The 55,521-nt window shown below is 61.4% G+C and carries 55 protein-coding genes, 1 other RNA gene and 1 riboswitch (2 of these 57 cut by a window edge); of the genes, 14 read left to right on the top strand and 42 right to left on the bottom strand.

Going from position 1 to position 55,521, the window contains the following annotated elements; translation table 11 throughout:
- Positions 1-1,285, top strand: partial view of a diguanylate cyclase gene (locus AC07OJ_RS24135; protein ID WP_495095322.1) — the 3' portion only. The gene continues 206 nt to the left of window position 1, outside the view; the window shows 1,285 of its 1,491 coding nt (coding positions 207-1,491); its start codon lies beyond the left edge, outside the window; it ends in the stop codon at positions 1,283-1,285.
- A 117-nt stretch (positions 1,286-1,402) separates the two neighbouring features.
- On the opposite strand, the gene lpxC is transcribed toward AC07OJ_RS24135, so the two are convergent.
- From lpxC to rsmI, 18 genes are all read right to left on the bottom strand, one after another.
- Complete coding sequence (gene lpxC, locus AC07OJ_RS24130) at positions 1,403-2,314, bottom strand: UDP-3-O-acyl-N-acetylglucosamine deacetylase (protein WP_065900836.1); 912 nt, start codon at positions 2,312-2,314, stop codon at positions 1,403-1,405.
- 112 nt (positions 2,315-2,426) lie between these two features.
- Positions 2,427-3,623: a cell division protein FtsZ gene (gene ftsZ, locus AC07OJ_RS24125; RefSeq protein ID WP_065900833.1), complete on the bottom strand. Its 1,197-nt coding sequence runs from the start codon at positions 3,621-3,623 to the stop codon at positions 2,427-2,429.
- Positions 3,624-3,758: 135 nt separating this feature from the next.
- Positions 3,759-5,021, bottom strand: a complete 1,263-nt coding sequence (ftsA, locus tag AC07OJ_RS24120) for a cell division protein FtsA (protein ID WP_025855584.1) — start codon at positions 5,019-5,021, stop codon at positions 3,759-3,761.
- A 15-nt stretch (positions 5,022-5,036) separates the two neighbouring features.
- Complete coding sequence (locus AC07OJ_RS24115) at positions 5,037-5,906, bottom strand: cell division protein FtsQ/DivIB (RefSeq protein WP_003171882.1); 870 nt, start codon at positions 5,904-5,906, stop codon at positions 5,037-5,039.
- A gap of 4 nt (positions 5,907-5,910) precedes the next feature.
- Complete coding sequence (locus tag AC07OJ_RS24110) at positions 5,911-6,867, bottom strand: D-alanine--D-alanine ligase (protein ID WP_213550537.1); 957 nt, start codon at positions 6,865-6,867, stop codon at positions 5,911-5,913.
- The gene (gene murC / locus AC07OJ_RS24105) at positions 6,864-8,309 is read right to left on the bottom strand and encodes a UDP-N-acetylmuramate--L-alanine ligase (RefSeq protein ID WP_065900827.1); all 1,446 of its coding nucleotides are present in this window, start codon (positions 8,307-8,309) and stop codon (positions 6,864-6,866) included. Before murC ends, AC07OJ_RS24110 begins: the two co-directional genes overlap by 4 nt.
- Positions 8,302-9,372: an undecaprenyldiphospho-muramoylpentapeptide beta-N-acetylglucosaminyltransferase gene (gene murG, locus AC07OJ_RS24100; RefSeq protein WP_495004964.1), complete on the bottom strand. Its 1,071-nt coding sequence runs from the start codon at positions 9,370-9,372 to the stop codon at positions 8,302-8,304. The genes murC and murG overlap by 8 nt, the downstream gene beginning before the upstream one ends.
- The gene (gene ftsW, locus AC07OJ_RS24095; protein ID WP_065900821.1) at positions 9,362-10,579 is read right to left on the bottom strand and encodes a putative lipid II flippase FtsW; all 1,218 of its coding nucleotides are present in this window, start codon (positions 10,577-10,579) and stop codon (positions 9,362-9,364) included. Before ftsW ends, murG begins: the two co-directional genes overlap by 11 nt.
- Complete coding sequence (murD, locus tag AC07OJ_RS24090) at positions 10,576-11,922, bottom strand: UDP-N-acetylmuramoyl-L-alanine--D-glutamate ligase (RefSeq protein WP_495095321.1); 1,347 nt, start codon at positions 11,920-11,922, stop codon at positions 10,576-10,578. The genes ftsW and murD overlap by 4 nt, the downstream gene beginning before the upstream one ends.
- Before the next feature lie 6 nt (positions 11,923-11,928).
- Positions 11,929-13,011: a phospho-N-acetylmuramoyl-pentapeptide-transferase gene (gene mraY, locus AC07OJ_RS24085; RefSeq protein WP_003171875.1), complete on the bottom strand. Its 1,083-nt coding sequence runs from the start codon at positions 13,009-13,011 to the stop codon at positions 11,929-11,931.
- Positions 13,011-14,381, bottom strand: coding sequence for a UDP-N-acetylmuramoyl-tripeptide--D-alanyl-D-alanine ligase (locus AC07OJ_RS24080; RefSeq protein WP_495095320.1), 1,371 nt, complete (start codon positions 14,379-14,381; stop codon positions 13,011-13,013). The genes mraY and AC07OJ_RS24080 overlap by 1 nt, the downstream gene beginning before the upstream one ends.
- Complete coding sequence (locus tag AC07OJ_RS24075; RefSeq protein ID WP_106805131.1) at positions 14,374-15,837, bottom strand: UDP-N-acetylmuramoyl-L-alanyl-D-glutamate--2,6-diaminopimelate ligase; 1,464 nt, start codon at positions 15,835-15,837, stop codon at positions 14,374-14,376. Before AC07OJ_RS24075 ends, AC07OJ_RS24080 begins: the two co-directional genes overlap by 8 nt.
- A complete protein-coding gene (locus AC07OJ_RS24070) occupies positions 15,837-17,579 on the bottom strand; it encodes a peptidoglycan D,D-transpeptidase FtsI family protein (protein ID WP_162946142.1) in 1,743 nt (580 codons plus the stop codon). The genes AC07OJ_RS24075 and AC07OJ_RS24070 overlap by 1 nt, the downstream gene beginning before the upstream one ends.
- Positions 17,579-17,872 carry a cell division protein FtsL gene (gene ftsL, locus AC07OJ_RS24065; protein ID WP_003188663.1) on the bottom strand — a complete coding sequence of 98 codons (294 nt, stop codon included), beginning with the start codon at positions 17,870-17,872 and terminating at the stop codon, positions 17,579-17,581. The genes AC07OJ_RS24070 and ftsL overlap by 1 nt, the downstream gene beginning before the upstream one ends.
- Positions 17,869-18,816 carry a 16S rRNA (cytosine(1402)-N(4))-methyltransferase RsmH gene (gene rsmH, locus AC07OJ_RS24060; RefSeq protein ID WP_495095319.1) on the bottom strand — a complete coding sequence of 316 codons (948 nt, stop codon included), beginning with the start codon at positions 18,814-18,816 and terminating at the stop codon, positions 17,869-17,871. The genes ftsL and rsmH overlap by 4 nt, the downstream gene beginning before the upstream one ends.
- The gene (gene mraZ, locus AC07OJ_RS24055; protein ID WP_003171868.1) at positions 18,813-19,268 is read right to left on the bottom strand and encodes a division/cell wall cluster transcriptional repressor MraZ; all 456 of its coding nucleotides are present in this window, start codon (positions 19,266-19,268) and stop codon (positions 18,813-18,815) included. The genes rsmH and mraZ overlap by 4 nt, the downstream gene beginning before the upstream one ends.
- A gap of 354 nt (positions 19,269-19,622) precedes the next feature.
- Positions 19,623-19,976: RNase P RNA component class A (rnpB, locus tag AC07OJ_RS24050), an RNA gene on the bottom strand.
- 95 nt (positions 19,977-20,071) lie between these two features.
- Entirely contained in the window at positions 20,072-20,944 is an 873-nt protein-coding gene (gene rsmI, locus AC07OJ_RS24045; RefSeq protein ID WP_106805133.1) for a 16S rRNA (cytidine(1402)-2'-O)-methyltransferase, read from the bottom strand.
- 209 nt (positions 20,945-21,153) lie between these two features.
- Here rsmI and AC07OJ_RS24040 point away from each other — a divergent pair, with 209 nt between their 5' ends.
- The 4 genes from AC07OJ_RS24040 to AC07OJ_RS24025 all read left to right on the top strand — a co-directional run bounded on the left by AC07OJ_RS24040 (position 21,154) and on the right by AC07OJ_RS24025 (position 24,600).
- On the top strand, positions 21,154-22,965 hold the full coding sequence (locus AC07OJ_RS24040; protein WP_065900804.1) for a penicillin-binding protein activator: 1,812 nt from the start codon (positions 21,154-21,156) through the stop codon (positions 22,963-22,965).
- Entirely contained in the window at positions 22,965-23,336 is a 372-nt protein-coding gene (locus AC07OJ_RS24035) for a YraN family protein (RefSeq protein ID WP_065900802.1), read from the top strand. The genes AC07OJ_RS24040 and AC07OJ_RS24035 overlap by 1 nt, the downstream gene beginning before the upstream one ends.
- A 92-nt stretch (positions 23,337-23,428) precedes the next feature.
- The gene (locus AC07OJ_RS24030; RefSeq protein ID WP_007972584.1) at positions 23,429-24,022 is read left to right on the top strand and encodes a phosphoheptose isomerase; all 594 of its coding nucleotides are present in this window, start codon (positions 23,429-23,431) and stop codon (positions 24,020-24,022) included.
- Positions 24,019-24,600, top strand: a complete 582-nt coding sequence (locus AC07OJ_RS24025) for a BON domain-containing protein (protein ID WP_065900799.1) — start codon at positions 24,019-24,021, stop codon at positions 24,598-24,600. The genes AC07OJ_RS24030 and AC07OJ_RS24025 overlap by 4 nt, the downstream gene beginning before the upstream one ends.
- 68 nt (positions 24,601-24,668) lie before the next feature.
- Here AC07OJ_RS24025 and AC07OJ_RS24020 read toward each other — a convergent pair whose 3' ends face one another.
- The 7 genes from AC07OJ_RS24020 to AC07OJ_RS23990 form a co-directional block, all read right to left on the bottom strand.
- Complete coding sequence (locus AC07OJ_RS24020; protein WP_065900796.1) at positions 24,669-25,442, bottom strand: YiaD family glycine zipper/OmpA-like lipoprotein; 774 nt, start codon at positions 25,440-25,442, stop codon at positions 24,669-24,671.
- 234 nt (positions 25,443-25,676) lie between these two features.
- Complete coding sequence (locus AC07OJ_RS24015) at positions 25,677-26,321, bottom strand: MBL fold metallo-hydrolase (protein WP_495095318.1); 645 nt, start codon at positions 26,319-26,321, stop codon at positions 25,677-25,679.
- A gap of 149 nt (positions 26,322-26,470) precedes the next feature.
- Positions 26,471-29,200 (bottom strand): winged helix-turn-helix domain-containing protein, encoded by a 2,730-nt coding sequence (locus AC07OJ_RS24010; RefSeq protein ID WP_495095317.1) that lies wholly within the window; start codon positions 29,198-29,200, stop codon positions 26,471-26,473.
- Between the two features lie 250 nt (positions 29,201-29,450).
- A complete protein-coding gene (locus AC07OJ_RS24005; RefSeq protein WP_065900787.1) occupies positions 29,451-30,815 on the bottom strand; it encodes a DUF1329 domain-containing protein in 1,365 nt (454 codons plus the stop codon).
- Between the two features lie 30 nt (positions 30,816-30,845).
- Positions 30,846-32,714, bottom strand: a complete 1,869-nt coding sequence (locus AC07OJ_RS24000; protein WP_065900783.1) for a DUF1302 domain-containing protein — start codon at positions 32,712-32,714, stop codon at positions 30,846-30,848.
- Positions 32,715-33,044: 330 nt separating this feature from the next.
- A complete protein-coding gene (locus AC07OJ_RS23995; RefSeq protein WP_065900780.1) occupies positions 33,045-34,727 on the bottom strand; it encodes a fatty acid--CoA ligase in 1,683 nt (560 codons plus the stop codon).
- A 131-nt stretch (positions 34,728-34,858) separates the two neighbouring features.
- A complete protein-coding gene (locus tag AC07OJ_RS23990) occupies positions 34,859-35,491 on the bottom strand; it encodes a LysE family translocator (protein ID WP_025855566.1) in 633 nt (210 codons plus the stop codon).
- Between the two features lie 84 nt (positions 35,492-35,575).
- Here AC07OJ_RS23990 and AC07OJ_RS23985 point away from each other — a divergent pair, with 84 nt between their 5' ends.
- The 3 genes from AC07OJ_RS23985 (at position 35,576) to AC07OJ_RS23975 (ending at position 38,415) form a co-directional block, all read left to right on the top strand.
- Entirely contained in the window at positions 35,576-36,541 is a 966-nt protein-coding gene (locus AC07OJ_RS23985; RefSeq protein WP_495095316.1) for a 2-hydroxyacid dehydrogenase, read from the top strand.
- Positions 36,542-36,571: 30 nt separating this feature from the next.
- Positions 36,572-37,570, top strand: a complete 999-nt coding sequence (locus tag AC07OJ_RS23980; RefSeq protein ID WP_495095315.1) for a methyltransferase — start codon at positions 36,572-36,574, stop codon at positions 37,568-37,570.
- Between the two features lie 50 nt (positions 37,571-37,620).
- A riboswitch (yybP-ykoY riboswitch) is annotated at positions 37,621-37,742 on the top strand.
- An 88-nt stretch (positions 37,743-37,830) separates the two neighbouring features.
- Positions 37,831-38,415, top strand: coding sequence for a TMEM165/GDT1 family protein (locus AC07OJ_RS23975; protein ID WP_004372026.1), 585 nt, complete (start codon positions 37,831-37,833; stop codon positions 38,413-38,415).
- A gap of 93 nt (positions 38,416-38,508) precedes the next feature.
- Here AC07OJ_RS23975 and AC07OJ_RS23970 read toward each other — a convergent pair whose 3' ends face one another.
- The 4 genes from AC07OJ_RS23970 to AC07OJ_RS23955 form a co-directional block, all read right to left on the bottom strand.
- Positions 38,509-39,327, bottom strand: a complete 819-nt coding sequence (locus AC07OJ_RS23970) for a M48 family metallopeptidase (protein WP_065900771.1) — start codon at positions 39,325-39,327, stop codon at positions 38,509-38,511.
- A gap of 275 nt (positions 39,328-39,602) precedes the next feature.
- The gene (locus AC07OJ_RS23965; RefSeq protein WP_495095314.1) at positions 39,603-40,223 is read right to left on the bottom strand and encodes an SOS response-associated peptidase; all 621 of its coding nucleotides are present in this window, start codon (positions 40,221-40,223) and stop codon (positions 39,603-39,605) included.
- 36 nt (positions 40,224-40,259) lie between these two features.
- Positions 40,260-40,520: a putative signal transducing protein gene (locus tag AC07OJ_RS23960; RefSeq protein WP_064450739.1), complete on the bottom strand. Its 261-nt coding sequence runs from the start codon at positions 40,518-40,520 to the stop codon at positions 40,260-40,262.
- An 11-nt stretch (positions 40,521-40,531) separates the two neighbouring features.
- A complete protein-coding gene (locus AC07OJ_RS23955) occupies positions 40,532-40,714 on the bottom strand; it encodes a CPXCG motif-containing cysteine-rich protein (protein WP_495095313.1) in 183 nt (60 codons plus the stop codon).
- Positions 40,715-40,847: 133 nt separating this feature from the next.
- On the opposite strand from AC07OJ_RS23955, the gene AC07OJ_RS23950 reads away from it, so the two are divergent.
- On the top strand, positions 40,848-42,011 hold the full coding sequence (locus AC07OJ_RS23950) for a 1-acyl-sn-glycerol-3-phosphate acyltransferase (RefSeq protein WP_177343919.1): 1,164 nt from the start codon (positions 40,848-40,850) through the stop codon (positions 42,009-42,011).
- 157 nt (positions 42,012-42,168) lie between these two features.
- On the opposite strand, the gene AC07OJ_RS23945 is transcribed toward AC07OJ_RS23950, so the two are convergent.
- The gene (locus AC07OJ_RS23945; protein ID WP_065900763.1) at positions 42,169-42,426 is read right to left on the bottom strand and encodes a hypothetical protein; all 258 of its coding nucleotides are present in this window, start codon (positions 42,424-42,426) and stop codon (positions 42,169-42,171) included.
- A 184-nt stretch (positions 42,427-42,610) separates the two neighbouring features.
- On the opposite strand from AC07OJ_RS23945, the gene AC07OJ_RS23940 reads away from it, so the two are divergent.
- The gene (locus tag AC07OJ_RS23940; RefSeq protein ID WP_065900761.1) at positions 42,611-42,820 is read left to right on the top strand and encodes a hypothetical protein; all 210 of its coding nucleotides are present in this window, start codon (positions 42,611-42,613) and stop codon (positions 42,818-42,820) included.
- A 57-nt stretch (positions 42,821-42,877) separates the two neighbouring features.
- Here the strand turns inward: AC07OJ_RS23940 and AC07OJ_RS23935 are convergent, their stop codons facing one another.
- Positions 42,878-43,462 (bottom strand): YajG family lipoprotein, encoded by a 585-nt coding sequence (locus AC07OJ_RS23935; protein ID WP_065900759.1) that lies wholly within the window; start codon positions 43,460-43,462, stop codon positions 42,878-42,880.
- Positions 43,463-43,656: 194 nt separating this feature from the next.
- Here AC07OJ_RS23935 and AC07OJ_RS23930 point away from each other — a divergent pair, with 194 nt between their 5' ends.
- Positions 43,657-43,890: a hypothetical protein gene (locus AC07OJ_RS23930; protein WP_065900757.1), complete on the top strand. Its 234-nt coding sequence runs from the start codon at positions 43,657-43,659 to the stop codon at positions 43,888-43,890.
- An 8-nt stretch (positions 43,891-43,898) separates the two neighbouring features.
- Here the strand turns inward: AC07OJ_RS23930 and AC07OJ_RS23925 are convergent, their stop codons facing one another.
- Entirely contained in the window at positions 43,899-44,222 is a 324-nt protein-coding gene (locus AC07OJ_RS23925; RefSeq protein ID WP_495095312.1) for a hypothetical protein, read from the bottom strand.
- Between the two features lie 395 nt (positions 44,223-44,617).
- Between AC07OJ_RS23925 and mqo the strand changes: the two genes are divergently transcribed.
- Positions 44,618-46,126, top strand: a complete 1,509-nt coding sequence (gene mqo, locus AC07OJ_RS23920) for a malate dehydrogenase (quinone) (protein ID WP_065900751.1) — start codon at positions 44,618-44,620, stop codon at positions 46,124-46,126.
- Between the two features lie 69 nt (positions 46,127-46,195).
- Here mqo and AC07OJ_RS23915 read toward each other — a convergent pair whose 3' ends face one another.
- The 4 genes from AC07OJ_RS23915 to AC07OJ_RS23900 form a co-directional block, all read right to left on the bottom strand.
- Positions 46,196-46,483 carry a PA4642 family protein gene (locus AC07OJ_RS23915; protein ID WP_065900748.1) on the bottom strand — a complete coding sequence of 96 codons (288 nt, stop codon included), beginning with the start codon at positions 46,481-46,483 and terminating at the stop codon, positions 46,196-46,198.
- A gap of 186 nt (positions 46,484-46,669) precedes the next feature.
- Positions 46,670-47,158, bottom strand: coding sequence for a hypothetical protein (locus AC07OJ_RS23910; RefSeq protein WP_495095311.1), 489 nt, complete (start codon positions 47,156-47,158; stop codon positions 46,670-46,672).
- A 35-nt stretch (positions 47,159-47,193) separates the two neighbouring features.
- Entirely contained in the window at positions 47,194-47,661 is a 468-nt protein-coding gene (locus AC07OJ_RS23905) for a WbuC family cupin fold metalloprotein (RefSeq protein ID WP_065900744.1), read from the bottom strand.
- Between the two features lie 3 nt (positions 47,662-47,664).
- Positions 47,665-48,222, bottom strand: coding sequence for a hypoxanthine-guanine phosphoribosyltransferase (locus AC07OJ_RS23900; protein WP_025856323.1), 558 nt, complete (start codon positions 48,220-48,222; stop codon positions 47,665-47,667).
- A gap of 164 nt (positions 48,223-48,386) precedes the next feature.
- Between AC07OJ_RS23900 and upp the strand changes: the two genes are divergently transcribed.
- On the top strand, positions 48,387-49,025 hold the full coding sequence (upp, locus tag AC07OJ_RS23895) for a uracil phosphoribosyltransferase (RefSeq protein ID WP_024073483.1): 639 nt from the start codon (positions 48,387-48,389) through the stop codon (positions 49,023-49,025).
- A 2-nt stretch (positions 49,026-49,027) separates the two neighbouring features.
- A complete protein-coding gene (locus AC07OJ_RS23890) occupies positions 49,028-50,302 on the top strand; it encodes a uracil-xanthine permease family protein (protein ID WP_058422983.1) in 1,275 nt (424 codons plus the stop codon).
- 130 nt (positions 50,303-50,432) lie between these two features.
- On the opposite strand, the gene hisC is transcribed toward AC07OJ_RS23890, so the two are convergent.
- From hisC to AC07OJ_RS23860, 6 genes are all read right to left on the bottom strand, one after another.
- Complete coding sequence (gene hisC, locus AC07OJ_RS23885) at positions 50,433-51,485, bottom strand: histidinol-phosphate transaminase (protein ID WP_495095310.1); 1,053 nt, start codon at positions 51,483-51,485, stop codon at positions 50,433-50,435.
- Positions 51,486-51,488: 3 nt separating this feature from the next.
- On the bottom strand, positions 51,489-52,814 hold the full coding sequence (gene hisD, locus AC07OJ_RS23880; RefSeq protein ID WP_065900740.1) for a histidinol dehydrogenase: 1,326 nt from the start codon (positions 52,812-52,814) through the stop codon (positions 51,489-51,491).
- Positions 52,815-52,942: 128 nt separating this feature from the next.
- Positions 52,943-53,578, bottom strand: a complete 636-nt coding sequence (hisG, locus tag AC07OJ_RS23875) for an ATP phosphoribosyltransferase (protein WP_003188599.1) — start codon at positions 53,576-53,578, stop codon at positions 52,943-52,945.
- 232 nt (positions 53,579-53,810) lie between these two features.
- Positions 53,811-55,076: a UDP-N-acetylglucosamine 1-carboxyvinyltransferase gene (gene murA, locus AC07OJ_RS23870; RefSeq protein WP_065900737.1), complete on the bottom strand. Its 1,266-nt coding sequence runs from the start codon at positions 55,074-55,076 to the stop codon at positions 53,811-53,813.
- A 23-nt stretch (positions 55,077-55,099) separates the two neighbouring features.
- On the bottom strand, positions 55,100-55,339 hold the full coding sequence (locus AC07OJ_RS23865) for a BolA family protein (RefSeq protein ID WP_017845972.1): 240 nt from the start codon (positions 55,337-55,339) through the stop codon (positions 55,100-55,102).
- Between the two features lie 114 nt (positions 55,340-55,453).
- On the bottom strand, positions 55,454-55,521 hold the final stretch of the coding sequence (locus AC07OJ_RS23860; RefSeq protein ID WP_106805143.1) for an STAS domain-containing protein. The gene runs 238 nt beyond the window's last position; 68 of the gene's 306 nt are visible here — the last part of the coding sequence; its start codon lies off the right edge, out of view — the gene reads right to left on this strand; its stop codon occupies positions 55,454-55,456.

Below are 55,521 nucleotides of genomic sequence, written 5' to 3'. Positions count from 1 at the left end.
CATGTCCATCAAGGGCCTGATCACCGCCACTGAACGCAATGACCTGCTGGGCGTTTCCGCGAGCATCCGGCACCTGGTGCTGTTCGACCGCTCCGCCGCCGCACCCTACAAAGGCGATATCCTGCTCCTCGACCCCGAGGGCGAGGTGCTTGCCGACTCCTCGTTGCTGACCCCCAAGACCGGCAACTTCGCCGATCGTGACTATTTCCAGGTACACCGCACCAACCCGGATGTGGGCCTGTATATCAGCCGTCCGTTCCTGGCCCGCTGCGTGTGCGACGACCAGTGGCGCATTGCATTCAGTCGGCGCGTCTCGTCGGCAGACGGGCGCTTCCTCGGCGTAGCAGTGGCCTCCATGCGCCTGTCGTACTTTCACCAACTGTTCAGCAGCCTGAATATCGGCAGTGACAGCACCATCAACCTGATCAATCACCAGGGCATCCTGCTGGCGCAGGAACCCATGCTGGAACTGGATATGGTGGGCAAGGACCTGAGCCAACGCCCGAACGTGGCGCGCATGCTGCGCGAGCGCGATGGCAGTTTCAGCAGCATCTCCAGCGTCGATAACCAGCCGCGGCTGTACAGTTTTTCGACTGTGGGCAACTTGCCGCTGATCGTCGTGGTGGCGCTGTCCAGTGACGAGATTTTCGCTCCCTGGCGCCGCGCGGCGTGGCTGGTCAGCATCGCGACGGGCATTCTGTGCATGGGCCTGCTGTGGCTGACCTGGATGCTCTGCAGTGAACTGCGCCGCCGCCATCACGCCGAGCAGGTGCTGTCAGAACTGGCAGCCACCGACCCGCTCACCGGCCTGGCCAATCGTCGCATTCTCGACCAGCGCCTGCGCCTGGAGTGGGATCGCGCCCAACGCTCGACGGAGCCGTTGACGCTGCTGATGATTGATGTGGACCACTTCAAGGCCTTCAATGACCGCCATGGCCATCATGGCGGCGACGCGGCATTGCGCACGGTCGCCCAGGTGATCGGCGACAACATCCGCCGCCCGGCCGACCTCGCCGCGCGGTATGGCGGCGAAGAGTTCGCGGTAATCCTGCCCCATACCGATGCCAAGGGCGCCTGGGTCATTGCCGAGCACATCCGCAGCAGCGTCGAACATTTGCCCCGGGTGAACGGTGCCGACCGGCCGATTACGGTGAGCATCGGCATGAGCACCTGGGACAAACGCAGCCGTATGACGCTTGAGGCGTTGCTGCTCAAGGCTGACCAGGCGTTGTATGACGCCAAGCACAGCGGGCGCAACCGGATCGTGGATGCTGGACAGATCTAGGGTGGGAGCAGGTTTGCTGGGATGAGGGCGCTTGCTTACTCCCACTGCAAACCCATCAAGCATAAAAAAAGGCCACCCGAAGGCAGCCTTTCAAAACTAAAGAAAGAGAGTTGTTACTTACACCGCCGCGACGGGACGCATGTAAGAGATCGGTGCGGTGCTGGCATCTTCGAAGGTCACGACTTCCCAAGCGTCTGTCTGCTCAATCAACTTGCGCAGCAGCTGGTTGTTAAGGGCGTGGCCCGACTTGAAGCCTTTGAACTCGCCTATCAGGCTATTGCCCAGCAGGTAGAGGTCACCGATTGCATCGAGGATCTTGTGCTTCACGAATTCGTCTTCATAGCGAAGGCCGTCTTCGTTCAGTACACCATCCGCGTCGACCACAATGGCGTTTTCAACGCTGCCGCCGAGTGCGAGGTTGTGCTTGCGCAGGTACTCGATGTCACTCATGAAACCAAAGGTACGGGCGCGGCTGACTTCTTTTACGAACGAAGTGCTGGAAAAATCCACGCTTGCACTTTGGGTGCGGTCACGGAATACCGGGTGATCGAAATCGATCTCAAAGCTCACTTTAAAGCCTTCGAACGGGACGAAGGTGGCGCGCTTGTCGCCGTCTTCTACTGTCACTTCCCGCAGAATGCGAATGAACTTCTTGGCTGCGTCCTGTTCTTCCAGGCCGGCAGATTGAATCAAGAATACGAAGGGTCCAGCGCTGCCATCCATGATCGGGACTTCGGACGCGGAGAGCTCGACGTAGGCGTTATCGATGCCCAGGCCAGCCATGGCCGAGAGCAAGTGCTCCACCGTGTCCACTTTGACGTCACCGTTGACCAATGTGGTCGACATAGTGGTTTCGCCAACGTTTTCCGCGCGAGCAGGAATCTGCACCGCAGGGTCCAGGTCGGCACGCACAAACACGATGCCGGTGTCGACAGGTGCAGGCTTGAGGGTCAGGTATACCTTCTCCCCGGAGTGCAGACCTACACCTGTGGCACGAATAATATTCTTCAGAGTGCGTTGTTTAATCATGGCTTGGACCGCTTCAGCGCAAATTGCGAACTGGTATCAACAAAGGCTGGCGATAATAGCAGACCAGACCTTTGCTGAACACCAATCACCTTCATAGCCCTGATACATTCCATTAATCGGCCTGACGACGCAGGAATGCCGGGATGTCCAGGTAGTCCAGATCATCTTGCGGATTCGGGCTACGAGACGCCGCAGCACCGGCCTGGGCCTGGTTGCGCATCACGGTCGGACGATCCAGGTCACGGTAGTTGACCGACGGCAGTTCCTGACGCGCAGGTGCTGGAGCGGCAGCTTGCTGGCTGGCCTGGCTGTTGTGGAGCGTGTTGTCGATGACCTTCACAGGCTTCTCGATTTTCGCGCCCAGGCCGGTAGCAACCACGGTCACGTGCAGTTCGTCGCGCATGTCCGGATCGATCACGGTACCGACCTTGACCATCGCGTGCTCGGAAGCGAAGGCTTCGATGATGCTACCCACGTCGGAGTACTCACCCAGGGACAGGTCAGGACCGGCGGTGATGTTCACCAGGATGCCGCGTGCGCCTTGAAGGTTCACGTCTTCCAGCAACGGGTTGCGAATGGCCGCTTCGGTGGCCTCGCGTGCACGGTTCGGACCGCTGGCGCAGCCAGTGCCCATCATCGCCATGCCCATTTCGCTCATGACAGTACGTACGTCGGCAAAGTCGACGTTGATCATGCCTGGACGCTTGATGATGTCGGAGATACCGCGAACGGCACCGGCCAGTACATCGTCAGCCTTGGCGAACGCGGACAGCAGGCTTGCGTCCTTGCCCAGGATGGTCAGCAGCTTCTCGTTGGGGATGGTGATCAACGAGTCGACGCTTTCAGACAGCAGACGGATGCCTTCGTCGGCGATCTGCATGCGCTTGCGGCCTTCGAACGGGAACGGACGGGTCACGACGGCAACCGTCAGGATCCCCATTTCCTTGGCCACTTCAGCAATGATAGGCGCCGCACCGGTACCGGTACCGCCGCCCATGCCGGTGGTGATGAACACCATGTTGGTGCCTTGCAGCACTTCAGCGATACGCTCGCGGTCTTCGAGTGCGGCTTGACGGCCAACTTCCGGGTTGGCGCCAGCGCCGAGGCCCTTGGTCACGGCAGTGCCCAATTGCAGGATGGTCCGCGCGCCGATGCTTTTCAGCGCCTGGGCATCAGTGTTGGCGCAGATGAACTCAACGCCTTCAATGTTGCTCTTGACCATATGGTTGACAGCGTTGCCGCCGCCACCGCCGACACCGATCACTTTGATGACCGGGCTTGCGGGGATGTTGTCTACGAGTTCGAACATGTTCCCTCTCCTTTCATTTCTCTAGTTTTTTCGCCTACGCCTACTGCTGCAGGAGTTCCAAGCTTCAAGCCATAAGCTGCAAGCTCGGAACGCCATACTCTTGAAGCTTGCGGCTTGGCGCTCGCCGCAGCTTCTTTAGAAGTTGCCCTTGACCCATGCCTGCAGACGCTCGAACAACGGCGCTTTCGCCTCGTCGTCACTGCGGTAGCTGTCACGGTTGCTCGGGCCCGACAGGGAAATGCCATCGGTCTGCTTCTGCAGCCCGTACAACAGCAAGCCCACGCCAGTCGAATAAATCGGGTTGCGCACCACGTCGCCCAGGCCTTTCACGCCATGGGGAACGCCCAGGCGCACCGGCATGTGGAAGATTTCCTCGGCCAGTTCGACCGCGCCTTCCATCTTCGAGGTGCCACCGGTCAGCACAATGCCGGCCGGGATCAAATCTTCGTAGCCGCTGCGACGCAGTTCAGCCTGGATCAAGGTGAACAGCTCGTCGTAGCGCGGCTCGACCACTTCGGCCAGGGCCTGGCGCGACAGCTCGCGCGGTGGACGGTCGCCCACGCTTGGCACCTTGATGGTCTCACCGGCACCGGCCAGCTTGGCCAGGGCGCAGGCGTAGCGGATCTTGATTTCTTCGGCGTACTGGGTCGGCGTACGCAGCGCCATGGCGATGTCGTTGGTGACCTGGTCGCCCGCAATCGGGATCACGGCGGTGTGACGGATCGCACCCTCGGTGAAGATCGCGATGTCGGTGGTGCCGCCGCCGATGTCCACCAGGCATACGCCCAGTTCTTTTTCGTCGTCGGTCAGTACCGAGTAGGCCGACGCCAGTTGCTCAAGAATGATGTCGTCGATTTCCAGGCCGCAGCGACGCACGCATTTTTCAATGTTCTGTGCGGCGTTGACGGCGCAGGTCACCACGTGGACCTTGGCTTCCAGGCGCACGCCCGACATGCCCAGGGGTTCGCGCACGCCTTCCTGGTTATCGATCACGTAGTCCTGCGGCAGGGTGTGCAGGACGCGCTGGTCAGCCGGGATTGCCACGGCCTGGGCAGCGTCGAGCACACGCTCGAGGTCAGCCGAGCTGACTTCGCGGTCGCGGATCGCCACGATGCCGTGGGAGTTCAGGCTGCGGATGTGGTTGCCGGCTACGCCGACGAACGCCGAGTGGATCCGGCAACCGGCCATCAGCTGCGCTTCTTCAATCGCGCGCTGGATCGATTGCACGGTGGACTCGATGTTCACCACCACGCCCTTTTTCAGGCCCCGGGACGGATGCGTGCCAATACCGACGATTTCGATCGTGCCGTCTTCCCCGACCTCGCCCACCAGCGCCACCACCTTGGAGGTGCCGATATCGAGACCGACGATCATTTTGCCGCTTTGCACGTTTGCCATGGGTCCTGCCTCTTCTTAATTCTTCGCGACAGCGGGTTGCGCTGCCGTGGGCGCAGCCGGTTCACGCCAGCCGACGGCAAGGCCGTTGGCGTAACGCAGGTCGACGCTCGCAATGTTCGTAATCTGTTCTTTCAAGGTCTTGTCATAGATGGCAATGAAGCGGCGCATCTTTTCCACCAAGCGGTCGCGTCCCAGCAACAACTGGATGCCCGGGCCGGAACTGCCTGCCCCGGTTGTCAAAAACCAGCTGCCCCGCTCACGCAATTCCAGGCGTGCAATGGAGAAGCCCAGTGGCCGCAGCATCTGGCTCAAGGCCTGGTACTGCTGCATCACTTGCTGCTGCGCCCGCTGCGGCCCGAACAGCTGCGGCAGGTGCTCGTAGTTGGCCAGCTCACGCGGGGTGAACGCCTGGCCCTGGTTGTTCAACAGCGCCTCGTCGCCCCAGCGGGCCACCGGCAGTTGTTCTTCCAGGCGGATCGTCACCTGGTCCGGCCAGACACGGCGGACTTCGGCGTGGGCGATCCACGGCATCTGCTCCAGCTCCGAGCGCATACCGGCCAGGTCGATGGTGAAGAAGCTCGCCGCCAGGTACGGCCCGATACGCTGCTGCACCGCTTGCTGGCTGATGTAGCTCAAGTCGCCCTGCACACTGATCTTGGTGATGGGACGATCGGCATACGGCAATAGACGCTGCGCGCCCTCGTAAGTGCCAAAGCCCAGGACCACCAGCAGCACCGGCCAGAACAGCGCCTTGAGGAAACCAAAATTGGCTTTCGGCAGGCGCGCCGACATCGGCTCTTTAGCCACCATTCGGCTGGCACCCCGGGGCACCGGCTTGCGGCTCGGTGCTTGTGGGGGCTGATGACGAAGCGATGCGCCTTTCATGTCCTTAGCCTCGTGGCTCAATGCTTGCGGCAAGAATCGCCAGCACCAACTGCTGGAAATCCAGACCGGCTGCGCGAGCGGCCATAGGTACCAGGCTGTGATCGGTCATACCCGGTGCGGTGTTGACTTCCAGGAACCAGAAATTCCCTTGCTCATCCTGCATCACGTCTGCCCGCGCCCAACCGGCGATACCCAGCGCCTCACAGGCTTTCGCCGTGAGGTCCATCAATTGTTTTTCCTTGGTTGCGTCGAGGCCGCAGGGGATCCGGTACTGGGTATCGGAAGCCACGTACTTGGCGTCGTAGTCGTAAAAGGTGTGGGGCGTGCCCAATGCGATAGGCGGCAATACCTGGCCACGCAGGGTGGCGATGGTGTACTCGGGACCCTGGATCCACTGTTCCACCAACACTTGCGAATCGTAGGTACTTGCCGCTTTCCATGCGTCGATCAATTCGGCGGCCGAGTTCACTTTGGCCATGCCGATACTGGAGCCTTCATGGGCTGGTTTGACGATCAAAGGCAGGCCCAGTTCCTTGGCCGCAGAAATACAATCGTCTTCGCTGCACAGCACACTGTGGCGCGGGGTTGGAATACCCAGGCTGTGCCACACCTGCTTGGTGCGCAACTTGTCCATCGCCAGTGCCGAGGCGAGGATGCCGCTGCCGGTGTAAGGGATGCCGGCGCACTCCAGCAGACCCTGCATGCTGCCGTCTTCGCCGCCACGGCCGTGCAGGATGATGAATGCACGGTCGATCTTCTCGGCCTGCAGGCGCGCGAGGAAGTCATCGCCCACGTCGATACCGAACGCATTCACGCCGGCGCTTTGCAGGGCTTCAAGCACGGCATTGCCGGACTTGAGCGAGACTTCACGCTCGGCGCTCTTGCCGCCGAACAGCACCGCCACGCGGCCGAAGTCGGCGGGCGCGAAGGTGGAAAACAGGGCGTCGTAGTTGGTGGTCATTTCGACTTCCCCTGTACGGCCGCGAACAATGGGCTCGCAAGCAATTTAGGGGCAAGGCCGCCGATATCACCGGCACCCTGGCACAGCAGGATGTCACCGGCGCGCAACAGCGGCTTGACGATCGGTGCCAGGTCCACGCCACGCTCGATGTAGATCGGGTCCAACTGGCCGCGCTGGCGGATGCTGTTGCACAGCTTGCGGCTGTCGGCGCCCGGGATCGGCTCTTCACCGGCCGGGTAGACTTCCATCAGCAGCAGCACGTTGGCATCGGCCAATACATTTACAAAGTCGTCGTACAGGTCGCGGGTGCGGCTGTAGCGGTGCGGCTGGTAGACCATCACCAGGCGGCGCTCCGGCCAGCCGCCGCGCACGGCCTTGATCACGGCAGCGACTTCGGTCGGGTGGTGACCGTAGTCGTCCACCAGCATCACGTCGCCGCCTTCTACCGGCAACTGGCCGTAGACCTGGAAGCGCCGGCCGACACCGGCAAAGCGCGACAGGCCTTCGACGATGGCTTCATCGCTGACGCCTTCATCGGAGGCGATGCAGATGGTCGCCAGGGAGTTCAGGACGTTGTGGTTGCCCGGCATGTTCACCGAGACATCCAGCGGCTCGCGGTCAGGGCGCAGCACGGTGAAGAAGGTCTGCATGCCTTCCTGGCGCACATTGATCGCACGCACGTCAGCGTCTTCGCTGAAGCCGTAGGTCACGGTCGGACGCTTGACCAAGGGCAGGATTTCGCGCACCACCGGGTCGTCCAGGCACACCACCGCCAGACCGTAGAACGGCAGGTTGTGCAGGAACTCGACGAAGGTTTTCTTCAACTTGTTGAAGTCGCCATCGTAGGTGGCCATGTGATCTTCGTCGATGTTGGTGACAACAGCGACCAGCGGCTGCAGGTGCAGGAAGCTGGCGTCGCTTTCATCGGCTTCGGCGATCAGGTAGCGGCTGGTGCCGAGCTGGGCATTGGTACCCGCTGCATTCAGGCGGCCACCGATCACGAAGGTCGGGTCCAGGCCACCGGCGGCGAACACCGAGGCGATCAGGCTGGTGGTGGTGGTTTTGCCATGGGTACCGGCGACGGCGATGCCGTGGCGGTAGCGCATCAGCTCGGCGAGCATCTCGGCGCGTGGCACCACCGGGATACGGCGTTCAAGGGCAGTGGCCACTTCCGGGTTGGAGGTGTTCACGGCGCTGGAAACCACCAGTACGTCGGCCTCGGCGGCGTTCTCGGCACGGTGACCGATATAGATCTGCGCGCCAAAGGACTTCAGGCGATCCGTGACCGGCGACTCTTTCAAGTCGGAGCCGGACACCTGGTAACCCAGGTTCAGCAATACTTCGGCAATCCCGCACATGCCCACGCCGCCGATACCGACGAAGTGGATGCGACGGATGCGACGCATCTCGGGTTGTGGCATGGCTTTCTGATTCTCAACCATGGGCCACCTCCAGGCAGATATCGACCACGGTGCGGGTTGCGTCAGGTTTGGCCAGGCGGCTTGCGGTGCTCGCCATGCTGTTGAGTCGTTCCGGTTGCATCAAAACCTCGGTCAGGCGTGCGGCCAAATCGGCGGCGCCAGTCGTTCTTTGCGGCAGCAGGAAGGCAGCGCCCTCCCCGGCCAAATATTCGGCGTTGCGGGTCTGGTGATCGTCGATTGCATGGGGCAAAGGCACCAGCAAGGACGGCAGACCGGCGGCGGCCAGTTCACTGACGGTCAGCGCACCAGCGCGACAGACCACCAGGTCGGCCCAGCCATAGGCATGGGCCATGTCTTTGATGAAGGGCTGCACATTCGCCTCGACACCGGCCTCGCGATAGCGCGTGGCGGTGACTTCATCGTGGTTCTTGCCGGCCTGGTGGAAGATCTCCGGGCGCAGGTCCACAGGCAGTTGCGCGAGTGCTTCGGGCAGTAATTTGTTCAGCGGCTCGGCCCCCAGGCTTCCGCCCAGGATCAGCAGGTGCGCCTTGCGCCCGACCAGGGGCTCGCGGGCGATATCCATGAACAATTCGGTGCGCACCGGGTTGCCGGTAGTGCGGCGCTTGTCCGCGGCGCTGAAGGTGTTGGGGAATGCCTCGCAGACCCGCGCCGCCAGGGGCACCAGCAAACGGTTGGCGGTACCGGCGACGGCGTTCTGTTCATGCACGATTACCGGCACACCGGCGAGCTTCGCCGCGACACCACCAGGACCGGTCACATAACCGCCAAAACCGAGCACACACACCGGCTTCAATTCGCGAATGACCTTGCGCGCCTGCCACACCGCCTTGAGCAACACGAACGGCGCCTTGAGCAGGGACAGCTTGCCCTTGCCACGCAGCCCGGTGACGTTGATCAAGTGCAGCGGCAAGCCGGCATTCGGTACCAGTTCGTTTTCGATGCCGCGCGGTGTTCCCAGCCAGTGCACGGTGTAGCCACGGTTCTGGAACTCCCGCGCGCAGGCCAGGGCCGGGAACACATGGCCCCCGGTGCCGCCCGCCATGATCAGCACGTTAGCGCCCATGGGATGGCTCCTCGGCAAAATCGCTTTCGCTGAATTCCATCTCTTCGCTGCCCAAGTGGGTTCGACTCTCCCACTCGATGCGCAGCAACAGGCCCAGGCACGCGCAGCAAATCACCAACGAACTGCCGCCGTAACTGAGGAACGGCAAGGTCAGGCCCTTGGTCGGCAGCAGGCCGACGTTCACGCCGATGTTGATCAGGAACTGGCCGATCCACAGGAACGACAAGCCGTACGCCACATAAGCGGCGAAATACTGTTTGGCCTTCTCGGCCCACAAGCCGATGTACATGCCGCGTACACACACGAACACGAACAGCGCGACGGTGCACAGCGAGCCAACCACGCCGAGCTCTTCGGCGAGTACCGAGAACACGAAGTCGGTGTGCGCTTCCGGCAGGTAGAACTGCTTCTGCACGCTGTTACCCAGGCCCACGCCCAGCCACTCGCCGCGACCGAAGGCGATCAGCGCCTGGGTCAGCTGGTAGCCGGAGCCGAATTGATCGGACCACGGGTCGGTAAAGGTGATCAGGCGCGCCATCCGGTAGGGTTGCGCCTGCACCAGGATGGTCACGGCAGCCACGGCCAGCAGCACCATCAGGGTGAAGCGGAACAGGCCCACGCCGCCAAGGAACAGCATCGCCGCCGCCGCGCCCATCATCACCACGGTGGCCCCGAAGTCGGGTTCCATCAGCAACAGGCCGGCCATTGGCAGCAACACGATGAACGGCTTGAAGAAGCCCATCCAGCTTTCGCGCACTTCTTTCTGGCGCCGCACCAGGTAACCGGCGAGGTAGATCACCACGAACACCTTGGCGATTTCCGAGGGTTGCACGTTGAAGGCGCCGAAGCCGATCCAGCGCATCGAACCGTTCACCTCGCGGCCGATGCCGGGCAGGATCACCATGATCAGCAAGCCGAACGCCCCGATCAGCATCAGCCAGCCCAGGCGCTGCCAGGTGGCGATGGGGATCATCATGGTCACGATGCACGCGCCGAGGCCGATCACCAGGTACACCAGGTGACGAATCATCATGTACAGGGTGTTGCCCGACTGCACGGCAGCCACTTCGGAAGACGCCGAAGTGATCATCACCAGGCCCAGGCCGAGCAGCGCCAGGCAACCGGCGAGCATCGGGAAATCCAGGTCGATACCGCGCCCGGTAATGATCGGCGACGGATAGGGCTTGATGATATTGCGCAAATTCATGCCAAGGCCTCCACGGCGCGAGCGAACAGCAGGCCGCGCTCTTCGTAGTTCTTGAACATGTCGAAACTGGCGCACGCCGGCGACAGCAACACGGCGTCACCCGGCTGGGCCAGGGCCTTGCAGTGGGCGATGGCGTCGTCCAGCGAAGTCGCGCGCACTTGCGGCACGGCATCGCCCAGGGCAGCGGCGATCAGGTCGGCATCGCGGCCCATCAGCAGCACGGCGCGGCAATGCTCGGCCACCGGGCCTTTGAGGTCCTTGAAGTCGGCGCCCTTGCCGTCGCCACCGGCAATCAGCACCAGCTTGCCTTCGATATCGGCGCCGAGGCCTTCGATGGCTGCCAGGGCCGCACCGACGTTGGTGGCCTTGGAATCGTTGTAGTAGCTGACGCCATCCAGATCGCGTACCCACTGGCAGCGATGCTCGAGGCCGCCAAAGCTGCGCAGGCTCGCCAGCATCGCGTCGAATGGCAAGCCGACGGCATGCCCGAGCGCCAATGCCGCGAGGGCGTTGGACTGGTTATGCGCGCCACGGATTTTCAGCTCGCGCACCGGCATCAGGTTCTGGAATTCGAAGGCCAGGTATTTCTCGCCGTTCTCTTCACGAATGCCGAATGCCTTGAAATCAGGTTTGCTCAGGCCGAAGGTCCAGCAGGGCAGGCCCTCGCCCATCAGCGGACGGCTCAGGGCATCCTGGCGATTGACCACCACTTGCCGGGCGCCACGGAAGATCCGGTGCTTGGCCAGGTGATAGGCCGGCAGCCCGCTGTAGCGGTCCATGTGGTCTTCACTCACGTTCAGCACGGTGGCCACTTCGGCGCCGAGGTCGTGGGTGGTTTCCAGCTGGAAGCTCGACAGTTCCATCACGTACAGCTCGACGTCGTCGCTGAGCAAATCGAGTGCCGGGGTGCCGAGGTTGCCACCGACGGCGACGCGCTTGCCGGCCGCAGCCGCCATCTCGCCGACCAGGGTGGTCACGGTGCTCTTGGCGTTGGAACCGCTGATGGCCACGATCGGCGCCTTCGCGTTACGCGCGAACAGGTCGATGTCGCCGGACAGCTTCACGCCACGCGCCGCTGCAGCTTGCAGGGCCGGTGTCGCCAGGGCCAGGCCAGGGCTCACGTAGAGCTCATCGGCGCGGCACAGAAACTCGACATCCAGCTCGCCACAACGCACTTCCACGTGCGGGTAGTCACGGCGCAGCGTGACCAGCTCCGGTGGATTTTCCCGCGTATCGGCCACGGCAAACGACGTGCCCCGGTTCGCCAGGAAGCGAACCAGGGACATGCCGCTCTTGCCGAGGCCGACAACGATGCGGAAGTGGTCTGAAGCGATCAGGGACACTCGTTTCTACCTCAGTTTCAGGGTGGCAAGGCCGACCAGTACCAGAATCACGGTGATGATCCAGAAGCGGACAATCACGCGTGGCTCGGGCCAGCCCTTGAGTTCAAAGTGGTGGTGAATCGGCGCCATGCGGAACACGCGGCGCCCGGTCAATTTGAAGGAGGCCACCTGGATGACCACCGACAGGGTTTCCATCACAAACACACCGCCCATGATGAACAGCACGATTTCCTGGCGAACGATCACCGCGATGGTGCCCAGGGCCGCGCCCAGCGCCAGTGCGCCGACGTCGCCCATGAAGACTTGTGCGGGGTAGGTGTTGAACCACAGGAACCCCAGGCCCGCACCGATCAGTGCGCCGCAGAACACGATCAGCTCACCCGCGCCCGGTACGTACGGGATCAGCAGGTATTCGGCGAATTTCACGTTGCCCGACAGGTAGCAGAAGATGCCGAGTGCGCCGCCGACCATCACCGTTGGCATGATCGCCAGGCCGTCGAGGCCGTCGGTGAGGTTGACCGCGTTGCTGGAGCCGACGATCACGAAATAGGTCAGCACCACGAAGCCGATGCCCAGTGGAATGCTGGCGTCCTTGAGCATCGGGATGATCAAGGTGGTTTCGACTGCGCTTGGCGCCGTGGTGTAGAGGAAGATCGCTGCGGCAAGACCGAACACCGACTGCCAGAAATACTTCCAGCGGCTAGGTAGCCCCTTGGAGTTTTTCTCGATGACTTTGCGGTAGTCGTCCACCCAGCCGATGGCGCCGAACAGCAGAGTCACCAGCAGCACTACCCACACGTAGCGGTTGTGCAGGTCGGCCCACAGCAAGGTGCTGATACCGATGGACGACAGGATCAACGCACCGCCCATGGTCGGGGTGCCGGATTTGGACAGGTGCGACTGCGGGCCGTCATTGCGAACCGATTGACCAATTTGCAGGTTCTGCAGGGTGCGGATCATCCACGGCCCCAGAAACAGCGACAAAGACAGCGCAGTCAGCACACCCAGGATCCCGCGCAGGGTCAGGTACTGAAAGACCGCGAAGCCTTTGTGGAACTGTTGCAGATACTCAGCCAGCAGCAGCAGCATTAATGTTTCTCCGTACTTGAGCCACACAAGGCCGCGACGACGTTTTCCATCACCGCGCTGCGCGATCCCTTGATCAAAATGGTTGTGTGTTTGTCTTGTTCAGCGGCACCCAGCGCCTGGATCAACTCGGCCTGGGTCGCGAAATGCCGCGCACCCGGCCCGAAGGCATTGACGGCGTGTGCCATGTTCGGCCCCACGGCGTAGAGGGCGTCGACTTTGCCGGCGGCATACGCGCCGACTTCGCGATGGCCTTGCTCCGCCCAGTCGCCCAGCTCACCGATATCGCCCAGCACCAGCACCCTGCGCCCGGCAAAGCCTTTGAGCAGGTCGACAGCGGCATTGATGGAGGACGGATTGGCGTTGTAGGTGTCATCAATCACGCGCATGCCATTGGTTGCCAGCTGCGCGACAGTGCGGCCCTTGACCGGCTGCACGGCACCCAGCCCGGTGGCGATACCGAACAGCGACACGCCCAGAGCGGATGCTGCAGCGGCAGCCGCCAAGGCGTTGGCGACGTTATGGTTACCGAGCAGATTCAGTTGCACGTGCTCGCTGCCTTGCGGGGTATGCAAGGTGAAGGACGGGCAACCACGGGCATCGACGCTGATGTTGGAAGCGTGGAAATCAGCCGCGGCGTTGAGCACGGAAAACGTCAGGACCTTGCGACCGGCGGCGCGTACACGCCAGGTTTCGAAGGCCTTGTCGTCCAGGTTCAATACCGCCGTTCCGGAGGCATCGAGGCCTTCGAGGATTTCACCCTTGGCTTCGACGATTTTTTCCGGGCCGCCGAACTCGCCGACATGGGCGGTACCGGCGTTGCTGATGATTGCCACGTGGGGCTTGGTCAGCGCCACGGTGTAGGCGATTTCGCCGACGCGCGATGCGCCCAGCTCGACCACCGCCGCAGTGTGTTCCGGCGCCAGTTCGAGCAGGGTCAGCGGTGCGCCAAAATCATTGTTGAGGTTGCCACGGGTGGCGAGCACCGGTCCGCGCGTGCGCAGGATGCCGGCGAGCAGTTCCTTGACCGTGGTCTTGCCGCTGGAGCCGGTGACGGCCGCCACAGGCTGGGTGAATGCGGCACGGTTCAGCGCGCCCAATTGACCCAAGGCCAGGCGCGTATCGGCAACCAGCAATTGCGGGAGTGTCGAGTCCGCCACTTCGCGCTGCACCAAGGCACCCACGGCGCCTTTGGCGGCGACGTCATTCAGGTAGTCGTGGCCGTCGAAACGCGGGCCGGCCAAGGCGACAAACAGTTGCCCCGGCTTGATGTTGCGGCTGTCGATACTGACGCCGTCGAAGCTGCAATCGCTCGACAGTACCCGGGCCGACAGGGCCTGGGTCAGTTCGCTGAATTTCATCGCCTTAAGCATGGGCGACCTCCCAGGCCGTCAAGGCGTGATCAGCCTCGACCAGATCGGAGAAGGCATGGCGTTCGCCGTTGATTTCCTGGTAGTCCTCATGACCTTTACCGGCCAGCACCACCACGTCATCAGCACTGGCGCTGGCGATCAATTGGGCAATGGCTGCGCCGCGACCGGCAACGAAGGCGGCCTTGGACGGATCTTTGAAACCAACGCGGATATCGTCGAAAATCTGGCTCGGGTCTTCGCTGCGCGGATTGTCGTCGGTGACCAGCACGCCATCGGCCAGGCGCTCGACGATCTCAGCCATCAACGGACGCTTGCCGCGATCGCGATCACCGCCACAGCCGAACAGGCAGAGCAACTTGCCCTTGGCGTGCGGACGCAGGGCCACCAGGACTTTTTCCAGGGCATCCGGCGTGTGCGCGTAGTCGACCACCACCAACGGCTGCTTGCCGCCACCCAGGCGCTGCATGCGGCCGACCGGACCTTCCAGCTTCGGCAGCACGCGCAGGATTTCGTCCAGCGCGTAATCCAGGCCGAGCAACGCGCCGACGGCGGCGAGGACGTTGCTCAAGTTGAACCGACCGAGCAGGCTGCTGCGCAGATGGTGTTCGCCTTGTGGCGTCACCAGCGTGGCGCGCACGCCTTCGTCATTGAACTGGGCGTCGCGGCAATACAGGTAGGCGCTGGCATCTTCCAGGCTGTAGCTGATCAGGCGAGACTCACGGTCTTCAGCTGCCAGCTGCCGACCGAATTCGTCGTCCAGGTTCACTACCCGGCACTTAAGGTCGTTCCAGGCAAACAGCTTGGCCTTCTCGGCGGCGTAGGCTTGCATGGTGCCGTGGTAGTCCAAGTGATCGCGGGACAGGTTGGTCATCACCGCCACATCGAAGGCCAGCGCGGCAACACGCCCCTGGTGCAGCCCATGGGACGAAACCTCCATGGCAACCGCCTTGGCACCGGCCTTCTTCAGGTCGGCCAGGGTCGCCTGCACGGCAATCGGGTTCGGCGTGGTGTGCAGGCCGCTTTGCAGCGCGCCGTAGAAACCGGTGCCCAGCGTGCCGACGATGCCGCAATGCTGGCCCAACAGGTCCAGCGCTTGCGCGACAAGCTGGGTCACGCTGGTCTTGCCATTGGTGCCGGTCACGCCGACCAGGTTCAAGTGACGGCTCGGGTCACCATAAAAGCGCCCTGCAATGTCCGACAGCTGCGCAGCCAGGCCTTTGACCGGAATCAACGGCACGTCAGTGATCGGCAGCACGGTGGCGCCTTCGACTTCATAGGCCACGGCAGCCGCACCGCGCTGCAGGGCATCGGCGATATGCGCACGACCATCGTACTTGCCGCCAGGCACCGCCAGGAACAGGTCACCGGCGCGCACATTACGGCTGTCCAGGCTCAACTCGCGGATCAACAGATCGCGACCGGCATGGGCAAAAATCTTGTTCAGGCTAAGAGACATCAGCCGCGCCCTCCATTGGCTTTTGCAGCAGCGGCCGGTGGTCCGGCGTTCGCTTGTTGGGTCGGCGGCAGATTGTCCGGCGTGATGTTCATCAGGCGCAGGGTGCCGGACATCACTTTGCTGAACACCGGTGCCGAGACCAGGCCACCGAAGTAACCGGCTTTGCTCGGTTCATCGATGACCACGACGATGGCGTAGCGTGGATCGCTCATCGGGCCGAAGCCTGCGAACAACGAACGGTAGGAGTTTTCGGCGTAGCCCTTGGTACCCACCGAGGTCTTACGCGCAGTACCCGACTTGCCGGCCACGTGATACGCCGGCACCTGGGCACGGAACACGCCGCGGGGTGCTTCGATCACTTGTTGCAGCATGCCTTGCATGGTCTTGGCGACGTTTTCCGGGATCACCTGGGTGGCTTTCGGCGCCTCGTCGACATGGATCAGGCTCAGCGGAACCATGCGGCCGTTGTTGGCCAATACAGAGAAAGCGTGCGCCAATTGAATCGCCGTCACCGACAGGCCGTAGCCATAGGAAAGCGTGGCCGTCTCGGCCTTTTTCCAGTCGCGGTAGTTGGGCAGGTTGCCGACACGCTCGCCTGGGAAGTCCAGGCCGGTAGGCTGGCCGAGACCGATTTTCTGTGCCAGGTGGTAGATGGTCTCGCCGCCGATATCGAAGGCGACCTTACTCATGCCCACGTTACTGGAGTTGATCAGGATACCTGTCAAATCCAGCACCGGACCTTCGGTACGGGATACGTCACGAATGGTGTATTTGCCCAACTGCAAGGTACCCGGATACACCTCGACCTTGTCGCTGGGTTTCCAGCGCCCGGTTTCCAGGGCAGCACTCATGGAGATGGCTTTCATGGTCGAACCCGGCTCGAACACGTCGATCATGGCGCGGTTACGCATCATCGCCGGTTGCAGGTTGCGACGGTTGTTAGGGTTGTAGGTCGGCTGGTTGACCATGGCCAGGATCTCGCCGGTCTTCACGTCCATGATCACCAGGCTGCCGGCCTTGGCGCCGTTCTCGATGATCGCGTTACGCAGCTCGCGGTTGGCCAGGTATTGCAGGCGCAGGTCAATGGACAACGCCAAGGGCTTACCGGCCTTGGCGTTTTTGGTGACCTGGACATCCTTGATCAGTCTGCCGCGCCGATCCTTGATGACTTGTCGTTTGCCGGGAACCCCGGCCAGCCATTCATCGTAGGCCAGTTCCACGCCTTCGCGGCCGTGGTCATCGATATCGGTGAAGCCCACCATATGCGCGGTGGTTTCACCGGCCGGGTAGAAACGACGGAATTCCTCGATGCCATACACACCGGGGACTTTAAGGTCGAGCACCTGCTGGCCCTGCTCGGGAGTCAGGCCGCGAACCAGGTAGATGAATTCTTTGTTGGCCTGGGCTTCCAGGCGCTCAGCCAAGGCTTTCGGGTCCTGGCCGAGGGCGGCGGCGAGTGCCGGCCAGCGGTCCTTGGCCACCTGCAGCTCTTTGGCGTTGGCCCACAGGGTCGTCACCGGCGTACTGACGGCCAGGGGCTCGCCGTTACGGTCGGTGATCAGGCCGCGGTGTGCAGGAATAGGAATATGACGCAGGCTGCGGGCATCGCCCTGGCCGATCAGGAAGTCGCGGTCGACCACTTGCAGGTCGATGATCCGCCAGGCGATCGCGCCCACCATCAGTGCCAGCAAGCCGAGCACCAGGCGGAAGCGCCAAGGGTAGAGTGCGCCTTCGAGTTTCATCATGGCGCCACCATCCGAACTTCGGCCGCGCCCGGGATGTGCATCTTCAGCTGTTCGGTGGCCAGCACTTCGATACGGCTGTGGGCGGTCCAGGTGCTTTGCTCCAGGATCAACCGACCCCATTCCGCCTGGGCCTTATCGCGCACGCTCAACTCCCCGTAGAGGGTGTTGAGCAACTGGCGGTTCCAGTGGGCGCTGTAAGACACCGCAATCGCGGACACCAGCACACCGACAAACAGCAGCAACATAAAGAAGCTGCCGCCCGGGAGGGGCTTGGCGAAAAGCTTGCTCACCGCAACTTCTCCGCAACACGCATGACGGCACTGCGGGCACGCGGGTTGGCCTTGAGTTCGGCTTCGGAAGCGAACTGCGCTTTGCCATGGATTTTGATTTTCGGCACAAAGGCTTCGAAACGTACCGGCAGGTTGCGCGGCAGGTTATCGGACTCGCCCTTGACCAGGCGACGCATGAACAGTTTGACGATGCGGTCTTCCAGGGAGTGGAAGCTGATCACCACCAGGCGACCGCCCACTTCCAGCGCCTCGAGGGCCGCCTCGAGGCCAGCCTCCAGGTCGCCCAATTCGTTGTTGACGTGAATGCGCAGGCCCTGGAACGCGCGAGTTGCCGGGTTCTTGCCCTTTTCCCACGCGGGGTTGGCGACTTTCAGCACCTCGGCCAGATCGGCAGTGCGCTCAAATGGCTGGATTTCGCGGCGCTCGACCACGGCACGCGCCATGCGACCGGCGAAGCGTTCTTCACCATATTCCTTGAAGACACGGGCGATTTCTTCCACCGGTGCGGTGGCGATGAACTGTGCGGCACTGACACCACGGGTGGGGTCCATGCGCATGTCGAGCGGACCGTCATTCATGAAACTGAAACCGCGCTCCGGGTCGTCAAGCTGTGGCGAGGACACGCCCAGGTCGAGCAAAACCCCGGCCACCTTGCCCGCCATGCCGCGCTCGGCCACTTCGGCACCCAGCTCGGCAAAGCTGCGCTGCACAACGACAAAGCGGCCGTCTTCGGCCGCTAGCGCTTGCCCGGTGGCAATCGCTTGAGGGTCTTTGTCGAACCCGAGGAGCTTACCGTCGGATCCGAGCTGGCTGAGTATCAAGCGGCTATGCCCGCCCCTGCCAAAGGTGCCATCCACATAGCAGCCATCCGCGCGTACGGCGAGAGCCTCAACGGCTTCGTCAAGCAGTACGGTGATGTGGTTAAAGCCGCTATCAATAGTCACAGGATCAAATCACGCAGTTCATCAGGCATCGCGCCCGGTTGTTGAATAGCAGCCAGGTCAGCTGCAGAAACAGCATCCCAGGCATCTTCGTCCCACAATTGGAACTTGTTCAGTTGGCCGACCAGCATTGCGCGCTTATCGAGCTTGGCGTACTCGCGCAAACGCGGGGGCACCAGGAAACGACCACTGCCATCGAGTTCGAGGTCGACGGCATTACCAATCAGCAATCGCTGCAGACGGCGGTTTTCTTCACGCAATGAAGGCAAGGCGCGCAACTTGGTTTCAATCAACTCCCACTCATCGAGGGGGTAAACGCACAAACAAGGGTCAACGGCATCGATGGTGATGATTAACTGTCCGGAACTTCGCGAAATGAGCTCGTCACGATACCGGCTCGGCATGGCGAGACGGCCTTTTGCATCGAGACTGATAGCGTTAGCTCCGCGAAACACAGATGCGTTTCTCCAAATTTTAGCGTTTTACGTTCAAAAAACCCACTTTGTGCCACTTTCCGCCACTTGCGCACACTATAGGAATGCGCCTACCACACCGTCAAGGCGCGGATTCAAGGAAAAGCCTTACAGAACGGAGATTTAGGAGCGTAAAAGGAGGAGAAACCAGAGTTCGGCGATGTTTTGGGCCCAGCAAGCGCAGTTAGCTCAAAGAGCTATGGCTTAAAGTTAAAGTGATTTATTAAGAGTAAGATTTTTTTGGTATTACGAAGATGCATCTGCCAATGATTCGGCAGGGAGGGATTCTTGCGTTATTACCGGGTTTCTGCCCGAGATTCGGACAAAAGGAAAAAGGTGGAGAGTCGATCTGTAAGCCGGGTTCTGTCTTGAACAGTCATTCGTCTACGATGGCCATCACTGGACATCTTTAGCAACCTACCCGGTCCCAGCGCGGGCCACGCCTTGGGACCCTATTTGGTCTTGCTCCAAGTGGGGTTTACCTAGCCACGAACTGTTGCCAGACGTGCGGTGCGCTCTTACCGCACCTTTTCACCCTTACCGGCACCGAAGTGCTTAGGCGGTTATTTTCTGTGGCACTTTCCGTAGGCTCACGCCTCCCAGGCATTACCTGGCACTTCGCCCTATGGAGCCCGGACTTTCCTCCCCCCCCTAATTTTCATAGAGGGCAGCGACTGTCCAATCGACTCTCCGCCGCGCAGGTTAACGGCACGGCGGCTTGAGGACAAGTATTAAAGTGCAGCATTGCCATCACGTTCAGACGGAATACAGGATTACCTGCGGAACTATTCGGTTTTCTGTTTATCCAGCGCAACTTGATACAACAGGTTCTTGCGCACCCCGGTAATTTCCGCCGCCAGGGCTGCCGCGCGCTTGAGTGGCATTTCCTTGAGCAACAAATCGAGGATGCGCATCGCCTCACTGCCCACGGCGTCGTCCGCTTCCGGCGCAGTCCAGCCTGCCACCAACACCACGCACTCGCCGCGCTGCTGGTTACTGTCACCCTCGACAAAGGCGCGCAGCTCTTCAAGCGGCAGCCCCTTGAGGGTTTCGAAGGTCTTGGTCAGCTCACGGGCAAGCAGCGCCAGGCGCTCGCCGCCGAACACCAGCTCCATGTCCTGCAGGCATTCGAGAATCCGATGAGGGGCTTCGTAGAAGATCAGGGTGCGCGGCTCTTCCTTCAAGGCCTGAAGACGCGCACGCCGCCCCACCGCCTTGGCGGGCAGGAAACCCTCGAAAATAAAGCGGTCCGACGGCAATCCTGCCGCGGATAATGCAGCGATCAGCGCGCACGCTCCCGGAACAGGCACTACATTGATACCAGCGGCCCGCGCCTGGCGGACCAAGTGATAGCCCGGGTCGGAAATCAGCGGTGTGCCCGCATCGGAGATAAGTGCCACATCGTCGCCGGCCAGCAAACGCACAATAAAACGGCTGCCTTCCTCGCGCTCGTTGTGCTCGTGGCAGGCGGCCAATGGCGTGCTGATACCAAAATGCTGCATCAAGCGTTGGGAGTGCCGTGTGTCTTCGGCCGCGATCAATTTAACCTCGCGCAACACTTTCAGCGCCCGGGCACTGATGTCGTCCAGGTTGCCAATGGGCGTCGCCACGACAAAAAGCGAGCCTGCAGTGGAATTCAAAGGACCTGGAGCAGTCAAAACGCACACCTCGATGGTTGGCAAAAGCCATATTGTAGCGCGTAGGCGCTTTGAAAAAATGCCATCAAGGCCGATGCCTTTTCAGCCGTCGACGCCCGACAGCAACATTTGCACCACCTAAATCGACGGTTTCACGCCAGTAACATCGCGCCTGGGCCAGTGCTTGGGTACAATTCCACGCTAATTTGATCGGTATCAGGAACACTTACATGATCGCTTGCCTGCGGCTGCTCTCCGCCCTCTGCCTCGCTGCCTTGCTGGCCGCTTGCGCCAGCTCGCCCTCGTCCAGCCTTGGCGACCTTCCACGGACCCCGGACGCCAGTATCGAGCAACTGCTCGAACAGGCCACTACCGCCAAGACGCCAGAAAAGGCCGCATTGCTGCGCCTGAGTGCGGCTGACATGGCCTACAAGCAGAACAATCCTGGCCGCTCGGCGCAGATCCTTGCGCAAGTGCCACTGGACGTCCTCAAGCCAGCGGCGCAAGTCTTTGCCAGCACCCTGGCCGCTGAGCTGGCGATGGCTCGCAACCAGCCCAAGGCTGCGTTGACGGCCCTGAACCATCCGAGCCTGCAAAGCCTGAAGGACCTGCCGGCCGAACAGCAGATCCGCACCGGCAGCGTGCATGCCCGCGCTTATGAAGCCGATGGCCAGACGTTGGCCGCCGCCCGCGAACGCGTGGCCATGGCCCCGCTGCTGACCGGCGACGCCGCCCGCAGCAACCATGAAGCCATCTGGACGTTGATCGCCGCCCTGCCGGCCGAACAGCTGCAAGCCAGCGGCAACCCGGTGCTCGACGGCTGGATCACCCTAGCCCAGTCGGTCAAGGGCGCCGGTACGTTGGAACAGCAGCAAGCAGCCATCGACACCTGGCGCGCGCAGAACCCGGGTCACCCGGCGGCCGTGCAGCTGCCGACGCCGCTGACCAAGCTCAAGGAGCTGGCCAGCCAGCCCTTGAACAAGATCGCCCTGCTGCTGCCACAGGACGGCCCGCTGGCCGGTGTCGGCAAGGCGCTGCGTGAAGGTTTCATGGCCGCGCACTACCAGGCTGAACAAGCCGGGCAGAAGCCGCCGGTCATCGAGTTCTATGACAGCTCGCGCCTCACTTCCCTCGACGACTTCTACGCCAAGGCCCAGGCTGCCGGCGTGCAACTGGTGGTGGGCCCGCTGGAGAAGCCACTGGTCAAACAGCTGAGCGCACGCCCGCAATTGCCGATCACTACCCTGGCGCTGAACTACAGCGAGACCGATCAGAGCCCGGCGCAACTGTTCCAGTTCGGCCTCGCGGCTGAAGACGAAGCTCGCGAAGTGTCGCGCCGCGCCCGCGCCGACGGCCTGCATCGCGCTGCCGCCATGGTGCCGCGTGGCGAATGGGGCGAGCGTGTCTACAAGGCCTTCCGCCAGGATTGGGAAGCCAACGGCGGCACCGTCGTCGGTGTCGAGTATGTCGACCAGCCTGTTGCCCTCGCCCAGCAAATTGCCGACTTGTTCCAGCTGCGTAAAAGCGAAGGCCGCGCCAAGAGCCTGCAAAGCACTGTGGGCACCGACGTAGCGGCACAGCCGTCGCGTCGCCAGGACATCGAGTTCATCTTCCTGGCGGTGACCCCGCAACTGGCCCAGCAGATCAAGCCGACCCTGAACTTCCAATATGCCGGTGACGTGCCGGTGTACGCGACCTCCCACGTGTTCAGCGCCAGCGGTGACAAGAACCAGTACCTGGACATGACCAACGTGATGTTCTGCGAAACCCCTTGGCTGCTGAACACCACCGACCCACTGCGCAACCAGGTTGCCGCGCAATGGCCACAAGCCAATGGCAGCCTCGGCCGCCTGTATGCGATGGGTGTCGATGCCTACCGCCTGGCGCCGCGCCTGGGCCAGCTCAAGGCGCTCCCGGATACCCGCGTTGACGGCCTTTCGGGCAGCCTGGGCATCAACGCCAACCAGCGCGTTGACCGCCAGATGCCGTGGGCCAAGTTCGTCGGTGGCGATATCCAACGCCTGCCGGACACCCCGCGCTGATGCCCGAGCGGTCCCGCGCGCAAAGCGGCAAGGATGCCGAACTTCAAGCTCTGAAACATCTGCAACAACAGGGTCTGCGCCTTCTGGCGCAGAACTGGTTATGTAAACGCGGCGAGCTTGATCTGGTCATGCTTGACGGCGATACAGTAGTATTCGTCGAAGTCCGCTACAGAAAACACGCACAATGGGGTGGCGCGCTCGCCAGTATTGACGGGCGCAAGCGTCAGAAGCTGATACTCGCCGCGCAGTTTTTCCTGCAGAAAGAGCATCGCTGGGCCGATTCCCCCTGCCGTTTCGATGTGGTTGCCATAGAAAGCACACCGTCGGGTTCTGCTGATCTGAGATGGCTCAAGAGTGCCTTCGACAGCTGATTCACCGGACATCTTCACCACACACTTTTGCTCTTTGCTTTGCGGGCTGCACATTCCTGTGCCAAACAGCCGCGCTACTTAAGGTCACACAGATGGACATGCAATCCCGAATTCGCCAGCTTTTCCAGGCCAGCATCGACACCAAGCAACAGGCGATGGAAGTACTTGCACCGCACATCGAGCAAGCCAGTCAGGTCATGGTCAACGCCTTGCTCAACGAGGGCAAAATGCTTTCGTGCGGCAATGGCGGTTCAGCCGGCGATGCCCAGCATTTCTCGTCCGAACTGCTCAACCGCTTCGAGCGTGAACGCCCGAGCCTGCCGGCCATCGCCCTGACGACCGACTCGTCGACGATCACTTCGATCGCCAACGACTACAGCTACAACGAAATCTTCTCCAAGCAGATCCGCGCCCTGGGCCAACCGGGCGATGTGCTGCTGGCGATTTCCACCAGCGGCAACTCGGCGAATATTATTCAAGCGATCCAGGCCGCACATGATCGCGAAATGATTGTCGTAGCATTGACCGGACGCGATGGCGGCGGCATGGCCTCGCTGCTGCTGCCTGAAGACGTGGAAATTCGCGTCCCGGCCAATGTCACCGCACGTATTCAGGAAGTCCACCTGCTGGCGATCCACTGCCTGTGCGATCTGATCGACAGCCAACTGTTCGGGAGTGAAGAATGACCGTTAAACGTCTCAGCCTATTGGCTATTGCGCTGTGCCTCGGCATCAGCGGTTGCAGCACGGCCATCACCGCGACACGAGACACCCCCATTCAGGATGACAAGGGTACCCGCACCTTCGGCAGCAAGATTGATGACTCGCTGATCGAAACCAAGGTCGAAGTGAACGTCGCCAAGGCCGCCACGGACCTGGGCAACGGCGCCTCGCGCATCGTCGTCACCAGCTTCAACGGTGTGGTGCTGCTCGCTGGCCAGACCCCGCGCGCCGACCTCAAGGCCCAGGCCGAACAAGCGGCGTCGGCCGTGCAGCGGGTCAAGAAGGTCCACAATGAATTGCAGGTCATGGAACCGATCACCCTGCTGGCCATCAGCAATGACGCCCTGCTGACCACCAAGATCAAGGCGCAGATGCTCACCGACAATGCGATCCCCGGTTCGCGCATCAAGGTCGTCACCGACAACGGTATCGTCTACCTGATGGGCCTGCTGACCCAGGCCGAAGCCACTCGCGCAGCCAACCTGGTGCAAGGCGTGTCCGGCGTGCAAAAAATCGTGAAGGTGTTCGAGTACATCGACTGATGTAACCGACAGCCACAAAAAAGGGCGCCGTGCATTGACTGCACGGCGCCCTTTTTATTGGCGAAAGTTTACTGGTACTGCGAGTACGGGTTGCCCTGGAACTGGTTGTTCTGCTGCGGCGCTTGTTGCTGGGCACCTGGCTGACCGTATTGCTGGCCAGGGATCGGGCCGAGGTTCACTTCGACGCGACGGTTCTGGGCACGACCGTTGACGTCAGCGTTGCTGGCAATCGGGTTATCCGGGCCGGCACCGCGGGCACTCAGGTTGGTCGGGCTGACGCCTTGCGAGGTCAGGTAGTTGGCCACGCTCTGCGCACGACGCTGGGACAGATCCATGTTCAGTTGGCGGCTGCCGGTGCTGTCGGTGTAGCCAACGATCTGAATGGTGTTCTGGTTGAACTGCTTGAGCGAGTTGGCCAGGTTGTTCAGCGGCTGGTAAAAGCTGCTGGAGATCGCATCCGAGTTGGTGGCGAAGGTGATGTTGCCCGGCATGATCAGCTTGATCTGGTCACCCTGGCGCTGAACTTCAACCCCGGTGTTGGCCATGCTCTCGCGCAGTTTCTTTTCCTGCTGGTCGGCGTAGTAGCCGTAGCCTGCAGCGCCGATACCGGCGATGGCGCCACCGATCAGTGCGCCCTTGCCACGGTTGTTATGGTCGATGGCCGCACCTGCCAATGCGCCTGCCAGGGCGCCCAGGCCACCGTACTTGGCGGTCTTGCTGATACCGCCGGATTCATTGCTCGCCTGTCCCTGGCTGCTGCCGTCATAAGGATTAGGTGAAGCGCAGCCGGATAACAGGGCTACGACAGTAGCGACAACAAGCAGACGACGCGAAGTGAACATGAGGGGAGCTCCTACTTTTGCATTCTGTGGTGCAAAGGACATTGGCAATGGACCTGTGCCGAGTTTGGAACACGACAGACGGTAAAAATTCCGCGACCACGTGCGGGCCTGTAACAAAACATTGGCCACCATCGCCGCTACAGAAACCGTAGCAGACGGTTCCTGAATGCGACCTGTGTTTTTTGCTACAACGTTTGCCCGCTAAAGGTCAGCCATGCCCTTGGGATTAGTCCTTCACGCCCTTACAAACGGGTTCTCGCGCATCTCATCCCCCAGGCGCGTATCCGGTCCATGCCCCGTCACCACTGTCGCACCTTCATCAAGTGTGTAGAGCCGCTGCTTGATCGAACGCACGATCGTTGCCTGGTCGCCGCCCCACAAGTCCGTGCGGCCGACTCCGCGCCGAAACAGCGTGTCGCCGGCAATCAGCAGCTTGGCCTCCGCAAACCAGAAACTCATCGACCCCGGCGTGTGCCCCGGCGTATGCAGTGCCACACCGCAACCGCAGGCCAGCTCTTCGTCATCGGCCAGCCAGCGGTCCGGCGCGGGCACCGGGGTGTAGGGCACACCAAACATCTGGCATTGCATTTCCAGGTTGTCCCAGAGGAATTGGTCCTCCTTGTGCAGATGCAGGGTGGCGCCGGTTTTCTCTTTCAACTGGCCCGATGCCAGGAAGTGATCGAGATGAGCGTGAGTGTGGATGATGCTCACCACTTTCAGGCCCAGCGCATCGAGACGTGCCAGGATCAATTCGTGGTTGCCGCCCGGGTCGACCACGATGGCCTTTTTAGTGACGGAATCGCCGATGATGGTGCAGTTGCACTGCAACGGGCCGACGGGAAAGGTTTCGCGGATGAGTGTCGGCTTGGGGGTGTTCATGGGCGGGCCTCTGGTGCAAGTGCAAGGTGATGTTCTGATTGCACTATTAAAACAGACTGCGGCGGCTGCGCAGCCGAACGCGAGCAAACTCGCTCGCCACAGAACGCTTGCTCCCCCTGACAGGCTCGGTCGGCAGGAAGCTGGATGCTTTACCCAATCAGCCTCAATTCCTGCGCCCGCGCCACCGCCTGGGTGCGCCGCTCTACCCCGAGCTTGCTGTTGATATGGCTCGCATGGGTCTTGACCGTGTGCAGGGAGATGAACAATCGGTTGCTGATTTCCTGGTTCGAACAGCCCTGGGCGATCAATTGCAGGACCGCCAGCTCGCGGGCGCTCAAGGTTTCGTGGTTGGGTGACGCCTCGACCACAATGACCGCCGGCAGCCGGGCCAGGAGGCTCTGATTGAGCAAACCGTGGGGATCCTTGCCGAGTTGCTCGCGCATCCAGTCCGGGTGGTTTTCCAGCAGCCGCTGGAACGGTTGCAGCGCGCCGCCCGCGCCCGCCTCCAGCGCCTGTGCCACTATCGGTCGAGCCTTGGCCTCGTCGCCGTTCTCGAGCAACAACTGCGCCTGCTGAGTCAGGGCCATCAGTGCAATCATCTGGCGCCCGCTGTTGTGGGCCTGTTGCGCCAGCGCTTCAAGCCGTTGCAGCGCCGCCTCGGGCTGATGGCGAGTGGCATCCAGTGCAGCCTGTTGCAGCCCGATATGTTGCGGCAAATGGGGATGAAACTCCGGCGCCGCGGCGGCGTGTTCACCGTTGTAGGTTTGCCCCAGGCGCGTCAGCCAGGCGTCAGCCAGGTCGGTGCGGCCCTGGGCCAGCCAGAGTTCGCATTTGATCAGGGTAATCATCGCCAGGTAGTAGATCGGCGGCACGTCCCAGATGTGCATCAGGCGTTCGGCTTCGGCGAGTTCGGCGAAGGCCTTGGGGAAATCCGCGCGGCGCCCTTCGAAACTGGCGATCACACAATGTCCGATCAGCACACTGATGTCGCGGCACGCACGGGCCTCGGCGAGACCGGCACGCAGGCGAGCCAGGCCGGCCTCGGGCTCGAACCGCACCAGCAACAGATAACCTTCATAGAGCGATAACCGCGCGCGCACCGCGTAAAGCCGCTGTGGAGCCAGCCCGTGCAGGCGCTGCAGGCCTTGGCGAACCTCATCCAAAGACCGCAGGATTTCACCGCGCGCCTGCAGTACCCGCGCGCGGTCGTAATGCGCCAGCGCCTCGAACAGCGGGTTGCCGACGCGCTGCGCCAGCTCCAGCGACTCGCGATTCAAGCCGCGCGCGCGCCACAGGTCGGCGTCGACGATGGCCAGGTTCGAGAGGGTCGACAGGCACATCAGCCGTTGGCCATAACGGCGTTGCGGCAGGCTTTCCAAGGCTTCGCTGCAATAACGCTGGGTCAGCTCGCGATCGCCCCGCCCACGCGCGATGATCCCGCTCAGCGCCAGCCATTGGGCCAGCATCGATTTCTGCGCGGTTGCCGACGGTGCCGGCAGGAAGCGACTGAGGTAGCTCGACAACTCTTCCGCCGCGTCCAACTGGCAGGCCAGGCCCAAGGCCCAGCTGTAGAGCACGATCAAGCGCGGCGTACTGATCAACAGGCTGTCGGGCAAGTCCATTTTCCAGCGCAGCAGCATGCCGACATTTTGCTCGGCCAGCAGTTGCTCCTCGGACAGGTTCTGTACCAGGTTGGCGGCCACGTCCAGATGCCCGGCGCGCAGCGCCTGCTCCACCGCCTCATCGATCAAGCCCTGGGCGTTGAACCAACGGCAGGCACGCAGGTGCAGGCTGGCGGCAGGCAGCACATTGCTGCTGGCACGGCGGGTGCGCAGCAGGTCGGAGAACAGATGGTGATACCGGAACCAATGGCCCTGCTCATCCAGCGGCACCAGGAACACCTGGTGGGATTGCAGGTACCGCAGGATTTCCGCGCTGTCGTGGGCTTCACGCACCGCGTCGCACAGCTCGCTGCAAAAGCGCTCCTGGGGGGCGGTGTCGAACAGGAAGGCCTGCACTTCGGCCGGCAGGCAGTCGATCACCTCTTCCAACAGGTAATCGCGAATCAGCCCTTCACCGCCATGCAGGCTTTGCGGCAAGACGCCTTCACTGCCGGCTTCGGACGCGGCCAGCAACCAGAAACGCAGGCCGGCAACCCAGCCCTCACTACGGCGGATCAGGTTGTCGAGGGCCTCGCCGCGCAATGAACTGCTGTGGTGGTCCAGCACGGCCAGGGATTCGGCATGGGTCAGGCGCAAGTCCTGTTCATGCAACTCGAGCAAGTGCCGCGACAGGCGCAGGCGCGCCAAATGCCAATCCGGCCGCTGGCGACTGGTGACCAGCACCACCAGCCCATCAGGCAAATGATTGAGGAAAAATTGCAGGCAGCGGTCGAGCACCGGGCCCTGGGCCAGATGGTAGTCATCCAGCACCAGCAACAGCGGTGCACGGCTGGACAGGTGTACGGTCAGTTCATCGAGCAGGCCATCGAGCCACTCTTCAAAGGCGAAAGGTTGGTGACGCTGGCGCATCTTCAGCAGGCCCAGGGATTGGGCGCCAAGTTGCGGGAAGAATTGCTGCAAGCCATCGAGCAGGCGCTCGAGGAAACGCCCGGGGTCATTGTCGCGCGGGCTCAGGCCCAACCACAGGCTTTGCCAGTGAGCAGGCAAACCCTGGCAGAACTCCACCGCCAACGAACTCTTGCCGAACCCCGCCGGCGCACTGACCAAGAGCAGGCGACCTTCCAGCCCAGCAGCCAGGCGTTCGCACAAACGCGGTCGCAGCACGTAGCCGTCAGGCAGCGGTGGCCTGTAGAAACGACCTTCCAGGGTCGGGATTACCGCGCTGGCAGGCCCTTGGATTCGGGACAGATCAGTCATCGCCGGGCTCTTGTAGAAGGCTGTTGTCGGCATTGCAGATGTCCGCAGACTAGCGGTAAAAGCGGCAGGTTTGTAGATCTTTGCAACAAATGACTGAAAAGAACTGCGACAAAAAATCTCACCACAAAAAAGCAGGAGCTGGCTTGCCGGCGATGCAGGCGCCTCGGTCTGTCAGTTGCACCGAGGGGATGCTATCGCTGGCAAGCCAGCTCCTACACGGGGCCGGCTTCCCTATCGAGGGATTGCGGGCTTAGCGAACACCATCCTGGCGCAGGGCTGCGGGGGTGAAGTCGCTGGTGGTGGCGGTGAAACCGAAGTCATAGGCCTGCTTCTCTTCGTTCTTCATGCCCAGGGCCAGGTAGCGGCCGGACTGCAGGTCGTAGAGGGTTTCCAGGGCGTACCACGGCACTTGCTTGTCGTAGTAGTTCTCGGCATGCGCTTCGGCGACGCGCCACAGTTGGCCACGACCGTCGTAGTGGTCGATGACCGCGGCTTGCCAGGTGTCTTCGTCGATGAAGAAGTCACGCTTGGCATAGATGTGGCGCTGGCCTTCCTTCAGGGTCGCAACCACGTGCCACACGCGGCGCAGCTCGTAGCGTGCCAGGTCCTGGTTGATGTGGCCGGCCTTGATGATGTCGGCGTACTTGAGCTTCGGATCGTCGATCTTGTAGCTGTTGGAGGCGATGTAGATTTCCTTCTTGCCTTCCAGTTTCCAGTCGTAGCGATCCGGCGCACCGTTGTACATGTCGAGGTTGTCGGAGGTACGCAGGCCGTCGGCGGCGGTACCCGGGCCGTCATAGGACACTTGCGGCGCCCGGCGCACACGGCGCTGGCCAGCGTTGTAGACCCACGCCGAGCGCGGCTCCTTCACCTGGTCCAGGGTCTCGTGCACCAGCAGTACACCACCGGCCAGACGTGCCGGCGCGGTCACTTGCTGCTTGAAGTAGAACAACACGTTGCCCGGATTCTTCGGATCGAAATCCTTCATCTTGTCGCGGAACACGAACTGGTCTTTGAAGTACACCAGGCTGAACGAGCCGTTGGTTTGCGGCGTGGCCTGGGTCACCAGGCGGGTCACGCTGCCGCCGCGATAGCGGGTGATGTGGTTCCAGATGACTTCCACGCCGCTTTTCGGGATTGGGAACGGAATCGCGGTTTCGAAGTTTTCCAGGCCGTTGCCGCCGGACACCAGGTTGGTGGTGGTGGCGTTCTTCTTGATGGCGGCGAACACATCAGCCGGCACGGTGGCGCCGCGATGAGTCGGGTAGACCGGCATCTTGAAGGTGTCCGGATAACGCTTGAACATCGCGTATTGGCCCGGCGCCAGCTTGTCCTTGTATTGCTCGACGTTCGCCGCGGTGATGGTGAACTGCGGCTGTTCGCTGGCGTAAGGGTTGGCCAGGAAACCACGCGCGTCGACAGCGCCGGCGTTGGTCGGCAATGGCGTCCATTTCGGAATGGTGCCTGCCGCGTTACCGGCCATCTCGGCCCCCATCGGCGTCAGGGTCGTACCCAGCTTGGCCGCTTCATCCGCCGAGACTGCCGCCATGACGTTGCTCGCCAGGATCGACAGCCCAAGCACACCCACGTGCAACAGACTTTTAGTTATTTTCATGTTCTGGTTCTTCCTGAAAATACAGTGTGCTTAGAAGTTCACGCCGAGGCTGAGCGCAACAAAATCGCGGTCATTCACCGTAGTGAAATCGCCACCGAAGAAGTTGGTGTAGTTGAGGCTGGCGGTGTAGGTGTTCTGGTATTCGGCGTCCAGGCCAAGGCTCACGGCTTTGCGGCCTTCTTCAAAGTTGGCGCCCGGCCCAGGAGAGTAGCCCTTGACGTCATGGGACCATGCCACGTTCGGTTTGAGGTTCACACCCGCGAAGACATCCGGGTATTCCCAGATAGCCCGACCGCGATAGCCCCACGAAGTGGCTGTGGTGAAACCATCATTGTTGCAGTTGGTGTTCAGCCCGTTGGCATTACCCAGGCCGGCGCCTTGGGCAGTCGAGAGGTTCAATGCCGCACAGGCATTGTTAGGTAACGAACCCGGACCGAAGACAGGGTCGCGACCGTAACGTACGTCTGACTTGCTCTCCAGCCCGCCCACATGGGTAACGCCAACTTCACCTACCAGCGTCAAGCGGCTGGCACCCATGACTTGGTCGAAGAAGTGAGTAAACGTTGTTTGGAACTGGCTGATCTCTTTGCGGCGATAGCCATGCAAGTCCTGCCCCGGGCTGCCGTTGAGCAACGAAGCATTGCCCAGTACCGGCCCACCAATAGGTTTAACGCCGGCGAACAGGATGTCCGTAGAGTTCAACTGTACGGGCGCGTTAGGGCGGTAGCTCAACTCACCACTCCAGGCAGTACCTGTAGGAAGCGTGGTAGAGAAGCTCAAGCCATACAGACGGATATCTTCCGGGTACTCGATGAAGTAGTTGGAATTACCCGCGACAACCAAGGGCCGCAATTGTGGCGGCAGCCCAGGTGTAGGGCCGGTATAGGCCGATTGCGGTGCGCCCTGGGCACTGAAAATCGGCGCACGGCTGTGATAATTCATAAAGTAGGCGCCGAACTCTGTGTCCAGCGGCTCGAAGTTGTAATGGAACGCGACCCCGAACTGTCCGCTGTCACGGGCATCGCGGTCTGGACCGCGCCGAACCAGCACGCCCTCGTTGTTGACGTCCACACCTGCAGCTGCCAACCCTGGGTTGAGTGCTGCCGGCAACGTACGACGGCTGTTCAGCACGCGCAGGTTGTCCTTGCAGCCATCGGAAACGATGTCCGGCTGCGAGAAAAACGTACCGCAGTTGTCGGTAACCGTCTGGTCCCACTCCAACTGATAGAACGCCTCCGCCGAAAGGTTATCGGTCAGTGTCTGCGACACATAGAACATATTGACCGGAATCAAACCTTCCTTGACCTCAGCCCCCGGACGACGGAATGCAGACACATCGATCGGGTTGATGGAGTTGATGCCGCCACCGATAAAAGTACTTTCGCCCCAGCTCACTACCTGCTTACCGAACCGCACGCTGCCAGGTTGATCGGCAATCGCGTAGTTGTGGTAGATGAACGCGTCGAGAATCTGTCCACCCGAGGATTTCGCACCCTCTTTACGGTTGTTGTCGCTGATGTCCTTGAACTCGCGGCTTTCATCCTTGAGTTCGAAGTCATACCAGTACTTGCCACGCACAAATACGCCGGTATCGCCGTATTTCAGCTCCAGATCATGGATACCCTTGAAAATTTTCGAGAACGTCTCACCACGCTTGAAGTTCAAGTGGCCGTCATCGGATGTCTGGGACAGGCCATTGCCGCCATTGTTGGCACCAATGAGATCCTGGTTGGGCTTGGCTGTCGACCAACTGGCCCCCACGGAAAGAGACGAGTCAAAACTCCCTTCGATTTCACCGATATTGAAACTGACGCCGAATGCGGGCCCGGCGAGCGTAGAGGCGAGACTGACGGCCAGGGGCAACTTCGCCCGGCGCCAGAACTGGTTTACTGAGGTCATCGACGCTACTCCATGTGCATTATTGTTATGGCAGTGAGTTCTTTCTGTGATGCGTGTAACGGCCGGAATACAACGATTCCAATGCCGCTCGGCAACCGGGCCCCCATGGCCCGAAGCGGAACATCCGTGAAAAACTCTGGAAGGGACTATAGCCAGCAGGGGGTAGCGCTTGATCCCTCTAAAGTGTGATTTGCATCACCAACCCGTCTGCCACAACCCTTTCGCCATGTCGGCGAGGGCCGACGCGGCAAGGATGGCTGAAAATTGGCAAATCACAAGTGAAGGCGCGAGATAGAGCATTGCCGTGCCTTTTGGGCACGGCCAAGCGGCTCAGAGGGTGGACAGGAACGTACTGTTGTTGGCCTGCCATTCAATGATGTCGATGCGGATACGTTTTTTGTCGAGTTTGCCGACACTGGTCTTGGGAATTTCCGTAACAACGGCGATCTGGTTCGGAATCGCCCACTTGCTCAAATGGCCCAGCTCCACGAACGGCTTGAGGTGTTCCTTGAGTTCACGGGCCCCTATCACATGGCCATCACGCACCACCAGCAATGCAAACGGGCGCTCGCCCCACTGCGGGTCGGCGATGCCCACCACCGCTACTTCGCGTACCGCCGGGTGCCGGCTGACCAGGTCTTCGAGGGCCAGGGAAGAGATCCACTCGCCCCCAGTCTTGATCACGTCCTTGATGCGGTCGCGGATATCGATCACGCCGAAGGCATCCAGCGTGGCCACGTCGCCCGTGTGCATCCAGCCACCCGCCCACAGCTCGGCACCCTTCTGCGGCTCGTTGAAATAGCCTTCCGAGAGCCACGGCGCGCGCAGCACCAACTCGCCCTGGGACTCGCCATCGGCCGGCAGGAAATTCCCGTCACCGTCGATGATCGCCGCCTCCACCAACGGCCCGGGTACGCCGGCCTTGATGCGATACGTGGTGCGCTCGTCCTCGGTGCCCGCCATCAGCTCTTCGTTGAGGTGGGCGCAGGACACCAGCGGGCCGGTCTCGGACATGCCGTACGCGGCGGTCAGTTGAATCCCGCGTGCCTTGGACGCTTCATACAGCGAACGGTTGAGGGCGCTGCCGCCGATGACGATTTTCCAGCCAGCAAAATCCACGCCCTGGGCAGCCTTGGCGTTGAGCAGCATCTGCAGGATGGTCGGCACGCAGTGAGAGAAAGTGACCTTTTCCTTGCGCCACAACTCCACCAGGTATTCGGGGTCGTAGCGGCCGGGATAGACCTGTTTCAGACCGAGCATGGTCGCCACATACGGCAAGCCCCAGGCATGCACGTGGAACATCGGCGTGATCGGCATGTACACGTCGTTCGTGCCGAGCAGGCGCACGCTGTCGACGCTGCCCATGATGGTCGCCACGCCAATCGTGTGCAGCACCAACTGGCGATGGGTGAAGTACACGCCTTTAGGGTTACCGGTGGTACCGGTGGTGTAGAAGGTGGTGGCGACGGAATTTTCGTCGAAATCCTGGAAATCGTACTTCGGGCTGGCGGCCGCCAGCAGGGTTTCGTACTCGCCGACCAGGTGGGGCAACTCGGCGGTTTTAGCGTCGCCGTCGGTGAGCAGCAAGGTTTTGTCGACGGTAGTGAGCTGCGAGGCGATAGCCTGGTAGAGCCCCACGAACTCGCTGTTGACCAGCACGAAGCGGTCCTCGGCGTGGTTCATGGTGTAGAGAATCTGTTCCGGCGACAGCCGCACGTTGATGGTGTGGATCACCGCGCCGATCATCGGGATGGCGAACATGCATTCCAGGTAACGGTGGCTGTCCCAGTCCATCACCGCCACGGTGTCACCGGCCTTGACCCCGGCCTCGGTCAATACGTTGGCCAGGCGGGCAACCCGTTCGGTCAGGGTCGGGTAGGTGTAGCGCAGTTTGTCGCGGTAGACGATCTCCCGGGTCTTCTCGTATCGGGTACCGGACATCAACAGGCGCTTGATCAACAGCGGGTACTGGTAAGCGCCTTCGGCGGGCGGGATAACACGGGTCTGCAACATAAGAATCCCTTTAATGACTGCACGGTCTTGGCTTGTAGGCCTGCACTTTAGAGACCTTATGTTTCAGCCAAATCAGCCAAAGGAATGATTTGCAGACCCTTGTGAATGCTAGCTTTGCGCCAGTATTGGCCTTATTTCATGCTGGTGAATGCCAGCTTCACCCCAATCGCAATCAACACCGCGCCCATGGTCCGATCGAACCAGTGCCCCATCCGCGCAAAACCTGCGCGCACGCGCTGCTGGCTGAACAGCATCGCCACTAGGCAGAACCACAGCGCCGTCGCCACCGCCAGGTACACGCCGTAACCGGCCTGGATCGCCAGCGGCGTGTGCGGGTTGATGACGACGGTGAACAGCGAGAGGAAGAACAGCGTGGCCTTGGGGTTCAAGCCATTGGTCACGAAACCTGCGGTAAACGCGCCGCGCGGGGTGCGCTCACCGGCTTCACGGTGCAACTCGCCCTCGGCGGCAGGCTTGGCCGGCTGCGCGCGCAGGGCCTTGAAACCGATGTACAACAGGTAGGCCGCCGCCGCCCACTTGAGCGCGTTGAACAACACGATGGACTGGGACACGATCAAACCGATACCGAGCAGCGAATACCCCACGTGCAGGAAAATCGCCGAGCCCACCCCCAGCGCGGTCCAGGTGCCGGCGCGACGGCCGTGGGTAACACTTTCGCGCACCACCACGGCGAAATCCGGGCCAGGGCTGGCCACCGCCAACAAGTGAATCAAGGCCACGGTCAAAAACTCGGCGACGTACATACTCACTCCATTAAGTAACTGATTATTTCATCTGATAGGCTCGGCAGATTACGCCTTCGAACTCAGTCGCAAAAGGTACAGTTGATGACGAACAATCGCCGCGCCGTCTTCCTTGATCACCCGTCCCTGGACCTGGGGGACCTTGACCTCAGTGAGTTGCGCAACACCTTCAGCGAGTTGCAGCTGTTCACCGACACCACGCCCCAGAACGTGGTCGAGCGCCTGCAGGGCGTCGACGTGGTGATCAGCAACAAAATCGCGCTGAGCACCGAAACCCTGGCGGCGTGCCCGCAACTCAAGCTGATCCTGGTGTCGGCCACCGGCACCAACAACGTCGACCTTGAGGCCGCCCGCGCGCATGGCATCACCGTGAGTAACTGCCAGGGCTACGGCACTCCGTCGGTTGCACAGCACACGATCATGTTGCTGCTCAATCTGGCGACGCGCTTGAAGGACTATCAGCGGGACGTGGCCGCCGGCAAATGGCAGCAAGCCAAGCAGTTCTGCCTGCTGGACTACCCGATTGTCGAGCTGGAAGGCAAAACCCTCGGCCTGCTGGGCCATGGCGAGCTGGGCAGCGCGGTCGCACGCCTGGCCGAAGCCTTTGGCATGCGCGTGCTGCTCGGCGCGATCCCGGGCCGCCCTGCCCGCGCCGACCGCGTGCCGCTGGATGAATTACTGGCGCAGGTCGACGCGCTGACCCTGCACTGCCCGCTCAACGAGCACACCCGCGACTTTATCGGCGCCCGCGAACTGGCGCTGCTCAAGCCCGGCGCGTTCATCGTCAACACCGCGCGCGGTGGCTTGATCAACGAGCAGGCCCTGGCAGACGCGTTGCGCAGCGGTCACCTGGGTGGCGCGGCGACCGACGTATTGAGCGTGGAACCGCCGGTCAACGGTAACCCGCTGCTGGCCGGTGATATCCCTCGGCTGATTGTCACCCCGCACAATGCCTGGGGCAGTCGCGAGGCGCGCCAGCGCATCGTCGGGCAACTGACGGAAAACGCCCGGGGCTTTTTCAGCGGCGCCCCGCTGCGCGTTGTGAGTTGATAAACTGCGCCCCTTTTCAAGGAGCAGACCATGGATCCGCGCAGTGAAGTACTGCTTCGTCAGGCCGAACTTTTTCAAGGCAACCTGCTGCTGGTAGGTTTGCCTGCCGACGACCTGCTGGGTCGCCTGCCCAACGCCCACGGCTGGAGTTGGCATGCCGGCGACCAGACAGCGCTCGAGGCGCGTTTCCCCGCGCGCAGCCAGTTCGGCGTGACGGTGCCCGAGCGTACGTTTGATGCGGCGGTGATCTTCCTGCCCAAGTCCAAGGACCTCACCGACTACCTGCTCAACGCCGTGGCCGCGCGACTGCCCGGCGCCGAGCTGTTTCTGGTCGGCGAGAAAAAAGGCGGCATCGAAAGCGCCGCCAAACAGCTGATCCCCTTTGGCAAACCACGCAAGCTCGACAACGCGCGCCATTGCCAGCTGTGGCAGGTTACGGTGGCCAACGCGCCGCAGGCGGTCGACCTGCAAAGCCTCGCGCAGGTCTTCGACGTCCCGCTGGCCGAAGGGCCACTCAAGGTCGTGAGCCTGCCCGGCGTGTTCAGCCACGGTCGCCTGGACCGCGGTACCGAGCTGTTGCTGGAGCATTTGGATAAGTTGCCGAGCGGCCATTTGCTCGACTTCGGTTGCGGCGCCGGCGTGCTCGGGGCTGCGGTAAAACGTCGCTACCCGCACAACACCGTGACGATGCTGGATGTGGATGCCTTTGCCGCCGCCAGCAGCCGTCTGACCCTGGCCGCCAATGGCCTGGAAGCCGAGGTGTTGACCGGTGACGGCATCGATGCCGCGCCGATGGGTTTGAACGCGATCCTGAGCAATCCGCCGTTCCATGTCGGCGTGCATACCGATTATTTCGCCACCGAGAACCTGCTGCGAAAAGCTGCCAAACATCTGGCAAAAGGCGGCGAACTACGCTTGATCGCGAATAGCTTCCTGAAGTACCAGCCGCTGATCGAGGAGCATCTGGGCGTGTGTGCGATCAAGGCCGAAGGCAACGGTTTTCGCATTTATCGTGCCAAGCGCGGCTAATGGCAATTTGAAAAAGAAGGCTTGCCGAATGGGTTTTGCCTAGGCAGAATCCGCTCCGTCCTAGGGGAGTAGTCTCCCACGAGCGCCACGCTCGTCCGGCATACGTCAACATACTTGGTCAACAGGCCATGGCGTATGCGACCCAGGAGTCCGCACAGACGGACCGGGGTTTGACAAGACCTATGACACGCACACCTTACCCGGGGCGGGAAGGCTGTACGTGTCATAGCCGTGTCGACCCGCCCCTGGAAACTTACCTGATGCTGGATTCACTACTCGTTCCTACCGCAATCGTTGCCTTGGCCGAAATCGGCGACAAGACGCAACTGCTCGCGCTCATTCTCGCTGCTCGCTTTCGCAAGCCCTGGCCGATCATCGCCGGCATCGTCGCCGCGACCCTGGCCAACCATGCGGCCGCCGGTGCCGTGGGGGCCTGGTTTGGCAGTTTCTTCTCGGATGCAGTGTTGCACTGGATACTCGCGGCGAGCTTCTGCGCCACGGCGTTGTGGACCCTGGTGCCGGACAAACTCGACGATGACGAAGCCAGCACCACGCGCAAGTTCGGGCCATTCCTGACCACGCTGATCGCGTTTTTCCTCGCAGAAATCGGTGACAAGACGCAGATCGCCACGGTGATGCTGGCGGCGCAATACCCGGAGCTGTGGCTGGTGATTATCGGCACCACCCTGGGCATGTTGATTGCCAACGTACCGGTGGTTCTGGCGGGGAATTTTGCTGCAGAGAAACTGCCGCTGACCTTGATTCGCCGACTGGCCGCCACGGCGTTTTTCATCCTGGCAATCGTGGCGGTGTACAAGGCCATGCAAAGCAGCGGCTGGATCTAGCACACCACCTGCAGGAGTCCGGCTTGCCGGCGATAGCGATCTTCAGGACGCCATCGCCGGCAAGCCGGGCCCCTACAAGGGCTCAGCGTTTAATCAAGATTTCTTGGCTTGCTGGTACAGCGGCATCACCTTCGGAATTGCCGCCTGCAACGAGGCGATCCGGCTGTCGGACGCCGGGTGAGTACTCATGAACTCCGGTGGCGCGCCTTCGGAAGCCTTGGCCATTTTGTTCCACAGCGTGATGGCGGCGTTCGGGTTGTAGCCCGCACGCGCCGCCAGCTCCAGGCCGATCAGGTCCGCTTCGTTTTCATTGCTGCGACTGTTGGGCAAGGTCATGCCGTAGTTGGCCACCGTGTCCGCGAGTGCCAGGCTGTCCTGGCCCAGGCCGAACAACGCGCCGGCGCCCTGCTTCGCCATCTCGATCCCGTAGGCCTTGGACATGGCTTCGCGGCCATGTTCACGCAAGGCGTGGGCAATTTCATGACCCATCACCGCGGCCAATTCGTCATCGGTGAGCTTGAGGTTATCGATCAACGCGCTGTACACGAAAATCTTGCCGCCAGGCCCGCAGTTGGCGTTCATCTCATCACTTTTGATCAGGTTCACTTCCCACTTCCACTGCGCCGCATCGGGGCGGAACGTGGGCGCCTGGGCGATCAAGCGGTTGGCGATCGCCTGCACGCGCTTGGCGTTGGCGCTGGTCTTGTCCACCAGGCCTTTGCCACTGGCTTCGCCCAGGGTCTGCTGGTAGGACTGGGCATACATCTGGTCGACTTCCTGGCTCGACAGCATGCTGAACATGTATTGCTTGCGCTCTACCCCAACGGCGCCGCCGCTGGTGGTATTGACCGACTGGCACCCGGCCAGCAACACCGCTGCCGCCAACACACTTACCGCCAATGATTTCTTCATAAACGCTCTCCCTGAAAACATGGCGCGTATCGTAGGCGCTCGTGTGTATCGACGCCAGATACAACAGACGTTTAACCACTCATTTTCGGATACATCCCACACGCCCTTACTGCGGCGGCGCCGCGGATCCATCCGTTCAAGGTTGAGCTTTTGGCGGTCTCGAGGGCCCTGTCGCAGGCAAGCCAGCGCTCACATCGGAGTGTACTCACAGTTCCAAATGTGGGAGCTGGCTTGCCTGCGATGCGGCCCGCACCTACACCCCATAAACCCCAGACTCAGGCCGGGGTCAGGCACTCCGGCCCGTTGAGCTTGGGATCGTTGACCATATTGGCCAGGACCCGCTCGCGCAACGCGACGGGCTCACTGGCCAGCAGGCCTTGCAGCACATGCAGTGGGGTCTCCGGATCCAACCAGGCGGCCTGCCCGTCAGCGTCCAGGATCAATGGTCGTCGCTGACTCTGCGCGGCTTGCGTCACTACCGCCGTGCTCAGCCACACCTGCTCCTGCACCGGGTAGGCCTCCCAGATCGCGGCAAAAAACAACGTGGAGCCCTCGCCCGGCGTCAACCAATAGGGGCGTTTGCGCTGGGTACCGCGCCATTCGTAGAAACCATTGGCGGGCAGCAGGCAACGGCGCTGGCGAAACGCTTCGCGAAACATCGGTTGTTCGGCCAGGGTTTCAGCGCGGGCATGAGCCGGCGTGCGGGACAGGTCCGTCAGCCACGGCGGCGTCAGGCCCCAGCGGGCGCGAGCCAGGGTGCGCTGGCCTTCGCTCTGGCGCTGGATCAGCACCGAATCGTTCGGAGAGATGTTCCACTGGGCCTGCTGGTCCGCCGGAAAGCCCGGCAAGGCAGCAAAGGTGGGGTTCCAGCGAAACAGGGCATAACGTCCACACATGGGGCAACACGACTCTTGGGTAAACCGACCGACAGCCTAACAGACCAGCACGTCGGGGAAGCTGTCGGGTTCATCCCCGGGTAACGGCTGCGCGCCGATGTAGGCGGTAATCAGCTCGCGGGCGTAGGCCGCCTGGTCGTTGTCCACCTCCAGCCCCAGCAGGCCGAAGATCGGCAGCTCGCCGGTGCCGCCGAGCAAATGGCGGCCCACCAGGTGCGCTTCGATACCTTCGCTGGCGAGCATCTGTTGCAACAGCTCGCCTTCCATCAGGTTTTCCGGTTCGTAGATTCGCTGCATGGGCGCCCCCGCTATTCATTTTCGCTACGGGTTTCAAGCATCCATTCTTCATCATGGACCTGAAGAACGAAGGTGATCGGCCGGCAGCACACCTGGCAGTCTTCTATATAGATCTGATCGCCACCCGATAAATCCACCGTTGTATCGACCACTTCACCACAATAAGGACAATCGTACGTCGCGGTTTCCAGCATCGCAGCCTCCAAGGTGACTTGTGCGTATAATCGCCGGTCTATTTACAGGGTTATCGTTCGGCCGAGCCCATTACTCCGGCCGCCCCCTGGTATTTCCTCTACTTACCCTAGCCGTTTCTAACAAGAGAGCATGATGGGCGAATTCGATACCATCCGACCTTACAACGACAGCGAAGTCCCGGCAGTGCTGGCCCGACTGTTCAGTGACAAGGCCTTTCTGGACATCCTGACCCACTTCCGCTTCCCGCGCTTTGCCGGCGCCCTGGGCTGGCTGCTCAAGCCGATGATCGCCCGCAAATTGCGCCGTGAGTTTGCCGGCGTCACTACCGTGGCCACGCTGCAGGACAAAGTCGAGTACTACGTCGATCACACCATCGACCGGGCGACCGACGGCGTGACCTATACCGGCGTCGAGCAACTCAAGTCCGGCATCGCCTACCTGTTCCTGGCCAACCACCGCGATATCGTGATGGACCCGGCTTTCGTCAACTACGCCGTGTACCACGCCGGCCTGCCGACACCGCGCATCGCCATCGGCGACAACCTGCTGCAAAAGCCGTTTGTCAGCGACCTGATGCGCTTGAACAAGAGCTTTATCGTGCACCGCTCGATCACCGGGCGAAAGGAGAAGATGGCGGCGTATAACCTGCTGTCGGCCTACATCAACCATTCGATCCGCAACGACTGCCAGTCCATCTGGATCGCCCAGGCCGAAGGCCGCGCCAAGGATGGGGATGATCGCACCGAGTCGGCGATCCTCAAGATGTTCCACGTCAGCCGCAAGGACGAGCCGTTTGCCGAGGTCATCCAGTCGCTGAACCTGACGCCGGTGTCCATCAGCTACGAGTACGACCCATGCGACGCGGCCAAGGCCCGCGAGCTGTATATCCGCGCCACAACCGGCACCTACACCAAGGCGCCGGGCGAAGATGACGTGAGCATTGCCTTGGGTATCACCGGCTACAAGGGCCGGGTGCACATCAACTTCGCGCCGCCGATCACCGAGCGTTTCGAAGACACCAAGCTGCTGGCGGTGGAAATGGACCGGCAGATTCTCGGCGGTTACCGGCTGTTCCCGGTGCACTACCTGGCGTATCAGCAATGGAGCGACGCCGACCCGCAATTACAGGTGCCGACGGCGGCCGAGGTGTTCCCGGCGGACGAACTGGCCAAGGCCAAGGCTGAATGGGAGCGCCGCCTGAACGAATGCCCGGCCGAGCACCGGCCGTTCCTGGTGGTGCAATATGCAACACCGGTGCGCAATCAATATCGGGTCAAGGCGGGAATTCCACTCTAACCGCTGTACGAACCATCTTGTGTAGAAGCGGGCTTGTATAGGAGCCGTGCATGCCCGCGATGCAGACACCTCGGTGTATCAGTCACACTGAGGTGATGCTATCGCAGGCAAGCCAGCTCCCACGCAAGCCCGCTCCCAGATCTGTTCAGCGGTTTTTTCAGAGGTGGGTGCTCAGCCACGAGATGGCCAGTGCCAACCCCAGGCAGGCGAAACCGACGCGGTAAGCCAGTCGATGCGCCCGTTCGGTGCGCACATCCAGAAACAACATCGGTTGGTCGATCGCGCGGTCTTCGCTTTGCGCGGCCAGGTCGGCCATCGCGCGCTGTTCGCGCAGGCGGGTAAAAAACAGCAGGGCCGCCCCAGGGCAGGCCACCAATAAAGCCACAGCGTTGATCAATAGTGCGGGCAGCGCCATCGCAAACCTCAGGAATACAGTGTCTTGGTATCAATTCAGATACAAACCTGAACGATAGTGGCCTCCAGCGCCCGAAAATGCTCCCTCCCCCATGAACGGCTAATGTATCCAGTAATTTACAGCGTCACCTGAACGTCACCTTAACAGGCCACTCTGTTGCCCTTCGAACGTTCGGGAGCTTGTCATGCTGCACGCGCAAAACCAGGATCGGTTGTATCTGATCGCCCCCAGCGATGAGCAAGAGGCGCTGATCGGCGGGCTGGCGTTCAACGTCCAGGACCGCCATTGGCTGGTGTATTGCGCCCTGGGCGGGCATCAGCATGCGGACCTGCCGGAGGCCGATGGGTTGACGGGGGTGAGCCTGCTGGATTTCTGTATCGACACCGCCGCATGAAACTGAAGGCGAAAAAAAGCCGGGCTCATCGCTGAGCCCGGCTTTTTTAGTAAGCGGTTATTGCGAGCTGAGCAATGAACCGATGCTTGGATCCTTGAACAGGCGGGTCAGGGCATCGCTCAGCACGTCGCTGACCAGCTTGGTGTTGGTTTCCTGGTTCGGCGCCATGCCGAAACGCTGGTTGAGCGAAGCGCCGTAGCGGCCGCTGTAGCGACGCGTGCCGGCAGTGACGTCGGACTTGAACGTCGCGCCAATCGAGGCTTCAGTCACGTACAGGCCTTCCTTGGGCGACTGGTACTTCAGCTCGGCCAGGGTAATGGTCAGTTGAGGCGCGCCCGGCGAGTTGGCCGGGGTGAAACCCAGCAAACGCACGGCAGCTTCGGCCTGGGCCTGCAGCTTGGGCAACACGTCCTGGCCGTTCACCGACACCAGGGCGGTTTCAGGGTACAGGCCACCACGGGAACCCAGGGTTGGCGACGGACGACCATCCACGACCCGCACCGACACCGGCTGGCCATGGCCCACCGGAGCCAGTTGCGTGGTGATTTTCGGCTCAGGGCTCAGTTGTTGCGGGCTGTTGGCGCAGCCAACCAGGGTCAAGCTGGTCACAGTGATCAAACCGAACAACAGGCGTTGCAACATGCTCTTCTCTCCAGAAATCAGGTACCGACAGGCCGGCAGTATAGCGGGGCGCCACTGCGCGGAACTAGCGCCAGTTACAACCTGTGACCTGTAGCCGAGATCGCGGTTCGTTGTAACCCAGATGTCACAGCCGTTACATGGGCTCGTCATCCCACGCGGGCATGCTTGGCCCCAATCTCAGGAGGTTGATCGCCATGCATTTTCTCTGGTCTCTGTTTACCCGCAAACCCGCCCTTCGCCAGTTCGCCCTGCTCGATGTGCAAGGTCGCTGCCAGGCCTTTAAAGAGTGCCACCAGCCTCCGGTCGGCGAAGGCTGGGTAGAAATCGAAGAGATTCGCCTGAGCTGGATGCACCACCCATTGCCGGCCAGCGCACGCGTCAGCCCACGCCCTGCGCGGTCGCCCCGCCACCAGCCGTTGGCCGCCTGACCGAAGTCCTAATAAAAGTCATAAAACACGCCCATTTCCTTGGCGTTCTTCGCTACAATCTCCCCCCGATTATAAGGACGTCTCCTGATCGGGCCTCGCAGCATCGTTAATGCCTCGGCATTAACCTCAAGAATCGCCCACAGAGAGCCGCCCACACAGATCGAGTGAAGCTGGCGCGCTTGCTGTTTTCTTTGCAAACCACCCCTCTTTACCGAATCTGCCAGAGCTGCCATTGCGCTCGGCCACTTGAGTTGTTTGCCCGTCTTGCCGCGTCTCGGCAAAGGTTGTGCGGGCCAGGTGCCACGCTGGGGCAGCCCTTTTTTGAGGTTCACGTCTTCAAAAGAGCGTGAAAAAAACGGGTTTTCACAACTTCACAAGAGTGTGGCGAGCAAATGAATAGTTTGGCGTTTGTACAAGCACCATCAGCGTCTGGAACAGCCCAACCACACAGGACCGAGTACTCCTCAACAACCGGAGCTTGAGCCTGTCCGCTACGGATTGGTTGCACGAATCGCACGCTTTGACCATAAGTCGAATTGCCACAGGCGCCCATGAATGCGTTCATAGGCAGATTAGCCGGCAGGAAGCGTGCGCTGAAATTGCAAAGAATTGCGAATCGGACATGGCGATCCTGGCCATGGGTAACCTGGGGCAACACGTGAACCGCCCCGTCACTCCTGGCAGCCATGCCGTCAATTTGGTGCTGCAGATTTTGGAGACGCGTTAAATGGCGCATAACGAAGCAGTCGACGTAGTACTGGTAGGGGCCGGCATCATGAGTGCCACCCTGGCCGTATTGCTCAAAGAGCTCGACCCCGGCCTCAAGCTGGAAGTCGTTGAGCTGATGGATTCGGGTGCCGCGGAGAGTTCCAACCCGTGGAACAACGCCGGTACCGGCCACGCCGGCCTGTGTGAGCTGAACTACACGCCGCAGGCCGCCGATGGCTCCATCGACATCAAGAAAGCCGTGCACATCAACACCCAGTTCGAGGTCTCGAAGCAGTTCTGGGCGTACCTGACCAAAAAGGGCACCTTTGGCTCGTCCAAGTCCTTTATCAGCCCAGTCCCGCACCTGAGCTTCGTGCAGGGCGAAAAAGGCGTGTCGTTCCTCAAGAAGCGCTTTGAATCCCTCAGCCAGCACCACGCGTTCTCGGACATGCACTACACCGAAGACCGCAATGAGATGGCCGAGTGGATGCCGTTGATGATGCCGGGCCGCCCGCTCGACGAAAAAATCGCTGCCACCCGCGTGATGAACGGCACCGACGTCAACTTCGGCGCCCTGACCAACCAGTTGCTCAGCCACCTGACCAGTTCGCCGGATGCCCAGGTCAAGTACAGCAAGCGCGTGACCGGCCTCAAGCGCAACGGCGCCGGCTGGACCGTGAGCATCAAGGACGTCAACAGCGGCAACAGCCGCGAAGTGGACGCCAAGTTCGTGTTCCTCGGCGCAGGTGGTGCGGCCCTGCCGTTGCTGCAAGCCTCGGGCATCGAAGAAAGCAAAGGTTTTGGCGGTTTCCCGGTCAGTGGCCAGTGGCTGCGTTGCGACAACCCGGAAGTGGTCAAGCACCACCAGGCCAAGGTCTACAGCCAGGCCGCCGTGGGTTCGCCGCCGATGTCCGTGCCGCACCTGGACACCCGCGTGGTCGATGGCAAGAAGTCCCTGCTGTTCGGGCCATATGCCGGGTTCACCACCAAGTTCCTCAAGCACGGCTCGTTCCTCGACCTGCCTCTGTCGATCCGTGCCGGCAACATCGGCCCGATGCTCGCCGTGGCCCGCGACAACATGGACCTGACCAAGTACCTGGTCAGCGAAGTGCGCCAGTCCATGGAGCAGCGACTGGAATCCCTGCGCCGCTTCTACCCTGAAGCGAAAGCCGAGGACTGGCGCCTGGAAGTGGCCGGCCAACGGGTGCAGATCATCAAGAAAGACCCGAAAAAAGGCGGCGTGCTGCAATTTGGCACCGAGCTGGTCGCGGCCAAGGACGGTTCACTGGCGGCACTGCTGGGCGCCTCCCCTGGCGCTTCGGTGACCGTGTCGATCATGCTGGAACTGATCGAGCGCTGCTTCCCACAGAAGGCTGCAGGCGAGTGGGCAACCAAGCTGCACGAGATCTTCCCGGCTCGCGAAAAGGTCCTGGAGACCGATGCCGAGCTGTATCGCAAGATCAACGCGCAGAACAACATCAGCCTGGAACTGGTTGAGCAAAGCAACGAAGCCGAAAGCTACGCTTAAGGCCGTGCAGCAATAAAAAACGCCCCGCTCTCGGCCTGAGAACGGGGCGTTTTTTTATGGCCGGGATAATCAGCTGCGCGCGTTATCGATCAGCTCGATGTACTCGGCGGCGTTGCGCTGGTCCTTGATCAGGTCGACAAAGGTCTGGCCATGCTCGTCCTTGCCGTCCAGGTCCAGGCCGGCTTCCTTGAAAAAGCCCAGGAACCGTTCGAAATCGTCGATACGCAGGCCACGGTAAGCCTTGATCAGTTTGTGCAGGGACGGTGAAGTCGCGTCGACCGGCTCGAAGTCCAGGAACAACTTGATCTGATCGTCGCCGATCTCGTCACCAATCACCTGTTTCTTATCTTTACGCATTACCGACTCCAGCCTGCAGACATTTACACGGGAAACGCAGTTTACCTGCGGGGCGAACGCTGCGGAAGCAACACACGTTCAATGTGGGAGCTGGCTTGCCTGCGATGGTGTCGCCGCGGTTTTACTGACAGGTCGAGTTGGCTGCATCGCAGGCAAGCCAACTCCCACATGTGTTCTGCAGCGCTGTCACTGCCTGGAACGAACGACACCGGTGTGCAAGTCCGCCCAGATATGCCCATTGGCATAACTGAGGAATTGCACATACACCGCGTCATTGCGCAGCAGGTCGACGATCACGCGGTACTGGGCCACCGGGTAGGACAACGTCAAGGTTTTGCTCTTGTCGTCGTATGCCGGCTTTTTCAGGCTTTTGCTTTCGGCGTCGAAGTTGAGCACCACCTGGGCGATGGTCGCGCCCTTGTTCAGGGGCTTGCCCTTGAGGCGGATCATCAGCGGCGAAGTCACCGGGATCGGTTGCTGGTTGGATTGACGCTGGTTGCCGACCACCACCGCGTATTCAGTGACTTGCAGCAACTGCTGCTGGTCGGGCGTCTCAGCGCGCAGGGTAAGGTCGTCCGACGGCAGGAACTGACTGTGCATCGGCGCAGGCGCGGCGGCCAGGGGCAAACTGAGGGTCAGCGCCAGGGCGGCGCAGGTGCGTATCAACAGGCTCATGGGCCGCTCCATGGGAGATGGCCCAGCACTGTAGCTCAATCGAACTGGGCAAGCATCCAGCGCTGATACTCGACCACGCCGACATCGCCCTCGCGGGGCGCCCAACTGGCTGATTCGCCCTCGCCCACCGGCCGATAAGGCCCGGCTTTGCACTCGAACATCACTGTATCCGGTGCCAGCACCACCAAGCCGTGGAACACCCCTGGCGGCAGGTCGACACCGGCACACGCGCTGCCCGCCTGCATCACGCGCTTGGCAATGACTTCACCGGTGTCGCTGAACACCAGCAGGCCCAGGCTACCCTGGAGCACCAGCAGGGTTTCCGCCTTGTCGGCGCTCAGGTGCCGATGCGGCGGCACATAGGTGTCGGGCTGCAGGCCCACGGCCAGGCGATGGCAGGGCTCGTCCATCTGATGGAAGTTGTGATGGTGCCGGCCACGCGGGCTGGCGGCCGCTTTCTCGGTCAATTCGGCGAACAGCGTCTGATCCAGAAAGCGGGTCATCAATCACATCCCCTTGACGGCGAAAATCCCGTTGGCATTGCGCCAGTAGCCTTTGTAGTCCATGCCGTAACCGAATATGTAACGGTCGATGCATGGCAGGCCGACGTAATCGGCTTTCAGGTCCGGGCGGGCCTTGCGGTCATGGTCTTTGTCGATCAGCACGGCGGTGTGCACCTTGCGTGCGCCGGCGTGTTTGCAGAAGTCGATGATCGCGCCCAGGGTGTGACCTTCGTCGAGGATGTCGTCGATGATCAGCACGTCACGGTCGATGAACGAGACTTCCGGCTTGGCTTTCCAGAACAGGTCACCACCGCTGGTTTCGTTGCGATAGCGCGTGGCGTGCAGGTAGGACGCTTCCAGCGGGAACTGCAGGTGAGTGAGCAGTTTGCCGGCGAAGATCAGCCCGCCGTTCATCACGCAGAAGACTACCGGGTTGGTGTCGGCCATCTCGCGAGTGATGTGTGCGCCGACCTTGGCGATCGCTTCTTCGACTTGCGCTTCGGTGTACAGGCAGTCAGCCTCGCGCATGATTTGACGGATATGCTCGAGATCAGCGGACATGGCGCTCTCCAAGGGGGTGCTGTGGCAAGAAAAGCGGGCAAAGGTACGCATGTGAGGCGCAACGTTCAAGCCTTTATGGACTAACGTACTTGATGTCTATAGGACAACACCCTCGGATAGATTAATCTAGGCCGGTTTTTTTGCCCGCCGCCGGAGCCTTTCCCATGCCCACTCGCGAGATCCGCCACCCGCTGATCCGACACAAACTCGGCCTTATGCGCCGTGCCGACATTAGCACGAAGAATTTCCGTGAGCTTGCTCAGGAAGTCGGAGCGCTGCTCACTTACGAAGCCACCAAGGATTTGCCCCTGGAAAGCTACGAGATCCCCGGTTGGGCCGGTCCCGTCCAGGTGGAGAAAATCGCCGGTAAGAAAATTACCGTGGTGCCCATCCTGCGCGCCGGTATCGGCATGCTCGAAGGCGTGCTCAGCCTGATCCCGGGCGCCAAGGTCAGCGCCGTCGGCGTGGCCCGCAACGAAGAAACCTTGCAGGCCCACACGTACCTGGAAAAACTCGTTCCGGAAATCAACGAACGCCTGGCCATGATCATCGACCCGATGCTCGCCACCGGCAGCTCCATGGTTGCCACCATCGACCTGCTGAAAAAGGCCGGTTGCAAGGACATCCGCGCCATGGTGCTGGTGGCCGCTCCCGAAGGCATCGCTGCCGTCGAGAAAGCGCACCCGGACGTGCAGATCTACACCGCCTCCATCGATGAGCGCCTGAACGAGCACGGCTACATCATCCCAGGCCTGGGCGATGCCGGTGACAAGATCTTCGGCACCAAGCAGAAGGACGCGTGAGCATGCAGGATGAATTCAACGACCCGCTTTGGCGCCAGATCCTGTCCGGCGCACAGATGCTCTTCGTAGCATTTGGCGCGCTGGTGTTGATGCCGCTGATCACAGGTCTTGATCCAAACGTCGCACTGTTTACCGCAGGCCTGGGCACGTTGCTGTTCCAGGTGGTTACAGGGCGTCAGGTGCCGGTATTCCTGGCATCGAGCTTTGCGTTTATCACGCCGATCATTCTCGCCAAGGGCCAGTTCGGCCTTGCGGCGACCATGGGCGGGGTGATGGCGGCCGGCTTCGTTTATACCTTCCTCGGCCTCGCCGTGAAGATCAAGGGCACCGGTTTCATTGACCGGCTGCTCCCGCCCGTGGTGATCGGGCCGGTGATCATCTCCATCGGCCTGGCCATGGCGCCGATCGCCGCCAACATGGCGATGGGCAAGGCCGGTGACGGCGCCGAGCTGATCCATTACCAGACGGCGATGATGATCTCGATGCCGGCGCTGCTGACCACCTTGATCGTGGCGGTGTTCGGCAAAGGCATTTTCCGCCTGGTGCCGATCATCTCCGGCGTGCTGGTGGGGTTTGCCATGTCGTTCTACTTTGGCGTGGTCGACACGGCAAAAATCGCTGCCGCCCCTTGGTTTGCCCTGCCCCACTTCACCGCGCCGGAGTTCAACTGGCAGGCGATCCTGTTCATCGTACCGGTAGCCCTGGCCCCGGCGATCGAACATATCGGCGGTGTGATTGCAGTGGGCAGCGTGACCGGTCGCGACTACCTGAAGAAGCCCGGCCTGCACCGCACCCTGCTGGGTGACGGGATTGCCACCACGGCCGCCGGCCTGTTTGGCGGCCCGCCGAACACCACGTACGCCGAAGTGACCGGCGCAGTGATGCTGACCAAGAACTACAACCCGAAAATCATGACCTGGGCGGCGGTCTTTGCCATCAGCCTGGCGTTTATCGGCAAGTTCGGCGCACTGCTGCAAAGCATCCCGGTGCCGGTGATGGGCGGGATCCTGTGCCTGCTGTTCGGCTCGATTGCCGCGGTGGGGATGAATACCTTGATCCGCCACAAGATCGACCTGGGTGAGGCGCGCAATCTGGTGATTGTGTCGGTGACCCTGGTGTTCGGGATTGGCGGGGTGCTGGTCGGTACCGGCACCGGCCCGGATGATTTCGGCCTCAAGGGCATCGCCCTGTGTGCGGTGGTAGCGATTGGCTTGAACCTGCTGCTGCCGGGCAACGATGGCTGGAAGAACAAAAAATCTGATGAGCCGTTGATCTAACTAACACCGCAAAACCAAATGTGGGAGCGGGCTTGCTCGCGAAAGCGCAGTGTCAGTCGACAGCTATGTGACTGATACAACGCCTTCGCGAGCAAGCCCGCTCCCACATTTTTTTAAGCCTCAGTGTGGCTTAGAGCTCGCCCAACGCATCAATCAGCGCCTGGTTCTGCTCCGGCGTACCGATGCTGATCCGCAGGAACTGGGCAATCCGCTCCTGCTTGAAGTGCCGCACGATCACGCCCTGCTCACGCACCTTGTCGGCAAGACCCGCCGCGTCGTGCCGTGGGTGACGCGCAAAGATGAAGTTGGCTGCCGACGGCAACACCTCAAAACCCTTCTCCTCCAATTGAGCGACTAGCTTGTTACGGCTATCGACAACCAATCGGCAGGTCGCCTCGAAGTACTCACGGTCCTCGAACGCCGCCGCCGCGCCGACAATCGCCAGGCGATCCAGCGGATAGGAGTTGAAGCTGTTCTTGACCCGCTCCAGCGCTTCGATCAGGTCCGGGTGGCCCACGGCCAGGCCCACGCGCAAACCGGCGAGTGAGCGCGATTTGGACAGGGTCTGCGTCACCAGCAGGTTCGGGTAGCGGTCCACCAGGCTGATGGCGGTTTCGCCGCCGAAGTCGATATAGGCTTCATCGACCACCACCACCGAGTCCGGGCTGGCCTTGAGGATCTGCTCCACCGCGTCCAGCGCCAGCACGCAGCCGGTCGGCGCGTTCGGGTTGGGGAAGATGATCCCGCCGTTGGGCCTGGCGTAGTCCGACACGCGGATCTGGAACTGCTCGTCCAGCGGCACCGGGGCGGACTTGATGCCATAAAGGCCGCAGTAGACCGGATAGAAGCTGTAGCTGATATCCGGGAACAGCAGCGGCAGATCGTGCTGGAACAGGCCATGGAAGATGTGCGCCAGGACTTCGTCGGAACCGTTGCCAAGGAACACCTTGCCGGCGTCGATCCCGTAATACTTGGCCACCGCCTGCTTGAGCAGGTCGCTGTTGGGGTCCGGGTACAGGCGCAGGTTGTCGTTCAACTCGGCTTGCATCGCCGCGAGCGCCTTGGGCGACGGGCCGTAGGGGTTTTCGTTGGTGTTGAGCTTGACCAGCTTGGTCAGCTTGGGCTGTTCGCCAGGCACGTAAGGCACCAGGTCCTTGACGAAGGGGCTCCAGAATTTGCTCATGTCTCAGTTCCCCTGCTTGTCTTCAAGGATGCGATATTCGGCGCTGCGAGCATGCGCGCTGAGGGATTCGCCACGGGCCAGCACCGACGCGGTCTTGCCCAGCTCGGAAGCGCCTTGTGGCGAGCAGAAGATGATCGACGAACGCTTCTGGAAGTCATACACCCCAAGCGGCGACGAGAAACGCGCGGTGCCCGAGGTCGGCAACACGTGGTTGGGGCCCGCGCAGTAGTCGCCCAGGGCTTCGCTGGTGTGGCGGCCCATGAAGATCGCACCGGCATGACGAATCGATGGCAGCCAGGTTTGTGGGTCGGCAACCGACAGCTCCAGGTGCTCCGGCGCAATGCGGTTGGCGACTTCGATAGCCTGTTCCATGTCACGCACCAGGATCAGCGCGCCACGACCATTGATCGACTTCTCGATGATCTCGGCGCGCTCCATGGTCGGCAGCAATTTATTGATGCTGGCGGCTACCTTGTCGAGGAATTCGGCGTCGGGGCTGACCAGGATCGCCTGGGCGTCTTCGTCGTGCTCGGCCTGGGAGAACAGGTCCATGGCAATCCAGTCCGGATCGGTCTGGCCATCACACACCACGAGGATTTCCGACGGGCCAGCGATCATGTCGATACCGACCTGGCCAAACACGTGGCGCTTGGCAGTGGCGACGTAGATGTTGCCCGGACCGACCACCTTGTCGACCTTCGGCACGCTCTCGGTGCCGTAGGCCAGGGCGGCAACAGCCTGCGCGCCGCCGATGGTGAAGACGCGGTCGACCCCGGCGATGCAGGCCGCAGCCAGCACCAGCTCGTTGATTTCGCCGCGCGGGGTCGGTACCACCATGACCACTTCGGTCACGCCCGCCACTTTGGCCGGGATCGCGTTCATCAGCACCGACGACGGGTACGACGCCTTGCCGCCCGGCACGTACAGGCCGGCACGGTCCAGTGGCGTGACCTTCTGGCCCAGCACGGTACCGTCGGCTTCGGTGTAGCTCCAGGAATCCTGCTTCTGTTTTTCGTGGTAGCTGCGCACCCGCGCTGCGGCCACTTCCAGGGCTTCGCGCTGCGGCGCAGTGATGCGCGTCAGGGCCAGCTCCAGGCGTTCGCGCGGCAGGATCAGGTCGGCCATGGACTTCACGTCCAAGCCGTCGAACTGGCGGGTGAAGTCCACCAACGCCGCGTCACCGCGTTCGCGCACGGCCTTGATGATGTCGAGCACCCGCTGGTTGACCGAATCGTCGGACACGCTTTCCCAGCTCAGCAGATGATCCAGATGATGGGCGAAATCCGGGTCGGCAGCGTTGAGTCGGGCAATTGCAGTGGACGTGGTCATAGCGAGGGCCTCAATAGAATTGGCAAAAACTCAGGCGCCCTAAACTAGCAGTCGTTTCCGCTTGGGCACCTGAGAATTCTGGCTATGAGGCGGATAGACGGGCGCAGCCTTCCGGCTACGCGGGTGAGTCAACCGCGGTGTCGAGACTCCACTGCCTTGCGCAGGGTGTCGATCAACGCCTGGATACGGGCGTGCTGCATTTTCATGGAGGCTTTGTTGACGATCAGGCGAGAGCTGATGTCGGCAATGAAATCCTGCGGCTCCAAACCGTTGGCGCGCAGGGTGTTGCCGGTGTCGACCACGTCGATGATCTTGTCGGCGAGGCCAATCAGCGGCGCCAGCTCCATCGAGCCGTAGAGCTTGATGATATCGACCTGGCGGCCTTGCTCGGCGTAGTAACGCTTGGCGACGTTGACGAACTTGGTGGCCACTCGCAGGCGACCCTTGGGCTCGACGTCACCGACACGGCCGGCCGTCATCAGCTTGCACAGGGCAATGCGCAGGTCCAGCGGCTCGTACAGGCCCTGGCCACCGTATTCCATCAGCACGTCTTTGCCGGCGACACCCAGGTCGGCCGCGCCATGTTCAACGTAGGTCGGCACGTCGGTAGCCCGCACGATCAACAGGCGCACGTCGTCCTGGGTCGTTGGGATGATCAGCTTGCGGCTCTTGTCCGGATTCTCGGTCGGCACGATGCCCGCTTCAGCCAGAAGCGGCAAAGTGTCGTCAAGGATGCGGCCCTTGGACAGTGCGATGGTCAACATGGGAAACGTCAGTCCTTCATCAGGCTATTGCTGTCCGGTCACAAACGGCGCCAGACACAGATCGAGGCCATTACAGCCCCGATTTGAAACAAACCATTTAACAACAAACACCTTCCCGTGGCGAGGACGCTTGCGCGCGCCGGGGCGCGAAGCGGCCCTGGAAATGGGACTGCCGCGCAGTCCAGCGGGAGCAAGCTCCCTCTCCACAGTGAAGGTGTTTGCAGTGCCGGGACTAGCCCGGTACGCGGCGGATTTTCGCGCCGAGCATCTGCAGTTTTTCTTCGATGCACTCGTAACCACGGTCGATGTGGTAGATGCGGTCGATCAACGTGTCACCTTCGGCGATCAGCGCCGAGATCACCAGGCTGGCCGAAGCGCGCAGGTCGGTCGCCATCACTGGCGCGCCCTTGAGCTTCTCGGTGCCGGTAACGATAGCGGTGTTGCCTTCGACCTGGATCTTCGCGCCCATGCGGTGCAGTTCGTACACGTGCATGAAGCGGTTTTCGAAGATGGTCTCGATCACGGCACCGGTACCTTCGGCAATCGCGTTCAGGGAGATGAACTGCGCCTGCATGTCGGTCGGGAACGCCGGGTACGGAGCGGTACGCACGTTCACGGCTTTTGGCCGCTTGCCATGCATGTTCAGCTCGATCCAGTCGGCACCGGTGGTGATTTCAGCACCGGCTTCCTTGAGTTTTTCCAGCACGGCTTCAAGGATGGTCGGATCAGTGTCCTTGACCTTGACGCGACCACCGGTGACGGCAGCGGCAACCAGGTAGGTACCGGTCTCGATGCGGTCCGGCATCACCTTGTAGGTGGCAGAGTGCAGGCGCTTGACGCCTTCGATGGTGATGGTGTCGGTGCCGGCGCCGGTGATGTTGGCACCCATGGCGATCAGGAAGTTGGCCAGGTCGACCACTTCCGGCTCGCGCGCGGCGTTTTGCAGGACGCTGCGACCGTTGGCCAGGGCAGCCGCCATCATGATGTTCTCGGTACCGGTCACGCTGACGGTATCGAAGAAGAAATTGGCACCGCGCAAGCCACCTTCCGGCGCCTTGGCCTTGATGTAGCCGCCTTCGACGTCGATGGTTGCACCCATGGCCTCGAGGCCACGGATGTGCAGGTCAACCGGACGCGAGCCAATCGCGCAACCGCCAGGCAGGGCTACTTCAGCTTCGCCGAAACGGGCAACCATCGGGCCCAGCACCAGGATCGACGCACGCATGGTTTTCACCAGTTCGTACGGAGCGATCAGGGTCTTGATGGTGCGCGGGTCGATTTCGACGGCCAGTTTCTCGTCGATCACCGGCTCAATGCCCATGCGACCGAACAGCTCGATCATGGTGGTGATGTCATGCAGGTGCGGCAGGTTGGCCACGGTCACCGGGCCATCGCACAGCAGGGTCGCTGCCAGGATCGGCAAGGCGGAGTTTTTCGCACCGGAGATGCGGATCTCGCCATCAAGGCGGGCACCGCCGGTAATAATCAATTTATCCATAAGAATCTCGACGCCTTGGGGGCTCAGGTGCGCTCGGCCCAGGCCGCGCGGCTGAAAAATTTCATAGTGACCGCGTGGATGCTGCCATCGGTGATCCACGGGTTCAAATGGGCATAGACCTGCTGTTGACGCTTGACCGGGCTCAATGCCGCCAGTTCATCGCTAATCACGTTCAGCTGGAAGTTGCAGCCTTCGCCTTCAACTTCTACGTTCGTTTCCGGCAGCTTTCCTTCAAGGAAGCTTTTAACTTCTAGGGCCTGCATGCTCAACCTCTATCGGCGCCCAGTGCGCACGGGTCGCACATCATACAAAAAAGCCCCGCGCCTGCGAACCCCGCATAGCAGGACTCTGACGGGGGGCTTCTTTAATAATGTGTATTAAGGATGCGCCAACAGTTCGGTCAAACCGGAAACTTCGGCAATTTCACGCATGTCTTCGGGCAATG

The organism is Pseudomonas sp. GW821-FHT09C08 (assembly GCF_059418125.1).
This window is presented reverse-complemented; position numbering and strand designations above follow the sequence as displayed.

Excerpts from the sequence above, each read along its gene's own strand:
- lpxC (WP_065900836.1), bottom strand. The coding sequence starts at position 2,314 with ATGATTAAACAACGCACTCTGAAGAATATTATTCGTGCCACAGGTGTA.
- ftsZ (WP_065900833.1), bottom strand. The coding sequence starts at position 3,623 with ATGTTCGAACTCGTAGACAACATCCCCGCAAGCCCGGTCATCAAAGTG.
- ftsA (WP_025855584.1), bottom strand. The coding sequence starts at position 5,021 with ATGGCAAACGTGCAAAGCGGCAAAATGATCGTCGGTCTCGATATCGGC.
- AC07OJ_RS24115 (WP_003171882.1), bottom strand. The coding sequence starts at position 5,906 with ATGAAAGGCGCATCGCTTCGTCATCAGCCCCCACAAGCACCGAGCCGC.
- AC07OJ_RS24110 (WP_213550537.1), bottom strand. The coding sequence starts at position 6,867 with ATGACCACCAACTACGACGCCCTGTTTTCCACCTTCGCGCCCGCCGAC.
- murC (WP_065900827.1), bottom strand. The coding sequence starts at position 8,309 with ATGGTTGAGAATCAGAAAGCCATGCCACAACCCGAGATGCGTCGCATC.
- murG (WP_495004964.1), bottom strand. The coding sequence starts at position 9,372 with ATGGGCGCTAACGTGCTGATCATGGCGGGCGGCACCGGGGGCCATGTG.
- ftsW (WP_065900821.1), bottom strand. The coding sequence starts at position 10,579 with ATGAATTTGCGCAATATCATCAAGCCCTATCCGTCGCCGATCATTACC.
- mraY (WP_003171875.1), bottom strand. The coding sequence starts at position 13,011 with ATGCTGCTGCTGCTGGCTGAGTATCTGCAACAGTTCCACAAAGGCTTC.
- AC07OJ_RS24080 (WP_495095320.1), bottom strand. The coding sequence starts at position 14,381 with ATGCTTAAGGCGATGAAATTCAGCGAACTGACCCAGGCCCTGTCGGCC.
- AC07OJ_RS24075 (WP_106805131.1), bottom strand. The coding sequence starts at position 15,837 with ATGTCTCTTAGCCTGAACAAGATTTTTGCCCATGCCGGTCGCGATCTG.
- AC07OJ_RS24070 (WP_162946142.1), bottom strand. The coding sequence starts at position 17,579 with ATGAAACTCGAAGGCGCACTCTACCCTTGGCGCTTCCGCCTGGTGCTC.
- AC07OJ_RS24040 (WP_065900804.1), top strand. The coding sequence starts at position 21,154 with ATGATCGCTTGCCTGCGGCTGCTCTCCGCCCTCTGCCTCGCTGCCTTG.
- AC07OJ_RS24035 (WP_065900802.1), top strand. The coding sequence starts at position 22,965 with ATGCCCGAGCGGTCCCGCGCGCAAAGCGGCAAGGATGCCGAACTTCAA.
- AC07OJ_RS24030 (WP_007972584.1), top strand. The coding sequence starts at position 23,429 with ATGGACATGCAATCCCGAATTCGCCAGCTTTTCCAGGCCAGCATCGAC.
- AC07OJ_RS24025 (WP_065900799.1), top strand. The coding sequence starts at position 24,019 with ATGACCGTTAAACGTCTCAGCCTATTGGCTATTGCGCTGTGCCTCGGC.
- AC07OJ_RS24020 (WP_065900796.1), bottom strand. The coding sequence starts at position 25,442 with ATGTTCACTTCGCGTCGTCTGCTTGTTGTCGCTACTGTCGTAGCCCTG.
- AC07OJ_RS24015 (WP_495095318.1), bottom strand. The coding sequence starts at position 26,321 with ATGAACACCCCCAAGCCGACACTCATCCGCGAAACCTTTCCCGTCGGC.
- AC07OJ_RS24010 (WP_495095317.1), bottom strand. The coding sequence starts at position 29,200 with ATGACTGATCTGTCCCGAATCCAAGGGCCTGCCAGCGCGGTAATCCCG.
- AC07OJ_RS24005 (WP_065900787.1), bottom strand. The coding sequence starts at position 30,815 with ATGAAAATAACTAAAAGTCTGTTGCACGTGGGTGTGCTTGGGCTGTCG.
- AC07OJ_RS24000 (WP_065900783.1), bottom strand. The coding sequence starts at position 32,714 with ATGACCTCAGTAAACCAGTTCTGGCGCCGGGCGAAGTTGCCCCTGGCC.
- AC07OJ_RS23995 (WP_065900780.1), bottom strand. The coding sequence starts at position 34,727 with ATGTTGCAGACCCGTGTTATCCCGCCCGCCGAAGGCGCTTACCAGTAC.
- AC07OJ_RS23990 (WP_025855566.1), bottom strand. The coding sequence starts at position 35,491 with ATGTACGTCGCCGAGTTTTTGACCGTGGCCTTGATTCACTTGTTGGCG.
- AC07OJ_RS23985 (WP_495095316.1), top strand. The coding sequence starts at position 35,576 with ATGACGAACAATCGCCGCGCCGTCTTCCTTGATCACCCGTCCCTGGAC.
- AC07OJ_RS23980 (WP_495095315.1), top strand. The coding sequence starts at position 36,572 with ATGGATCCGCGCAGTGAAGTACTGCTTCGTCAGGCCGAACTTTTTCAA.
- AC07OJ_RS23975 (WP_004372026.1), top strand. The coding sequence starts at position 37,831 with ATGCTGGATTCACTACTCGTTCCTACCGCAATCGTTGCCTTGGCCGAA.
- AC07OJ_RS23970 (WP_065900771.1), bottom strand. The coding sequence starts at position 39,327 with ATGAAGAAATCATTGGCGGTAAGTGTGTTGGCGGCAGCGGTGTTGCTG.
- AC07OJ_RS23965 (WP_495095314.1), bottom strand. The coding sequence starts at position 40,223 with ATGTGTGGACGTTATGCCCTGTTTCGCTGGAACCCCACCTTTGCTGCC.
- AC07OJ_RS23960 (WP_064450739.1), bottom strand. The coding sequence starts at position 40,520 with ATGCAGCGAATCTACGAACCGGAAAACCTGATGGAAGGCGAGCTGTTG.
- AC07OJ_RS23955 (WP_495095313.1), bottom strand. The coding sequence starts at position 40,714 with ATGCTGGAAACCGCGACGTACGATTGTCCTTATTGTGGTGAAGTGGTC.
- AC07OJ_RS23950 (WP_177343919.1), top strand. The coding sequence starts at position 40,848 with ATGGGCGAATTCGATACCATCCGACCTTACAACGACAGCGAAGTCCCG.
- AC07OJ_RS23945 (WP_065900763.1), bottom strand. The coding sequence starts at position 42,426 with ATGGCGCTGCCCGCACTATTGATCAACGCTGTGGCTTTATTGGTGGCC.
- AC07OJ_RS23940 (WP_065900761.1), top strand. The coding sequence starts at position 42,611 with ATGCTGCACGCGCAAAACCAGGATCGGTTGTATCTGATCGCCCCCAGC.
- AC07OJ_RS23935 (WP_065900759.1), bottom strand. The coding sequence starts at position 43,462 with ATGTTGCAACGCCTGTTGTTCGGTTTGATCACTGTGACCAGCTTGACC.
- AC07OJ_RS23930 (WP_065900757.1), top strand. The coding sequence starts at position 43,657 with ATGCATTTTCTCTGGTCTCTGTTTACCCGCAAACCCGCCCTTCGCCAG.
- mqo (WP_065900751.1), top strand. The coding sequence starts at position 44,618 with ATGGCGCATAACGAAGCAGTCGACGTAGTACTGGTAGGGGCCGGCATC.
- AC07OJ_RS23915 (WP_065900748.1), bottom strand. The coding sequence starts at position 46,483 with ATGCGTAAAGATAAGAAACAGGTGATTGGTGACGAGATCGGCGACGAT.
- AC07OJ_RS23910 (WP_495095311.1), bottom strand. The coding sequence starts at position 47,158 with ATGAGCCTGTTGATACGCACCTGCGCCGCCCTGGCGCTGACCCTCAGT.
- AC07OJ_RS23905 (WP_065900744.1), bottom strand. The coding sequence starts at position 47,661 with ATGACCCGCTTTCTGGATCAGACGCTGTTCGCCGAATTGACCGAGAAA.
- AC07OJ_RS23900 (WP_025856323.1), bottom strand. The coding sequence starts at position 48,222 with ATGTCCGCTGATCTCGAGCATATCCGTCAAATCATGCGCGAGGCTGAC.
- upp (WP_024073483.1), top strand. The coding sequence starts at position 48,387 with ATGCCCACTCGCGAGATCCGCCACCCGCTGATCCGACACAAACTCGGC.
- AC07OJ_RS23890 (WP_058422983.1), top strand. The coding sequence starts at position 49,028 with ATGCAGGATGAATTCAACGACCCGCTTTGGCGCCAGATCCTGTCCGGC.
- hisC (WP_495095310.1), bottom strand. The coding sequence starts at position 51,485 with ATGAGCAAATTCTGGAGCCCCTTCGTCAAGGACCTGGTGCCTTACGTG.
- hisD (WP_065900740.1), bottom strand. The coding sequence starts at position 52,814 with ATGACCACGTCCACTGCAATTGCCCGACTCAACGCTGCCGACCCGGAT.
- hisG (WP_003188599.1), bottom strand. The coding sequence starts at position 53,578 with ATGTTGACCATCGCACTGTCCAAGGGCCGCATCCTTGACGACACTTTG.
- murA (WP_065900737.1), bottom strand. The coding sequence starts at position 55,076 with ATGGATAAATTGATTATTACCGGCGGTGCCCGCCTTGATGGCGAGATC.
- AC07OJ_RS23865 (WP_017845972.1), bottom strand. The coding sequence starts at position 55,339 with ATGCAGGCCCTAGAAGTTAAAAGCTTCCTTGAAGGAAAGCTGCCGGAA.